This is a genomic window from Photobacterium phosphoreum (assembly GCF_002954725.1).
GTDB lineage: Bacteria > Pseudomonadota > Gammaproteobacteria > Enterobacterales > Vibrionaceae > Photobacterium > Photobacterium phosphoreum.
Window position 1 is genome coordinate 801,207 of record NZ_MSCQ01000002.1, and the last position, 57,671, is coordinate 858,877.

Here is a 57,671-nt window from a genome sequence, read left to right on the forward strand (position 1 = left end):
ATGTTGCATTACCTGCACTTGATGCATCGATATCATGACAATCTGCTTCAGCAAATTCATTATTAGCCACATCAAAAGTACCGTTATTATCAAAATCGACCCAACCATAAACCTTTGCCCCAACATCATTAATCCCATCATGATCATTACAGATCACATCAACACTGTATTGAGTACTATCAAGGAAAAATCCAGGCATCCCTGTAACACCATCTTCATCATTACCACTAGCAATACCTGAAGTATCAGTCACATCATCATCGGTTGCAGTATTCGGGAAATCTTCTATACCATCAGAAAAACCATCACTATCAGCATCCGGTGCTTTATCACCAAGCATAATAGTATAACGATTACTCCCTAAACCATGCTCGGCACCGTTACTCGATTTTAAGGTTGAATAACTGTCGGGGGCATCACTAAAATCAGAAGCCTGACTAAATGTAATTAGATGATCTTCAATTTCACCACCAACGACCATACCTGTCGCTCGTTCATCCCATGTTGTTGAAAGATCATCGGTAGGTAATGCTTGATTGGTGATCCGTAATCTTAAATAGCTTTGCCCATCTTGGACGTTATTAATATCAATCCAGCGTAATAAAGCACTCCCTTCATTCGCAGGATCGGTATCGACACATTCTCGGAATGTATATTCGTCAACTTCAAATTGATTGTTACTATTAAAATCAATCCAACCATGCACAATCGCACCGAGATCAGTACCAGAGACATTGTCATTACACGATATATTAACGGTAAAAATAGAATTCGATGAGTCAAAATTTAAAACACCAACAGCATCTTCATCATTGGTGCCATTAATATTATCTTGGCTGGAATTAATATCTTGAAAGGTGCCGCTATCATGATCGGGAGCAATAGTACCGATATAAATCGCATTACTATCAGTAAAATCATGCATCGCGCCATTATTAGCTGCTAGGGTATGAAAGGTAGAATTAGTGCCATCATCAGGGGCATCACCATAATCAAATTGATCATTAGGAATAATCGTAACCGTTCGACTACCACTGGTTGTACGCCAGCGATAATACTGATCATTGGTGTTTGTATACCAACAATCAGAACTATTTTGACCATCTTCGGCATTCGCAAAACAAAATGTCATATAGTCAGGCAATGTCAGATTCGCCGTACTGCCCGTATCTTGAAAGCGTTGTAGCACTAATCGTACAGAAACATTTTTAGATTGATTACTATCATAATATGGCCCATAAAAGTTAGGGGCTGTTGAACCTGTATTACAATGTTGCTTCCATTGATTATCCAGAAATAACTGAATTCGATAATCTGGATTACCTAAATTTACCACATAACCATTAGCAAATGATAAACCATTATTACCACACCGCATTAAATGATGAATATTACCTTGTGTATCATCAGTATGCTGAACGGTAACATTTGAATTTAAAAGCGTAGATGTTTGACCAACATTCAATGCTGTTATTGAGCTTGCAATACCATTAACTTGATTAGGGTTAACATTTAAATAAACCGTTGCGGCTACACGAAATGGTATTATTACTAACAATAATATCATTATTATAAATATCAAATTTTTCATTTTTATATACATTGATATGCCTCTTCATTGATACGAAGGAGCATATGCAGCATATATGCCAAAAAAAATAGGCACTCAATCAACTCATTATGAAACTAAGAACAAATTGATTGAGGTGCATTATAATAAAATGCGTTGCATAATAATAATATTGATTACTCTATTACAACTTGATAGCTCACGGTACCACTCTCACCTGGTTGCAGCTCATTAGTCAGAATCCACTTAACTTCACCTTGATAACCTGCACTATTCATACCATTTGGTGTTGATACAGCACAGGCTAATGAGGCAGGTACACCACTACAGTCAACAGCAGTATTCAATAAACTAAAGGCTGGTGTCGTATCAAAGACGGTAATTTCTTTAATTGGTCCACTACCGATATTGCTATAAGTAATAACGTACTCTAATACATCGCCAGGTTTACCCGTATTACTTGCACTTGCTGCTGAACTTTGGGTAATATTTTGTACCGTCTTCTCAAGTTTCAGCTCGCCTGCACCTGAATATGTTGCACGAACAGTATCACTATCAAGCACTAAGCGTGTGACACCATGACCAGTTCCAATACTATCTTCAAACACCATATTCGCTTCTATCTCATAATTATATTGAGCATTCAGCGAAGCATTTGCAGGTACAAAAACTTTACTTAGCAAGCAAATTGCGGTGTTACCTGAGACAGGTATTGCAGCAGTAATGACAGCATCAGCACTATCGATAATACCATTACAGTCATTGTCGAGATAAAGCGATGAACTCCAATCATCATTAGCGGGTTCTGTCATTTCATTGATGATAGAAAAATCAACTGTACCTGCTGTTGCTGCTGTAAATTTATGTTCAAACAATACAGGCTTACCTGGTTCTGCTTCTGTAAAGTTATCCGGTTCCATACGTGGCTCTTTTACTTTACCAAAATTCAGTTCGGTAATGTTATCGCCAGCATTAGCATTAACTGTCATTTCACTATCAATAACAGCACTGCTTGTTACTTGTGGAACAGTTGATACATCAGATTCACTAATATCAATCCAGTTAGCTTGCTTAATCACATTAAGTAATAAATTCTTATTCGCAAAATCGACACCAATTTCAAATTGATATGAACCATTACCAGATGTAATGTCTGTCGCAATCACATCACCACTATTAACACCAGTCACGCCTGCATCATTAAAAGTCACATTAACAGTGAAATTACCAAGTCCAATTTCATCACCATCAATAACACCATCATGGGCAGCTGTTGCACCACCAGCACCATTATCTTCAAAGACAAACCCACTCAGAAGAATACGATTTAATAATTCAAACCAATGGTCTTCTACTTCACCATCAGTTGCTACACCTTCTGGTGTATTACAACTGCTTGCCGTTGAACATAAACGTATTCTCATTACCGTGTTGCCGTTAAAGCCTTCAGCGCTGGTCGCATCAAGAGTAATTGGAATACTATTATTACCAGCAATTACTGCTTGATCATTAACAAGCTGCTCATTCGCATCATTGAAGTCTTCGTTATTGTTGAGGTCAACCCAGATACTAATAAAACCATTACCCACGACACTAATCGGCAGGTTCGTTGGTGTTTCGACCACGATTTTAGCTGGAATATTAAGATCTTCATCATCTTGACCATGAACATCATCACCAGAAGCATCAATAGTACTCCACTGGCTGAATTCAGGATCCCAACGATTACCTAGCATCAGATCAGCACTACCATCAAGAGCGGCATCAAAGTATGCGTGGCTTGCAATACCGTAGTTTGCGTTAGCATCACCATAATCAACAGCGTTATAACAACCCGCAGCATCATTACCTTGGAGTGATTCTGCATCTGTTGCTGTCACAAATTCAATTTCAGCTAATGGTAAGTTAATGCGGTAAATAACCGAACGCTTATCAAGGTCAATCGCACCACTTTGGTTAGTGTCATGATTACCACCATTGGTGATAGCATAAAGACTTAATGCATTATCAATAATCAACCCACCAGCTTGAAGCTTACTGTTAACATCTAACGTTGGCTCGCTGCCGAAGTAAACTAAATCTTGCTGCGCAATCGCACCAGATGTTAAATCAACGCTATAGAGATTACCGCCAACCAGATCAACCATATAACCTAAGCCTGTTTGTGGACTAATCGCTAAATCAGCCCCGACTTCAATTGCACCGCCTGTTAACGAACCACCCATTGCCGCAATATCAACATTAACTACAGTAAACGTTTGACTATTAAGGTCAATTTTCACTAATGAGTCCCATGTTGTACGCCATACAACTAGAGTGTTACCGTCTATTGTGACATCACCCATTGTTGGTGCGCTTAATACAGTAGAAGTTGAGCTATAACCTGAATGACGCAAGCTATCACCTTCAACAAAGTCAAAGCTTTCTCCATCAGTTAACCGACGTATCGTGGCATTACCTGCGGCAGTAATTGGTCCTAAATCAATAAAGCTAGTGCCTGTTTTATCTGTCACAAATAAGTGATGGATGCGATCTGTTTGTGACATATCTGTAAAGGTACCGTAAATAAGGCCACTCGTTCGATTAAAGCCAATCGCGTTAATATTATTAATATTTGGCTGATTAGTAATAACAATAGGACTCACAATATCAGTGAAAGAAATTGGATTACTGGTCACATCAATCGCATTAAAGTTATAATCCGTCGCAGCAATAGGTTTCTGAGTTTGAACAATCAAGTCACAAGTGTTATTACCCACTAAATCAGAAATTAGAATTCGATAATCCTCAACCTCACCATCGAATGCCATACCTGTTGATAAAGCACAATCATTACCACTACATAAACGAACACGTAAGTAGCTATAACCAACAGTTGCATCGCTAGGGATTGGAATAGTAAAACTATTACTACCAATAGCTGCACTAGGCTCGGTTACAATTTTCTCATTGGCATCATCCCAATCACCATCAAGATTGAAGTCTAACCATGCATGAAGCTGTTGGCCTGTTGATGTACGAGCCGCATCTTCAAGTACCATGATTTCAAGGTTAAAATCATCACCTTTGGTAGCAGATAACAATGCGTTAATACCGTCTTCATCATCAAAGTTATTATTGTCATCTGCGAGTGCACCAATATCTTGTAAATCACCAAGATCAGCATCCCACTCAGCACCAAGTCGAAGATCTATCGCTCCATTGTCATCGGTATCAGCTTGAACATGCATCGCTCCATCATTTTCATAAATCGTGGTGTAGTTATTAGGACCAGTGCCTACCGTGGTATCTGGTGCATCACCTAAATCAGATCCCAATACATTTGGCGCATGAGTGAAACACCCTTTTTGAAGGTTATAACCATCTCCTGTACTACCTGTAAATCCAAACCGAACCATCCTCGTTCCAATATCATTACGAATATCACGAGTAAATTGTCCGACTAAAACACCGTCCATGTAATAGGTAAAGATATTGGTTGTTGGGTCCCACTCAAATTGCGCAATATGATAACGACCATCTTCAAGCTCTCCACCATTTACTGAAGTGGCAGGAATGAGCGTATTCGCAGCACTTGGTGTATAAACATCACCATTTAAATATACGCCTGTATGGTCAATATATTGCCCACCTAGTGCATCATCCGTTGCACCAATAAAGGTATTATCGAAGGTATCAAACTCAAACACGATGGACGGTGATACAGGCGTTGCACCAAAGATATTACCGACACCTAAACCACCACCAAATGCACCAAATGCATTTAAATCACGTGAGTCGGCAGAGAGGACAAACGTCATACCATCAGCTCCTGACTCAATGCCATTTGGACAACCCGTATTACAAGTACGATCACCTAAATAAACAGCAAGCTCAGCATAAAGTGGTTGATTTAAATCAATGAAACCATAGCTCCATAAATAGCCTTGCTGATTAGTTTGGCTTTCAGTCACAATGTACTCACCATTTGCTGATTGATAAGCATCGCCACCTTCAAATACCACTGGCGCATCACACGCACCAGGCTGAATAATATTGGTAATCACTGGTGTGACTACATCAGTATCATCTTCACCATTACCAAAGCCATTATTAGGGGTTGAATCAATATCGATAATATCGGTAGCAATAATTTCAGCATTAATACTTGGTGCAGACATATCTTGTGGTGCAAGACGAATAATCGCGTAGTCATTAAACCCAAGTCCAATCGTACCTAAATCAAGTTCACCGGTTAGCGGATCATAAGTGGTAATTTCGGTTATACCATCACCCGCATAGGCTTTAACAAAACTGTATCCTGCCGGTATAGGTAGGGTTACTTTAGTATTTGCAGCAACTGTTGTTCCCTTATTCTCTACACTCACGATAACGTTAAATGGAATACCTATTGTTACGTTAACACTTGGATCCAGCGTTAAGTTGAGCTCAAGGTCACCTACTGGCATTAAGCTAATAGCATGATCTTCGACCTCACCATCTTCTACACTGCCCGTTGGCGTATTACAGCTAAAGCTACTTGAACACACACGTAAACGCACATAAGTACTAATAGCTTGAACATCAGCTGGTGCAACAAAGTCTAATTGCACATTACCGTCAGTGGTAAACACAGCGGTTGTATATTCATCAGCATCAAATGAACCATCACCATCAAAGTCAATCCAACCGTGCAGGTTATCGTTACCCGATGTCACTACCGGAACCGTCAGTGATACCACATCATCTTCAACAAGAAGACCATTTATTTGTGGCTGTACGAAGCCATCTTCATCATCAGGTACTAAGCCATTAACATCATCACCATCGGCAGCGACCGTCGGTTGACCGTCATTTTCATTATCAGGTCCGATTGCACCAATAAATGGCAATCCCGTGTCTGTTTGGTGACGAGGTCCCATATCAGCAAGCTCTGTCGCATAGTTTAACGCGGTTGGTGCATCACCATAATCAGTCGGTACTGGTGCATAACGACAACGCGCGCCATCATTTCCTGACGCTGCTACTCCATCCCCACTCTTAATTGCTTGAATTAAATCAGCGGCAGGTGCGCTGAGGTTAGATAAATCAAAACGCCATAAGCTACCATCAGCATTCACTGAGGCATATGCAAAGCCTAAATTATCAAAATAGAAGGCACCCACAGCGCCACTGGATGGAACGATATTCGTTTGACCGACATTCGTCGCTGATGCGGTATAAGTTGAACTTGCTCTATCTGCTACAAAATCAATACGATAAAGCTTCTTATCAGAGCTAACACCCCAACCTTTACCCGTATCCAGTGGATGAATAGCAAAATCACCAAGGGCAATATTCAGTGCTGCCGAGCGACCTAAGTATTGTCCATATGTTGCTGAATTTACATCAACATCAATAAAGTACATTCGACGCCCAGTTCCAGCATCAGAGATAACTGCCAAAATATCGTCATCTGTCACATCACCCGAAGAAAACTGAATACCATCCAGCTCAGGCACGTTAAAACGCATTATTTCTTCATTTAAACGGTTAATTGCCACTACATCGGAATTTGTTGTACCGCTATTTTTATAAACACCCCAAATTAAGTTCTGCGCGATACTATAACCAATCGCGTTATAGGTTTTCGACGACGCTGTTCCTAATTCAGTTTCATCAGCAGTCACTAGATTCACTTGATACAACTCAGATGGCGTATTCTTCGCCAAATAAGCACTCGTATCACAGGTTGGGTATTCATTCGTGTATTGCTTATCAGCAAAGTCATGATTAACACTGGTTGTCATTACCCCAATATCATGAACATTAGGATTCACTGAGACATAGTTTGGCGGATCGCTAATATCACGACCAAGTGCAGTCCCTGTTGCAGGGTCGATAGTGCCTATGCTTGGAGGCCCAGCACTACAATCTAACGGTGGCGTAATACCATCAGTCTCATACAAGGCATAGTCTTTATTTAACTCACCACTAAATGCGTAATAACCAATATCGTCATTATCAATATTGCCATCATTATTAGCATCGGTGATGCCATCACTGGTTAATACTGACGTACATACATTATCCGTTTTATTATAAAGCGTGACATAAACGTTGGTAATACCAAGCTCATCACCGTCTTTAATTGCATTAATTGAAGTGCCTGTTGAGCCACCATTATCATTAAATACATAACCACTAATAGTTAATGCGTCCAACATAACCAATGCATAATCTTCAACTTCACCATCAGCAACATTGGTACTTGTTGCACGGCTATCATTGCCTAATGCATCATTAGTTCCTGCTGTAGGTACTGCTGTAAATACACGAACTCGCGCTGCAGTCACACCCATGACCACACCAGCAGGTACCGTAAAGTTAAGATCAACGGTTGAGGTTGAAGTCGCTGTTGTTTGCTGCAATTCACTGGTTGCAAACACACCATCTTGGTTCCAATCAATCCAAGCATAGACATGTGCTGTGCCGCTATTTACTGTTACATCAACAGGTAGCGTATAACTATTATTGCCTAAACGCAGACCATGATGTAATACGTTCGCACCATCTTCATCATCACTATCGGTAATATCATCACCGCTAGCAAATAGTGCCAAGTTACTATTCACCGTAATAGCAGCATTCCCACCCATACCTGCATGGTTTTGACAGTAATAGTACAAGTTATCAGCCGTACTACCATCAACCACAACATCGATATAACCTGTATTTTCAGTCACACCCGTTGTATAAGCACTGCCGCTATTCCAGGTACCATCAGCTATGGTTGAGAATTTCAATACATGTGAGGCAGGTACCGCACTGACATCAAAACGATAGGTACCAGCAGCAAGAGATAAATCAGGTGCTTCAATACCATCAAAGAAGAAACGATTACCACCACCACTACTTGCTGGCGCGGTGGTTACTTTAATCGTTGCTTGATGTGTTGCAGTATCAGCACCGCTACCAAAAGCACCATCATCGGCATCTGGTGCCAGTAGACCTAGATGTACGGTTGAGCCTGTTGATGGAATCACATGAGTAGGGCCGTTAATCGTGCTGTAGTTACCTTGACTATCAGAACTCATATTTGCATCAGGTGCATCACCAAAATCTAGCTGTTTAACACAATCAGATACACGGTAATGATGGGTTTCCATATAGTAATTTAAACCAGCTGGAATATTACCTACATTAATAGTGATTGATTGACCAGCAGCCAGAGTAAATACAGGATAAGCAACACCACCACCAGCAGTTCCTGTTTTCCCTTGGCGTAAATCAAGTATGGTATAAACTTTCGCCGGCTCAATATCAACTCCAGTAGGGTCATAAGTAGGGACTAATAAATTACCTGCACCACTTGACTCTGGAGGTTTAATATATGTACGGCCTTGACCAAAGTTACCCGTAAAGCTCACTGTCATATCATCAGTATAAATACCTGTATGCCAAAAATTACTGATCTCAAATGAAATTGCAGAGTCTTCATTACCAGTAACCGGTAAATAGCTATAAGTAATCGACACTTCACCATTAGGGATACTATTAAACGACGTGGCATAGTTTGCCATTTCTCGTACTGCAAAACTGGCTGTGCGAGAAATACTTACCCCTGTATGGCCGCTGGCCGAATTGGTATTAATTGGCACACTCGAAGTTGACTCTAAGCGACCAATAACTTGGAAACCTTGCTGAATAGGTAAATCAGCTGACCAACTATTAGGGGTATATTGCTCGTTATAGCCATTATTATTGCCATTCCATGCCACGTAATCTGTGAGTGTATTACGCATTACATCGGTTAAACAAACAGGATTAATAGGCAATGACGGATCAATTATAGTAAGAAGATGATCTTCTACTTCACCAATAGTTGCTGCACCAAATGAACGAGGATCTTCATCACTTCCTGTAGGACTACCTGTTAATACCACATCAGATAAACGCATACGTACATAATATGTCGCACCTGTTGTTAAGCTTGGTAACGTATTCCAAGTAATGGTTGCTGATGTATCGCTATTCGCAACTGTTAATGGCATGCCAGATACAGCCTCATCAGCATCAAAACGTCCATTATTGTTCCAATCAACCCAAGCATATAAATACGCATCACTGCCCGTGGTATTGGTCACTTTCACTGGCATGCTATATTCAGTGGCGGTATTGACTAATTCAACCTGAGAAAGACCATCTTCATCATTATTAGTATCAAGATCATCACCTTGCGCTAATAACTGAGCAACACCTAATGCATCAGATTCTTCATCTGTAGCATTGGTACCTAAGAATAAACCAGTTGAAATTGAATGACTTGGGCCATTGTCTGCTTTCGATGTATGGTAATCTTGTACCCCGACACCAACGGTGCTGTCTGGTGCATCACCATAATCAAGATCACCAGCACCAACAATGAAGTTTGCAGAGAATTCGGATGTTTGACCAGATACAGCACCTGTTCCTGGAGCATGATCAGAGAAGCTGATCGCACCAATTGTATCTCCAACAGAGAGCCCACTAACGTTAACTGTACCGCTGAACGTTCCATTGGTTTGCTGAGTCAAACTGCCAAGATAGGTAACACCCTCACCGTAGGTTAATCCCGTTATTTCATTACCAATATTAGGCATAAAACTCCAACCGCCAACAGGATTAGCTGTTGTTATTGACGTACTGGTATCAGTTGCGTCACCACTAACGATATAAAATTGAATTTCATAACTATTTTCGCTAACAAATGCACCATTACAATGTTTACCCTCAACAGTTAATGTATTACCACTTAATTCAGCTTTTTCTATTAATGGTAAAGCGGGTCCCGTCACTGTTGGAGTGCCATGATATGTTGCTAAATAACAACGACGACTATCACCCTGATGCGGAGTTGTATCAATACCGTCGTTCTCGCCAATATCAATAGCTATACCACCATTATTACCAAACTGGTTTTTACTGATTTTAATACCACGACCAAGCCCATGAATATGATCAATACCATTGACACCCGCAGCACCATTTATTGCTTTATTAAACTCAGCAACAATGCTAGACCCGTAGCTCAGACTGATCCCTGCGTGTGGAGACCATGCTGATACATGCGCATTATCATAAGCCGTATTTGATTGGTCATAAAAGCCTTGGGTATTGGTAACGGTATTTTGAATAATATCCAAAGAAGAGGCACCAGAAACATTATCGATACCAGCAAATTTAGCGTTATCAATATAGTTACCTTTGATGGTGGTGGCGTTAGTACCGCGATCAAGCACGATACCAGAACCATCAACATCAATAATATAGTTATCAGAAATAACAAACGTATCACGAGGATCTAATGGATCTGTCAGATACCAAATAATAATTGCAGTATCCCATGTGTTAGCAAAGTAATTACTGTCTATTTCACCAGAACCGTCGTGATCAAGTTCACCACCCCAATTAATACCATTATTGATAATAGCACCACGGTATAATTGATTTGCAGCTTCTACACCAGTAGGTAGAACGCCAATAACATTATTATTAAAGTCAAAGTTTTGGATTGCATCTCGAGCGAAGAACGCTGGGCCAGATACAGTGCCATCACTATCATCTGAATATACACCTATATTCTGCACCGTAATATTATGGGCATTTGATGCTGTTTCTATCGCCGCACAACCACTCCAACTCTTAGATTCTGCATTGGTTTGTGCATAAAAACTACGGCCACAAGTATTATTCCGTACATGATTAATGGCAAAATCTGGTGCGTCAACTTGAGAAATCGTTCTCGTGTTCCAGTCTGCGCCCACAGATGTCACTGGACCTAATAGCGATGGATCTTCATTCCGTGCAGTTACACCATCAATTAAGGCATAGGCTTTACCATCAATGGTGGTATTACTGTCTGTTAACGCAGTAAATACAGTGGAATCAGTATTTGAAACCTCCCACCATGTGGTGCGATTAGGCACAACAACAGGCACAAAACGCATCACATTAGCGCCACTATACGCATTAGCGTTAAGTAAGAACTGTTCGTAAGAACCTACACCGCTAGGTTCGGTATTCGAAACAACATTGAAACTAAAACCAAAGTTCAAGTTATTGAGAACATAATCAAGATAAAATCCAGTAATATGTTCGCGTGTACCCGCATCAGTATTATCATCAGCACCCGTTGCGGTTTTACCACCATAACAAACATCTGAGTTATGCGTTGTATCCGTTGACAATATGCTGCCACCCAAACCATCAGCACAATAAGACTGAATAGCAAAGGCTACCGGAATCTCCCCTGCTGCGGTAAAACCAATGGTCTGCTCAGCAATAAGACCTGAGCTACCATTGCTTGATACCGTTGGCGCATCAGAAGCGACCCAATACACACCAGCTACGAGTCCAGTAAATGCATATTCACCGTTAGCATCAGTAACATCCGTTGCTATTAAAGCATCACTGATATTTGGTAAATTATCGCCATCATCCAAATAAAGAGTCACAGTAACATTTGGTAGGCCACGTTGGTCGCCTGTATTATCATTAAACGTCACATCACCATCTGCGTAACCGTCACCAATAATATCTTCAAAAATTGTACCGCTAATTGATAATACCCCTGGCGCACTTGCTGGTGCGTAATCTCGATAATCAAGATCAAGTAGTAATGGTGACACTGCACCATCAACTGCATCATTATCAGCATCACCAAAGATAGTCTTTAGATGCGCAACAGTACTCGCTGTCACTTCATCTGTCGGGCTCCAATTACCTGGCGCTGAGCCAATAACACTTGAATCATCAATTGAATCAAAAATATCTAATAAACCATCACCATCAGTATCGGTTGTACTGGTTATTGTATTAGGATGGCCTGCACCATTTTCAATAAGGTCAGATATACCGTCACCATCAGAATCATCATCAACATAATCAGGAATAGCATCGATATCAGCAGGAACCACTTGATCAGTATTAACAGGCGTGAGACCTTTTGTACCTTGATCACTGGTTGTAAGATAAGCGGTATTAAGGCCATCATTGGCAATATATTGAGCAAAACTATTTACGTTTGGCAAAATATAATCTTCTGACGTTTGAGCCTCAATATTATCGGGAATACCATCGTCATCGGAATCAATATCTAAATGGTTACCTTCCACTACACCAGACTGCTGCTGTTGATGTAAGGTTTGATTAAGAAGTTCAACACCACAGAAGCCCCAATCATTACCTTGGCCACTATTACCGCCAGAGACATTTCTCAACCGTAAAGAAGACAATGGAGCATCAGTAGACGGAGTATAAGTAAAGGTTAATATTTGATCGCCACTGGCTGTTAATGCTTCATTTGGGCTTAATGTTTGTCCATTAATAACCGCTCTAAATTGAGATATTGGGCTGTGCCAAACGTTAACATGCAATCGTAAGGTATAAGTTTCACCAGCTTTAAATACATCTCCTGTTGGTAAAAATTGATTTTGTAATACATACCAATCACCAACATGACTCGTTGTTCCTTGACAATTATTACCAGTATCACCTTCAGAACAACGGGTTAGATAGCCCCAACCTCGACCATATGGATTAGCACTTGTTGAACACTTCTCACCGCCAAAGTTTCCCCAAACACTATTACGTTGATTATTTGACGTTTCACCAGGCAAACCACACGCACTATTACCGCCATGCACTAATGGATTATATTCACCATTAGCAGTGTGCTTCACTAATGGACAATGACTCGGTGCTTCACCTGATGCAGGTTCAAACCAATCAGCAAACAGATAATTCGGATCATAACCAAGTTCAACTAAATCCAAAATACCATCGTTATCATCATCAATATCGATAGAGTCAGGCACACCATCGCGATCAAAGTCATTTTGTGTATTACCACCTCCTGTACCATTTGCTTGTACATAAACATGGAAATCTGCCACTTCACCGCGGTTCATCAAAATACCGAGTTGACGAGGATCTTCTGCGGTACCAGATGCACTATTTAATGGAATAATATCTTCAGATAAACGCAAACGGATACTGTAGTATTTATTGATGTATTGCCACGTTGGTAAATTAGTCCAAGTAATACTAACGGTTTGTGAGCCTGAACTTGATGGGATCACTATTGCGCCATTGTTAGCACCACCACTGACAGCAGTCAGTTCACCCACTTCCATGACACTGTCACGGTCAAAGTCAAACCATGCATAAAGGTAAGCATCCTGACCTGTGGTGTTGGTGACGGGAATATCAAAACTAACTAGATTGTCTGTATCCTTGATATCAATAGGACCAATAGCATCTTCATCATCGACTCCGGTCCCTGTTTCATCATCACGCTGTGGATTATCATTATTGAAATAATTAATATTGGTTAAATCAACAGTATCAGCATCAGTTGCTTCAGTACCGATGAATAATTCAGTACTTGGATAATGAGCAGGACCACCATGTTCTAAACGGGTTGTATAATCGATGCTGCTCGGGTTAGTTGATAAACCAACTAGCTCATCACGTAAATCACCCATATCAAAGCGATCAATACGTACTTGATGATCTTCAATTTCGCCATTCTCACTCACGGCACCAATAGAACGCGGATCTTCATCAGTACCCGTAGCACCCGCCAAATCTAATGGATCATTTTCTGTTAAACGCACTCGCATAAAGTAATTGCCAGCGACAACACTTGCTGGCAAATCAAGGATCATATCCGCTTCTTGTGGATTACTAGTATTAATACCAACGTGGTTTTCACCTTCTTTACCCGCAGGATAAGAAGTACCCACTCGACTTAATACTTCATCAACTTCAAAAATACCGTTTTTATTCCAATCTACCCATGCATAAAGATAAGCATTATTACCACCAGTATTATAAATAGGCTGGAGTTTAACCTTATATTGTGAGGTTTCTGCACCAATATTAATAATGTTGTTATGCAACGAAACATCTAAAACATCATCGTCGTCATTATTATTAGCATCATCGCCATCCGCATTTGCCGTTGGTTGACCATCAGTTTCAATATCTGTTTCAACGTCACCTAAACGTACTGTTGTTGAGGCTATTTGTGAAGGACCATTATTGGCTAATAATGTTTTATAACTCAGCTCACCACTTATACCGTCAGGTGCATCACCATAATCTAAATCTGTTGAACAACTATTAGATTCATTGGTTAAAGAAAGGTTATCAAACACAATTCCATGATTATTGGTCGCCCCACTTATATCGTCGCTGGTATAGGCCGACAAAGTAATGGTATTCATATTTTGAGCAGGTGTGAAAATTATCTCTTGTGTTGTTAACGCTGAACGTGAAGTTATCGATTGAGAAGCTAACTGAACATGCCCTGCGGGGATAGCAACCATACCAGGTGCCACTACATTAGATTGAGTATTACCCCAAACCCGCACATCTATATTGGCATTTGTGGTAAATTTACCTGTATTTGCATTTATTTGACCACCAGCAATATCTAACGTTAATTTATAAGTTTCCCCTGCAAGTAAAGGAGATGGCAGATCTAATGATAAACCCTCTTGATTACCCGAATTAAAGGTTAAACCAACTAAGCGACTTCCATCTGTTGGAACATAGTTATCAAACCAATCTGGACGTATACCATCAAAGTGATCAGCGGTACCATCCTCTGTCCAACTATACCAAGGAACATCTGAATCAAGCACAACAATTGAACGACCATTACCACTTCCACGTGATGTTTGCGTTTCAAAGCTCGGTGAAATAAGATCTATAACACATTGATTTCCTGTTGAAATCGGCATCGTTAGCTCAACTTTATGATCTTCAACTTCACCGATACTCCCTGCGCCGTATGAACGAGGGTCAAGATCATTATTCGTCGCCGCTGCGATATCTAAAATTTGATCAGTAAGTCTTACCCGCATATAAAGCGGGCCATCAGCCACTGTACTATCAAAACGCCAATTCATATGAATGACAGCATCATCAGGCTCATTAGAGTCAATACCATAGCCACCGTCATCTTCACGACCGCTAACAAACAGTTCATTAACTTCAAAGCTACCATTGCGGTTCATATCTAACCAAGCATAAAGAAACGCTTCTGCTCCAGAGGTGTTGGTCACTTTAATTGACTGACTAATATAGTTTTTATTTGCCAATAAATTATATGTATCTAACCCATCTTCATCATTAACATCGTTGTCATCATCACCTGATGAATCTGTATTTGGAAAACCATCATTTTCAATATCTGTCGCGGCCGTTCCTAAATAAAGCACCGCCGATGGAATATGTGATGGGCCATTATCAGCAACTAATGTTTTATAACTGATTGGTGCATCACCATAATCAGCTGGTGCTCCAGGGCTATCGACATCACGATAATCAAGATCTTGTTGCAATGGTACAATCGCACCATCTACTGCATCAGTATCGCCATCACCAAATATCGTTTTTAGATGAGCAACGGTACTGGCTGTTACTTCATCAGTAGGTGTCCACCTACCTGGTGAAGAGCCATTAATGATAGAGTCATCATTAGCATCAAAAATATCTAATAAACCATCACCGTCTGTATCTGTAGTGCTGGTAATTGAATCGGGGTGATTGGGGCCATTTTCGGCAATATCTGAAGTGCCATCTGCATCTGAATCTAAATCAATATAATCAGGAATGGTATCACTATCGCTCGGCGCACTTTGGTCAGTATTAACAGGCGTGAGGCCCAAACTACCGGTACTACTTGTTGTAAGGTAAGCAGTGTTTAAACCATCATTAGCAATGTATTGTGCAAAGCTATTTACATTAGGAAGAATATAATCATCAGACGTTTGGGCTTCGATATTATCTGGAATACCGTCATCATCTGCATCAATATCTTGGTGATGGCCTTCTTGAGTAACATCTAAATCTTTGGTTAATAATTCAACACCACAGATGGCAAAGTCATTACCTTGACCACTGTTATTACTTCCACTCGCCACAAAATTATTACGTACAGCAATGGTTGTTAATGGCTCATTTGATGATGGCGTGTAATCAAAAGTATAATAATTTTCACCACCAACGATAGTCTCATTAGGGTTAATAATCTGGTTATTAATCACACCTTGTGTGCGTGTCATCGTACCTTGACTCATTAAGACACGTAAGCGATATGTGACACCTGCTTGTAAGGTTGTAGAAGGCAGATATTGTGATTTAACACGATAAAATTCGTCATTAAATGATGTAGCTGTTAATCCTTGTCCTGCACAACGACCAGCGGTATCAAACTCATTACAAAGCGTTAGGAATGAATAATGTCGACCACTACTACAGCTACCACCATATCCTTTCCAAGTATTATTCACTTGGTTACCGGTATTACTGCCCATACCATGTTGACCTGCACATGCCAATGCATTACCCGATGGATTACTATCACCAACACCACCAACATGAGATGGCGCATAGTAGAAGCCATCACCAGTATGTTTCACTAAAGGACACTGATTGGGATCATTTGGATTAACTGCATCAAAATAATCACGATAAAGATAATTAGGATCGAACCCCAACTCATCAACATCTAGAATACCGTCATTATCATCATCAATATCGATTGAATCAGGCACACCATCACGGTCAAAATCTGATTCTGTTGAACCACCACCAGTACCACCACTTGCGACAACGCGAATCGAGTAATCTTCTATTTCACCTTGTGTTAATTGCACACCAAGTGCACGAGGATCTTCATCGCTGCTATTGGCACCCGATAATATTAATTTGTCTTCAGACAAACGGAAACGAATACCATAATGTTGATTGACCAATGGCCAACTCGTAATATTTTCCCAAGTGACACTGTAATTTGTCGCTGAACCACCATTATCTGGAATTACTATCGCGCCATCATCAGCTAGGCTACCAACTGCTGTTAACTCACTAACATCAAGTTGACCATTATGATCAGCATCTAGCCATGCATATAGATAAGCATTCTTACCGGTATTATTCGTTACCGAAAGATCAAAGCTAACTAAGTTATCTGTTTCATTAATCGTTACTTGTGTCGATGGTAGCGAATCGTCATCATCACGTGTTGCTGTTGGCGTACCTGAATTATCATCCTTTGTTGGGTGCGATGCAGTATATGTGGTGTTATAAGTTGCTGTATTATAAGGATCGGGATCGGTAGGGTTAGTACCAATAAATAAATCGGAACTTGGGAAGTGAGCCGGCCCGTTATCACGTATATGTGTACGATGATCAACCGTTGACGTTGATGATGATGTACCATCCGCTGAATCTCGCAAATCTCCCATATCAAAACGACCGAAATACACGCGATGATCTTCAACTGCACCTATTTGCTCTACAACACCTAATGAACGAGGATCTTCATCCGTGCCTGTTGCGCCTTGTAAATCAATTGACGTTGCCGACAAGCGAATTCGCATGAAGTAATACCCATTATCAAAATCACTTGGCACAGTGATACGGGTATCCATGATTTCCCCCCAAGTAGCATAGAATATAGCCTCACCGACGGTTCCTGCATTCGATGCAGCTAAACCTTCATCTACTTCAAAAATACCGTTTTTATTCCAATCAACCCATGCGTAGAAAAATGAATTTTGACCCGTATCATTTGTTAATGGATTAAAACGCACCTGAAGAGAACCAGTAACAGTACCTACATTAATCAAATTATTCGGATAATAGCCTGACAACGCACCTTCATCATCAGTTTCAGTATTATCATCACCATCAGCAAGCAAAGTTATTAAAGCGTCTGACTCAATATCGGTTGGATTTGGGCCCATATATAACTGTGTCGAAGGCAAATGACGCGGACCATTACTTGCCGCTAATGTTTTATAACTTTCTTCGCCATCTAAGCCATCTGGCGCATCACCAAAGTCATAGACTGGTTGTTGACTTGGCTCATCACCATCTCTGAAATCTAAATCTTGAGATAAGGGCTCAAAACCATTTACATCACCATCAACATCACCAAACGAATTCACCCGTTGAGCAATAGACGCAGTTGTTAATTCATCATCGGGATGCCATGCACTTGCGCCACTACTGTCTGTGGCATCAAATATATCCCATAAACCATCACCATCGGTATCAGTATTAGCACCACTCCCTGGGTGAATATTATCAGGGCCATTTTCGGCGATATCTAATACACCATCACCATCAGAATCGGTATCAATATAATCAGGGGTTGTATCAACACGAACAGCAATACTTGACATAGCATCAGTATTTACAGGGATCAATCCTGGACCACCGTTATTAGTGGTAATATAGCTACTATTAACACCATCATTGGCATTATAAGTTGCCGCATCATCATTTGATGGGAAGATATAACCTTCTGTGGTTTGTGCTTCAATATTATCAGGAATACCGTCGTCATCAGCATCAATATCTAGACAGTTGGTAATTGAAGTTGCAGTTTGCGCTTGGAATAACACATTATCAATTGAGAAATCATTACCTGAACTTTCCGTCGTACGATTATAAATACCCCAATCAATGGATGTTTTATTGCCGCTATTCCATGTAAAAGTAAATGTTTTATATTCTGCGGTTGTTATAGATGCAGCACGATCTGGAATATATTGCGCGACAGAGACACCATCGACATAAAAATGAATTTCAGGCTCAACATTCGGCACTGTATTTGATGGATGGCCTTGCAGGTTATTAGTATTGATTTTTACATCAACACTAAATACATAATTAGTATTAGGTTGTACTGGAAGTTTATTTACAGGCTTATAGATATAACCCGCTTGTTTAGGATCGCTAGCTTCACATACATCATTCGTATCAACAGCTGCACCTTGATAATCATGTGTACCAAAAATTAGGAACATATTACCGTTGCTTTCTTCCCATAAAGTTGTCGTTTCACTACAACCCGATCCGGCCATATACGAGCCAACTTGTTGACCTTGTGAATTAGTTGGTGTTGTACCGCCGCCTAAAAATGGCACCACTAAAGTAGGTTCAAGTGTATATTGGCCCGTAGATTCAAACCCTGTGGCTTCTACTGTTGTTGTATCAATCGCTACTTGCAGGCTTGGAATTTCATTAAAGGCATCGGCAAAACGTTCAAAGTTTTCGTTATGAACAACACTACAGCCTTCATCAACATCTAAAATACCATCATTATCGTCATCTAAATCACGACTATCTGGTACACCATCTTTATCAAAATCACCACTTGCTACACTTGGTGGTAATGTTGGAGCGATAAATTTTTCAATAGTAACTTGGTGATCTTCTATTTCGCCGTTGCTGGCGTCGGTGGCAAAATTACTGCTGCTGTATGAACGGCAACCAAATACAGAGACACCAGCACTTGGCATACCCTGAGATACATCTAACTCTTTAGCGTTACCTTCCATGGTATAACGAATACAACCATCGCCAGCATCTTGAGCAGCATGAAATTGACGACCAGGATCATTTAAATTGGTATATGTTGTTTGAATACCCGTCACCCAGTTATAAGAAATTGCATGATCTAAATCAGCAAAGTAGGTTACCATTTCACCCGCGCTATTTAATACCGCCACTTCTTGAAAATACATGCCACGGGTATTGAAATTAATCCCATTTAATAGCGAGTTATCAATTTGTCCTGTGTTTATATCAATACAAATAACAGGATCTATAGATGCTTCACCACTACAAATAGCAACAGGATTTGATGACGAATCATATGATACAAAAAAATTATCTCGTTCTGAATCATCTTCTTGTGTTAGAACCATGATTGGTTGTTGGCTATTAAAATCACTGCAAATTTCATTATTAACAGTATCCCAACACAATACAAAACGCTGTCCTGCACTGCGTGAATATGAAAAATAAACTCGATCACCAATCACTTCTGTTCTAGTATCAGCACCAGTAACACCAAGCCCAACAACACTTGTAATATCAATAGGGTAACCAGCACAATCTGTCATCATGGTTGTGACACACTCAATTTTTGTTGAGTCATCCATCACATACATTTTATTACCGACAAGTCCTGGCATCGAACGACAAGTATGGTCCGTGCTACCACAATTATTGGCATTATCTGTTTTTCCATTCCCAAATGGCCCCATAAATGAAACAAAGCCGCAAGAGTTATCCGTATCCATATTCCAACATGACATTCCATACTCCGTCGGAATATAGATTTTATTATTTATAACAATATGATTACCTTGATGAGGTGTTCTGGTATTTGTATTAGAGCCAGTATCTAAATGTTTACCATCTGGATTACCAGCACCATTATCATAACCAGGACACAGCGCCCCCGTTATAGCGTCATAGCAAAATACTGCTGGCTCATGAGGATTTCGATGATGTGCTATTGCATAAACACGAGTTTCATCACTATTGGTAAATAAACCATAACTATCATGTCCAATATGTCCGAGTCCCGTTAATGTTGTGCCACTGGCTAAATCATCGGTAGTTAAACGAAAACGAGCAAAGGTTAATCCCTCTTGAATTTCAGACAAATCATTCCATATGAGAGTTATATTACCGTTACTCGTTCCTGCAGGAACTGTCGTACTTGAAAATTCATTTGAATCAAATTGTTGATTTTGGTTTAAATCAATCCAGCCATATAAGTTTGCAGTCACACCCGATAAATTAGTTACTTTAACGCTCGCTGAATAAGTACTATCACCATCTTCGTATGTTATAACATGTGCTGTAAATAAATCTTCATCATCACCATTATTATCATCGCCAGTTGCATCACTATTAGGTTGACCATCACTTTCAATATCTGGCGCAATCGTACCAATAAATAAATTACTACTTGCAATATGATTAGGGCCGCTACTAGATACTGTTGTTTTATAAACATCAGGTGCATCACCATAATCTTTAGTGGCATAAGCTTCATAGCTAAATAAAGACAATATCGAAACAAACAGATAGGAAATAAATATATTATTAATTTTTTTACATCTTCGTATGTTTTTTTGGACACAACTAGGCAGATCTACAAATAGAAGTCTAGATACAGAAATAGATCGTATTCCTGATATGTGCAAAATAAGGACAAGACTAAGAAGTCTTCCTAAAAAACAGTCGTTTGATAATATTTCCAATCTTTTCGAGTAAAGAGAACTCAACATAATGAGATTCCTTAATAAAGTAATTATCAGCACAAAGTAAGATATATAAGATATAGACGCATAAAGCATTTAATTAACACCAGGGCATAATAGTAACCTTTGGTTATAAGTCTGCGTCGATGAAATCATATCAATATCTGTATGTTTTTATTTAGCAGTTTTCATGCCATAAATAATATACAATTTTGACTTAGTATTTTAACAACATAAAAAAATCACAATTAAATTGTGATTAAATTGCATTGCAAAACAAATATAACATTTGGAATGTAGCGAATTACAAAATATTAAATAGATAAGCCACCATTTAATTAATCTTATTTATAATAATTAAATAGTGGCTTTATTATATTTGAGAATTCTACTCAATAATAACACGGTAACTTACTTCACCGGTTTGATTAGGCTGTAAACTCCCTGTCAATTGCCACTGAATATCACCAACATATCCCGTATTATTTATGACGGGTAATAAGAGCTGACACATTAATCCAGCAGGTATTACTGCGTTAGTGCAATCAACAGCTTCAGCTAATTGTGTATATGCTGCAGTGGTATCATAAATATTAATATCCGTCACCACTCCGGTGCCAACATTAATAAATTCAATCGTATACTCAAGAATATCGCCAGGTTTACCCTGATTAGATACCGTAGCTGTGGTAGCTTGAGAGATATTTGCCACCGTTTTATTCAGTTTGAGTTCTCCTGCGCCACTAAAGCTCACTCGCACTGTATCACTATCAATAACTTGTCTTGTAATACCATGTCCGGTACTCGCTGTGTCAGCAAACACCATATCAGCATATATATCATAGTCATAACTTGCATTAAGCGGTGCATCGACAGGTGTAAAGACTTTACTTATCAAACAAATATTTGTATTGCCTGATACAGATATTGATGCTGATATTTGCATATCGCTACCATCAATAATTCCATTACAATTCGTATCTTGATAAAGCACCGCCGCCCATGCAGTACTTGGTGGGGATCCAATAGGATTCATAATCGTTAATGTCACATCACCAGCAGTATCACTAGTAAATTTATGTTTAAACAGCGCAACATTACCCGGTTCAAGCTCAGTATAATTATCAGGTTCCATACGTGGCTCTTGAACTTTACCGAAATTCAGCCCCATAATATAATCCCCCGCAGAGGCATTAATCAGCATCTGACTATCAATAACACTGCTGTTAGTCACTTGTGACACCGTAGTAACATCAGCCTCACTAATATCAATCCAACGCGCTTGTTGAACCACATTAAGCACCAAAGCTTCATTCGCTAATAAAACAGGAATAACAACCAGATAAGATCCATCACCAGAGGTTTGTGTTGTTGCAATAATATCTCCAACAGTATAACCATGAGCGCCAGCACCGTTGTAAATGACATTAACAGTAACATCACCAATGCCTTGCTCTTGACCATCCATAATACCATCATGTGCTGCCGTTGCTGCCGTTGCTGCCGTTGCTGCATTAATGCCATTATCCTCAAACACAAAACCACCCAATATGATCTGATTGATGAGTTCAAATTGATAATCTTCTACTTCACCATCTGGTGCTTCACCAACAGCCGTATTACAACTTGAGGCCGTACTACATAATCGGAAACGGGCGACTGTATCGCCGTTATATCCAGTCGTTAATCCTGCATCAAGATTGAGATCGATATTAAAACTAGCAGTATTAACAACATGATCTTCAATAATAAGTTCTCCAGGATCATTGAAGTTACCATTACCATTTAAATCGATAAATATATTTAGGAAACCACTAGCTTGTGGCACTGAGATCGCAACAGGTGTAAGCGTTGCAACCGTGATACTGGCTGGCATTGTTACACCATCTTCATCATTCAAACTCTGTAAGTTATCACCAGTGGCATCAAGTGAGAACACACTGACAAGCTCACTATCCCATTGATTACCTAGTGTTAAGTCTTGATCACCATCAAAGGCAGCATCACCATCATTACCTATATCAGAATAATTATGGTAAACAGCACCATAGCTGACATCTGCATCACCATAATCACGGCTGCTATAACAACCCGCTGTATCTTGACCCGATAAACTGGTCACGGTCATGGCTGAGATATACAACAAATCGCCAGTAATAACATTGAGTTGGTATATCGCCGCTTTATTGATCACATCATGAGTATTATCACCCGTTGAGTCATGATTGCCGCCATCAGTAAAGGCATACAGCATTATACCATTATCCATTACAGTTCCCCCTGCGACGGCAACTCCCGTATTAGCCACTGGCATTAATCCATTAAATTGTAAAGACTTCTCGGTCACATTACCTGTTAACGGATTGATTTTTATATATTTATCATTGGAGAAATCAATACTATAAATAAAGTTATCATGTTCGCTAAATGAGAAGTCATCCCCTAGCACAACGGTGGCAGACAGCGGTATCGTTGTGAATGTTTGTGTACTGAGCTCAATACGCACCAATGCATTCCATTGTGGTTGCATCACATATAAATACTGACCATCAATCGAAACATCACCTAACGTAATGGCCTCAAGATTGATACCACCACCAAGACGTGATAGTGGCTGGTTGTCGCTAAATGACGCACTACCATTGGCGGTATGCGTCACGGTTTGCGAATTACTGGCTCGCACAGCTCCTAGCGGCACAAAATCAGTACCATCACGATCTGTCACAAATAAAATGACATTCTCATCAGCGGTTGATGTGTCGTAGAAAACACCATAAAACAAACCATTTTGACGATTAAACCCAATACCATTGAGGTTTTCAGCATCAGGATAACCAGCAACGGCTATTGGGGTGACTAAAGTGGTTAATTGCGCCGGACGCGTTGATGGGTCGAGCTGGGTATAATCAATACCATTACTGGTGTTTTCATGGGTCTCAATAATAATATTACAACTGGTATCGCCATTTAAATTTGAAACAAAAATACGATGATCTTCAACTTCACCGTCAGCAACTGGCCCAGTTGGATCAGGGTAACCATCACTATTGGTATCTAAAGCAACATTGGTTGTTGAATTAAAGTCAGAACTGATACGAAGTCGATATCCTGTCACACTATTACTAATATTAGCGCCTGTCGTGCCAACATTATTCCAGGTTAAGGTCACGGTTGAACTACCGCTCGGGGCTATTATCCAAGCACTTTCATCATTTTCAAAGGTGCCATTGTTATCAAAATCTACCCAACCAGAAACATAAGCATCATTTCCGGTGGTATTAGTCATCGGGATAACTTGAGTAACCGTTGCATTGGATACATCCAGCGTCACTAAACTAGAAAGTACATCTTCATCATCCATTGCCAAGCCATTATCATCATCACCAACAAAATCAGTACTCGGTTGACCATCATTTTCATTATCAGGTGCAACTGTGCCTAAATATAGTCCTGCCGTATCGGTTAAATGACGTGGCCCATTATCCGTTAAGGTCGTTGAATAGCCCTTTATTTCTGGTGCATCACCAAAATCTAATGGCATCGGCGCAAATCGACAACGTGCTCCATCATTTTGGCCCGTCGATGTATTCATTTGAGTAAAATCGACTGCGGTATAATTACCCGCGGTTAATGACGGATCTGAAAGATCAATACGAATAATGCGCCCAGGATTTGGATTTTGAGCTGCATACATAAAGCCTTGATCATCAAAATAAATTGCTCCCCACCCTGAAGAGGTTGTTCCAACACCACCGACACTACCAAGATTGGTTCGAGTCCCTGTTATTGGATCAAACTTCACTAAACTCCCCGTCGGCGTTAACGTATAGAGCATATTATCAATTGGATTAATTGACATATCTGCCATCGTTGGTGCAGAGACTGATAACTCATCAATTTGGCGCAGGTAATTAACACTATTTGGATTAACATCAATACGATACATTGATGTTCCACTATTATTCATCAGTAATAACACCCCATTATCGTCAATATCACCGCTGTTATAATTATTTAATGCCATGCTGCTATTGGTTATCGGCAGTACAAAAGCAGTACCACTACCATCAACCATCAATATGGTATCTTTATTCTTAATATTGTCGCCAATAAGTGTATTGGTAATAACGTTATAACCTGTTCCTCCAAATACACCGGTTGTCGTTGGTAGTACATCATCATACAAGGGTGTAACTTGCCCTAACGCTAAATTAATACTGGTGATATCTGTCGGTGAATTACGTAATAAATAACCATCGCTACTACAGGTTGGATAAGCCGTAATCGCAAAATCAGCAAAATTAACATCTGTCGTATCAGCAAATATCGTGATCGCTTGCACATTTGAAGAACTGGAATTCGTATCAGCCGGATCACCAATGGTAGCACCAATATACTCACCTAAAGTGGTATTCAACACACCAGCGGTTGGCGGACAAGTTGGCGTAATGAGATCCATTTCAAGTGCTGCTTCATAGACATGATAATTACCACCCGGTATTACCATATTGTATTCACCGGTGGTTGCATCTGCTGTCGCCACATAACACAAGTTAGTCGTTAAATTATGTGCAATAACAGGAACAGCGACTCCTAATCCAGCTTCTGTAGGATCTTTAATTCCATTGAGTGACGGTGCAGTACTGCTGTCGTCAAAAACAAATCCCGATAAATTAAAGCTACATAAAGCAGGTGCTGTTGGTAACGGTGCGGCAGTCACAACACCACCATTACCACCTTCATCACCACATAATAATTGACCACTACAGCTTTCATTACCGCCACTGATATTAACCGTTGCACCACTGCTATTAAAGATAACCCCGCCGCCACCACCCGCTGCTGATTGACCATGACCGCCAGACGATCCTACGCCGTTCCCCCCGATGGCATTGACAGTCAGTCCAGCTAATGTTGCCCCATCTTGATTATAAATAGTCACTGTACCACCAGCACCGCCACCACCAGGAGAATCCCCCCCCGCAGTCGCTGATTGATTACCGTTAGCATTAATCATCCCGCTACCCGTAATTGTTGCGGCATTAATATAAACAATACCGCCACCATCAGCACCATCACGACCTGCTGAATTATTTTGCTGTCCGGCACCACCACCGCCACCAAACAGTAATCGAGTATCATCAACAATACCAAAGCCTGTTCCTGGCTCTCCAGGGTAATAAATTACTGCGTTTCCATAATTACCGCCTCTGCCACCAGGGCCGACATTGGCGCCACCACCACCACCAGAGTTGAAATTACCGCCACCACCAGCATTGGCTGGAGCACCAACACCATAATCACCATTGGTATAACCATTACCTCCAAGTGCAATCGGTGTACCGGCGATACCTTCACCTTTACCGCCATCGATATTTGATGCCGACAACACATAATTAAGGCCCGTTGCAATACCATTGCTGGTGTTTAATTTACCGCCTCTAAAACCTTTACCATTAACATCAATCGTATTGCCGTTGAGATCTAAACTGCCATTCACAAACAGTGCGACAATACCACCACTACTACCATTCCAATCTGCTGCGGTAATGGTGCCAGTAAGACGTACATCTTCATACATTGGCACCCGTACAACTTGGTAACTACTTTGACTATTAACAACAAAGTTATTAGTAAGATTTTCACTGATCACTAACGTTGGCGCGTTATAATTCACCACTGTTGCTAATTCATACTGACCGCTATTACCGTAATTTAGCCAACCACTGCCATACCCTCCAGCTTGACCACTACCATAACTGTCTGTATTTGAAGTATCTAAGGTCGTATTTTGAATTTGGATGATCATAATACGATCACCTGGATTTAACGTCTTAGAGGTATCTCCTGTCGCAGCACCTAACTCAATGGTGTTTGTTCCCGTCAGTGCAGAGGCCGTTGCTGGATAATAGGTATTCACCACGCCCGTAATATCAACAGGTGTGCCAACTTCTCCTTCTATATTGGCGGTATTAATACATTGGCTAGCAACAACAGCAGGAGAAATTGGCTGAATAGGCCCTTTAAGAATTGGAATTTGATGATCTTCAACCTCACCATTGATAGCAGTACCGTTATAATCTGCCATCGTAAGAGTTTCAGACGTAATTCGTAAGCGAAGGTAAGTTTGAGTTGCTGTTGTGCTGGTATTAATCGCGGTAAAGGTTAAGGTTGCACTACCCTCGGTTACTGCATCAGCATCCACACAAGGAGCTTGACTAAACTCACCACTATCAGCAAAATCACCATCGGCATTGAAATCTCCCCATGCATATACATTTGCCCCAATATCAACGCTACCAGTGTGATCATTACAACTGACAAGTTGAGTAAATGAGGTTGCGCCTTGGGATAAGAAGCCCACAGTGGCAATCGCATCCTCATCAGCATTATCGGTAACATCATCATCGGTGGCATCAAAATTATCATCAATACCATCACCAAAACCATCATCATCACTGTCTGCTAACATCGCACCTAAACGCAAGGTGGTATTACCTATTCGGTGACGCGCACCATTAGCAGTAAATAAAGTGTCATAACCTAGAGTTTGGGGTGCGTCACCATAGTCATAGCCAACATCCAACATAATACGATGATCTTCAACTTCACCATCATTGGCCATGCCATGTGGGGTCGAACATTGGGTGGCGGTTGAACACATACGAATTCGTACATAACTACCGCCATCTAACACATCAGCTGGCGTTGTGAAATTCAGCATTATATCGGTATTATCATCAGCAGCCGTTATTACTACTGGGGTTGCAGCCTCTGTACTTAAATCAAACCGACCATCACGATCAAAATCAAGCCAAGCATAAACGGTGGCATCAACATCGGTATTAACGTGAACAGTCAGGGTTTCATTACTACTTGGCACTGCCATTAAAGTAGTAGCGCTAACGATACTATCTTCATCATCAACACCCGCGACATCGTCATCTTGGGCGAGGCCATTATCATCAACCCCATCAACAAAACCATTGGCTTCAGTGTCTGTGGCATTGGTACCAAGATAAATTGTTGCTGTTGGAATATGCATTGGCCCTACACCTTCGCCATCAGCGTCAGAGCGATCGGTGCCATAGGTATCAGGTGCATCACCAAGATCAAACGTTCCCATTACAACTAAATGATCTTCAACCTCACCATCGTTTGCAATTCCTCCTGTTGACGTGGCAGATATAGCATCAGTTGTAATTCGAACTCGCGCATAGGTCACACCCGCAGTTAAGCCCGTTAACCCGGTCCAATTAAAGCTGTATTGTCCTTCGGTAACACCATCAGCAACAGTGGTCACTTGAGCTTCATCGGGATCAAACTTACCGCTCTTATCAAAATCAACCCACACAATTAAGTTTGCCATGGCACCAGAGTTATTGGTCGCTTCTACTGTTAAGCTGTAGTCGCTAGCATTAATATTGATTGGTGAAATAACATTGATACCATCCTCATCATCTGGTGATGCTTGATTATCATCGCCATTAGCAAGCACAGATGGCATACCATCAGATTCAAAATCACTGCTTTGATCACCAACAAATAACACGCCAGCGTCAAAGTGGAATGGCCCACCATTACCAGCTAAAGTGCCATAAATATCAGGCGCATCACCATAATCGACATTATCAGAAACAATCAATGCATAATCTTCCACTTCACCATTGCTCGCTTCTCCTATTGGCGAGCTACAATCCGTGGTTGTATTACACACTCTAAAGCGCATATAAATAGTATCGCTATTCGTTAATGTAGCGGGCACTGACCATGTCAATATATTGGTTTCATTAATATCACCATCAGCAACAACAAGAGTTTGTAATTCAGATGCTTCCAGATCGCCATTAAGATTCCAATCAGCCCAACCATAAACAGTACCGTCAGTGCCTGTGGTATTCGTGCTAGTAACCCTCACTGAATATTGAGTCGCAGTACTTGATAATGGCAATATTTCAATACCATCATCACTGTCACCATTGGCTGCAATCGTTGCGTAAGCATCGGTTTCACCATCAGGTGGCGTACCTAAATAAATAGGCTGACTAATATCATGGCGTGGACCATCAAATTGATAAGCCGTAATATAATCAGCGTTTCCAACACCTACACCTGTATCGGGTAAATCACCAAAATCAAGTTCTAAGCTTGAACAACTACCGTTAACATTGGCAGGATCTGCCAACCAATTATTACGTGCCGTAAAGGCTGTTGTATCCTCGTAATAGTCATGAACAAAATCCATTAACTCTTGGTAGGCTGATACATTATGAGTGGTATAACTCGGGGTAAAATAGAATTGACGCTCACCAGAACCAATCCAAGGCCCAACATGCGATCGCGGATACACATACCCACCAGTTGATGTTGGTGCATAAGGAATCAGCCATGCCATTGCATCAACATTATTACAAGAACCGGTTACCTCAGGTAGCGTATAAATAACACTACGGTGATCAATACCTGTAATGGTTGATAATGAACCGGTGGTTTGTACTGTTAGTTGATTAGATAACCCTCCAGGGCCATCTGAAGAATGGAAACGTGGTAATTGCGTTGGTCCAACATAACCTGCAAATGCAGTTGCACTGGTGCCAGGGAAACCAGCCTGTTGCCCCATATAAGTATTAATTTTTGTCGAGGTCGCATCAGCAAATCTATCACCTTCAACAATAGAGAGTAATACTCCGCCCTGATTACGATAGGCTAACAAGGCATCAATTTCTGCCATCGAATCGGTACTGATCCCACCAGCACGATCAGATTGATAAAGAACAAATTGATAATCAGGTAAAGTAAAGTCAGTCACAATATTATCGTTTGGAACTAAAATATCGTAGCTGACATAACCGACACCATAATTATTCTCCATTAAGGCTACGGTATTATTCGTCGTCGTTGGCAATGTATATTGAATGCTTCCAGAGCCTTGCTGGATCAGCATATGGAAAGTCACTTTATGGAAATGATCTTCAACTTCACCATCTATTGCGGCGCCATATGAACGCTCATCAATCAGAGTCGCACTATCATCTGTAAGCGTATCGGATGTTAAACGTAATCTGATATAAGTATCACCAATATCACCACCACTACCGGCAGATAAATTATTCCATGTTAAAGATACATTCTGATTACTGGCGCCATTCGCAACAGCCACACTGGTATATTCATCAAGCTGGAATTCGCCATCACGATCATGATCAACCCACGCATGTAGGGTTGCTGCGGCACCTGTGGTATTGGTCACGGGTGTATCAAATGTCCATGTTGTCATTGATGGTGAAAGCGCAGGGAAATTAGGCGATGTTTCATCTGCCGTCCCATTATTATCATCATTTAGCGCGTCAGTGCTTGGTTGACCATTGATATCGGCATCAGCCATGAGATTACCAATATACAACGTGGATGACGGCACATGATTCGCACCATCATTTACAGCAAGCGTATGATAACTATCCGGCGCATCACCCCAGTCTTGGCCACTGAGTAGCGTTATTCTAAAGTCTTCAACTTCACCTGTAGACGCCATTCCGCCAACACTGGTATTGGTAAAGCCATCATTGGTTGGCATTAACCTTGCTCGACCAAAATAATACCCTGCCGTTGGCGAAATACTATTCCATGTTGGGGTTTGTACTTGATAACTACTACTTGGAGAAATAGTAACTGATTGCGCCTCTGTACTATCAAATTCGCCACTACGATCCCAATCAATCCAGACGATTAAATCAGCATCAGCACCAATATTGTTAAGCACATTGGCATCTAAGGTATAAGAGGTTGATGCTGTTGTTAATACGGAAAGCGTTAAACCATTTTCATCATTGGTTGCTGTTGTATCATCTAAAGTCGCATTATCGCTGGCTTGTGCATCTTCACCATCCGTCGCTGCGGTACCAATACGTAAAATGGTACTGGTTGGATGTAACGGGCCGCCATCTGCAAAACGAACACCGTAACTGGTTGGTGCATCACCACCATCATAATAAACGTTATCGCTTAATAAATAATGATCCTCTACTTCACCATTTGTTACACCACCATAAGAGCGCGGATCTTCATTAGTGCTTACTACTGTATCAGCTAATAAATCAGAACTAATGCGCACCCGTAAATAACGATCAACATTAGCAGCTAAGCCTGGGGTTGATAGCCAATTAAGGGCAACAGCTTTATTGACCGTTCCTGTTGGCACGATCACAGCATCTCCGACTGCGGTTCCGTTACCTATAAACTCATCACGATCAAAACGGCCATTGCCATCAAAATCAATCCAAGCATAGATATAGCTATCACTGCCAGTATTATTGGTCACCATTACATTAGCGCTATAACGTCCTTGGCGAGTGGTAAGTGGCGGTAATACCATTCCATCTTCGTCATCATTTAACGTGGTATCATCACCGCTTGCTTGCAAGGCAATGGTTGCCAGCGCGTCAGACTCGGCATCAGGTAAACTGCCTAAGAACAAATTACTGTCAATACCATGGAAAGGACCGCTGTCTGATTGAGTGGTACGATAATTATTCGCACCAACATTTATCGCTTCATCAGGTGCATCGCCATAATCAAATTCACCGATATAAACCATGTAGTCTTCAACTTCACCATCCAGTGCTTGTCCTGCCCAATCAGCGGCAGTTAATTCTGTTTGGCTGCTGAATCTGATTCGCAGTGCCATAGCACCATTGGTTAATCCACTAAGTCCTGTCCAGCGTAATTGCGCTGTTTTATTACCGTTAAAATAAGGAATATTATTCGGACTAAAAATGGCAGGGGTAGTGGCATCATAATCAATGCTTGAGACAACCTCAGCAGCACTAAACTCACCATCTTGATCACTGTCTAACCATGCAACAAGCGTGGCTGGTTGCCCTGCTAAGCGTGAGTTTTTAAAGCTCACTGTCACGCTGTAATCTGAGGCTGATGTGGCAATGTTCGCTAACGGCTGTGGCAGACCATTTTCATCATCGCTGCCATTTAAATCATCACTTGATGCATCACTACTTGGTATGCCATCACTGTCGGCATCAATGGTTGCTGTGCCTAAATACACCGTACTTTTATGGCCTAAACCATGGTGAGCACCATTGTTAGCAGACGTCGTTTTATAATCATCAGGGGCATCACCATAGTCTTGATCACCAATATAAATACGATGATCTTCAACCTCACCATCACTGGCACCAAACAACGAACGTGTATCTTCAGCGGCTGCGGTATTTTGATTATCAAGGCTATCGGTGGTTAATCGGAATCGAGCCACCGCAAACCCTGCTACGATACCAGGGAAATTGCTCCAATCTAGATTCATATCGCCATTGGTACCATCAGCAACGGTCACTTGTGCTACTTCATCAGACTCAAATTGACCATTACGATCCCAATCGATCCAGCCATACAGATACGCGTCTTTACCGGTATTATTGGTTACTTTAACCGTTGCGGTGTAACTTGTTGGCACTGGTGAATTATCAAGTCCGCGTAATGTCACTCCGTCTTCGTCATCACTTGCAGTGTTATCATCACCATCGGCATAGGTATTGGCACTACTTGGATTAGCATTGGTTTCACTATCAGGTACAGCCTGCCCCATATAAAGATCGTTGCTGATCACATGGTATGGGCCATGATCTTCGCGGCGAGAACGGTAGTCTCCTGCTCCTGTGGTTGTATTCGCCGCACTGTCTTCAGCATCACCAAAATCGAGATCACCAATATAGATAACATGATCTTCTACTTCACCATTTTCAGCAGGGCCACCCCAGTCATTGGCGGTAAGTACTGAATTAGTTAACCGCAATCGCATATAAGTACGGCCAGCATTTAAACCAGAGAAGCCACTCCATGTTAATTCAGTAGTAGATGTTGCTTGGCTACTGGTATTTGTGCCTGAAGAAATCGCACTTAATTCAGCAAATTCATTCGCACCATCAAAGCGACCATCTTGGTTTAAATCTATCCAGCCATATAAATTGGCTTCTTGACCGGTAGCATTATTGATAGGCACACCTAATGTATAACTGCTACTCGCTGTAGAAAGAATTGGGAACGGTGTGAGATCATCGGCATTTTCATCATCTTTGCCGTCATTATCATCACCCGACGCAGCAGATGTTGGTTGGCCATCTTGATCATGAGTATCATCATGTGTTGCATCACGAATATAAAGGGAAGCGTGGTTTTGAACATGATAAGGACCACCACTGCTATATAACGTATGATAAATATTTGGGGCATCACCGCCATCGTAAGTATCAACACGTACATAATAATCTTCGACTTCACCATCACTAGCACCACCCAAAGATCGAGGATCTTCATTAACAGTATTGATTTGAGTATCCGCTAATATATCCGTTGTAAAACGCACTCGAATATAAACATCGGTATTAGTCGCAATGCCAGGAAAACTGGTCCAATTTAAATTGGTCACTATATTGGTACTACCGCTATTAATATCTGTCGATAACCCCGTATTGCCACCATAAAACTCATCGCGATCAAAACGACCATTACGATCAAAGTCTATCCACGCGTAAAGATAAGCCGTTTTTCCACTGTTATTTGTTAATGTGACAGGTAAAGAATACTCGGTATTGGTGTTATTTAATGGCAGCACAAAGACGCCATCTTCATCAGCACCTGTTATATCGTCACCAAGTGCAAACGCTGTTGTTGGATCGTTTGCATCTGCTTCTGCATCAACCGTTGCACCAAGGAAAATAGTATTGGTTACACCATGGTAAGCACCATTATCACTTAATGTAGTTCGATAATTGTTGGCGGCAATGCCAACAGCGGTATCTTTTGCGTCACCAAAATCAAATTGACCAACATACACAACATAGTCTTCAACCTCACCACCTTGCGCAATACCACCCCAATCATTTGCTGTTAACGAACTATTAGCAACACGAATTCTAAGCCCCATAGTGCCTTGCTGTAAGCCACTAATATTATTCCATTTAAGGGTCACTTTATTGGTTAAATTATTATTTCCGGTTGGAAAATTATCTTGATTGAATATGGTATTAGTAAACGGTATTCCAGTCGTAGCGACATTCAATTCATCAACAACTTCATTAGCAGTAAAAGAACCATCTTGATTGTGATCTAACCATGCAACTAATGTCGCCATAGACCCAGAGGTATTAGTGATAGCCACATCAATACTGTATTCTGTGATTGATGTCGCCACAGTAGCTAGCGGTTGTTCTATACCGTTTTCATCATCATTAGCGCTATTGTCATCTCCCATTGCTGCAGCATCAATGTAAGCTTGGTCATCATCATCAATATTATTAGCCCCCATATAAAGGCTACTGACATAATAATGTGCCGGACCACCGCTGGTCGGTAAGGTTAAATACGTGTCAGGAAGATCACCTAAGTCAGTATTTTCCGCAGTAATAAAGAAATCTTCGACTTCACCATCTTTCGCGGCACCTAATGAACGTTCATCAATGGAAGCCGAGGCATCACCATCAATAAGCACTTCCGAGGTGACGCGCAAACGCACGCCATAAGTACGCGCATCAACTAACGCTGTATCGGTGATAAAACTAACGTTATAGGTTTCTCTTCCTGAATTAGGTGCAATGGTAATCATGCCATTAGTGATAGCTTGCACCGTACCGCTACTATTAACAGCAGCTTGCGCTATTTCATCTTTCTCAAAACTACCATCACGATCCCAATCTATCCAAGCATATAAATAACCGACTTGATTGGTATTATTGGTCACTGAGATAAGCGTATTAAACTGATCGCCAGCATCAAGATCTGGCAATGGAATATCAGCTAATGCATTTTCATCATCAATTGAATCAGCATCGTCACCATCAGCCAGTGTCGTTTGCGGTGTTGGCCCATCAACATCTGGCGCAACATCGCCAAGATACAGTTCACTCAACGCTGCGACATTATGATAAGGCCCCCCATATGTCAGGTTGGTTTGATAATTATTGGCTGCAGTGCCCGTTGACGTATCGGGTAAATCACCCAGATCTTGTCCGCCAATTTGTATCATAAAATCTTCAACTTCGCCGTCAGAAGCGCCACCGCCTACATCCGTTTCGGTGAGTAGATCAGTGGTTAAACGGAAGCGAATATAACTGTTACCAACGGATAAATTTTCCATCTGATTAGCATCAAATGAATAGGTATAAGCCCCATTTTGCCCTGTTGGAATAACATCAACTCGCCCTTCTATTTCATCAAATACACCATTACGGTTACTGTCTATCCAACCGGCTAAATAGGCATCATTTCCGGTTGTGTTTCTAAGGGTTAATTCCAGTTGGTGACTGGCGCCATTAACTGGAATTGATGTTAATGGCTGCGTGGTTGCATTTTCATCATTACTGCCATCGTTATCGTCCCCTAAAGCATCACTTGATGAAAAAATACTGCTATCACCATCAATGGTGGAGTTACCTAAATGCAAGTGGGTGGCATTGGTAATAATGTGGTGTGGGCCACCTAATAAAGGATCCACAAGGTAGGTAGAAGGTGCATCGCCTTGATCTTGTAAGCCGAAGAAAATGCTATGATCTTCAATCTCTCCTCCCGCCTCGCCACCTAATGATGAAATATCACTAATTTGAGTCACAAGACGGTTGGTTAATCGCAATCGAATAAACGATGTGGTGTTATTTGAAATTGAGGGTAATGACGTCCATTCCAATTCAACTGGCGTATTAGTTGCACCTGTTGATACCACTGCCAGCTGGCCTTCATTATCTTCAAATTTACCGTTACGGTTAAAGTCAATCCATGCCGCCAATGTTGCATCACTGCCAGTGGTGTTGGTTACTGGCACAATGGCTTTGTAGGTCGTCATTGTATTAAATAACGGTGGCAGAATAATCGGTCCTTCATCATCAATAGCATCATCGTCATCTGCTGTGGCTATTGCATTTTGTAAAGTGCCGTCATCAGTATCAGGGGCAGTATTACCAATATATAATCCAGCAATAGTAAGATGATAAGGACCAAAGAATTCATAACGGGTCTGGTAGTTATTTGCGGCCATTGCTGATGACGTATCTGGCGCATCACCAAAGTCGGGATCACCCACATAAATAAAGTGATCTTCTACTTCGCCATTTTCTGCAAAACCACCCCATTGAGCTGCTGTCAGTTTTTCTGAGGTTAAACGTAAACGTAACCCCATATTGCCTATTTTCTGACCACTAATATTATTCCAGGTTAAGATTGTCGTTGGCGAAGTTTGACCTGATGTATTGGTACCATTGACGATATCTTCTAATGCGACAAACTCATTAGTTTCATCAAAGTTGCCATCTTGATTGAGATCTAACCATCCATAAAGATGCGCATTGACACCAGTACCATTATATAAAGGTACCGCTAATGTGTAGCTATTATCCGTTAAGGTTAAGATCGGGAACGGTGTTAATTCGTCGCCATTTTCATCATCGCTACCATCATTATCATCGCCATTAGCGGCTGGCGTTGGCTGACCATTTTGATCATGAACATCATCATGAGTTGCACTACGAATATAAAGTTGAATATTGGTATGGTAGTGTGCCGGACCACCGTTGTTATAACTGGTGTTGAATGTTTCAGGTAAATCACCGCCATCATAAGTATCTACTCGTAAGTAATGGTCTTCTACTTCACCATCACTCACGCCGCCATAAGAACGAGGATCTTCAGTCGTTCCCGTTACAGCATCACTTAATAGATCGGTTGTTAAACGTACCCGTACATAAACATCAGTATTCGTCGCCATCCCTGGAAATTGAGTCCAATTGATATTTTCAACCCAATTGGTCACACCGCTACTGACTGTAATCGGTACGCCAGCAGCACCACCAGCAAACTCATCGCGATCAAAATGGCCATTACGATCAAAATCGATCCATGCATATAAATAAGCGTCACTACCGGTATTATTGGTAACTGTCGAACGAATACTGTAGCTCGTCAGTGACGTATGCAACGGCATAATATAAACGCCATCTTCATCATCACCGTTAACATCGTTGTCATCACCTAATGCTTTAATTGCAGGTGCGTTGGCATCATTTTCAGTATCGGGGGCAGTTGGACCGAGATAAAGCTGATTAGAAAAACCATGGTAAGCACCGTTATCATTAAAATGAGTACGATAATTATTGGCACTAACACCATTAGCGGTGTCGGGCGCATCACCAAAATCAAAGTCACCAATGAATACTTGATGATCTTCTACTTCACCATTGAGCGCCATTCCGCCCCAATCATCTTTGGTTAAAATATCATTGGTAATACGCAATCGAACATAAGTGCTACCTTGCGCTTGTCCTGAAATATTATTCCATGTCAGTGTGGTGGTTGGTGTCGCTTGATTTGAGGTATTAGTACTGTTTGTTATTGCTTCAAGTGCAGCAAATTCGCCGTCATCATCAAAACGGCCATTTTTATTAAAATCAATCCAACCGTACAAATTGGCATTCACACCCGTGCCATTATAAAGTGGAACACCTAATATATATGTGGTGTCACTGAGGCCTAATAATGGAATTCGAGTTAAATCATCACTGTTCTCATCGTCACTGCCATCAATATCATCACCATCAGCAGCATTATTAGGTTGGCCATCTAGATCATGAACATCATCATGAGTCGCGTTGCGAATATAAAGATTAGTATTGGTGTGATAATGCGAAGGACCATTACTGGTATATAGCGTATGGTAGATATTAGGAGCATCACCACCATCATAGGTATCAACCCGTAAATAATAATCTTCAACTTCACCATCAGTGGCATTACCATATGAACGCGGATCTTCCTGTGTACCTGTTGCAGTATCTGGCAAATTATCGGTTGTTAAGCGTAACCGAATATAGACATCAGTATTAATCGCAATGCCAGGTAAACTATTCCAATTAATTGACACCGCACCATTGACTGTTCCAGCGGCCACAGTAATCGGAACCCCCGTGGTACCACCTGCAAACTCATCACGATCAAAACCTGTTGTACGATCAAAATCTATCCATGCATAAATATAAGCATCACTACTAGTCGTATTGGTTACTGTAATGGGAAGAGTATAGCTAGTCGCGCTATTATGCAGCGGAATTAATAATGCGCCATCTTCATCATCTCCGTTGGCATCAATATCATCGCCATCTGCACGGTTCGCTGGATTATTAGCATCTTGCTCTGCATCCACACCTGCACCAAAGAACAGCTGATTATCGATTCCATGGCGAGGACCATCATCACGCAACAATGTACGCTGGTTATTAGCTCCAACACCATTAACAGTATCTGGCGCATCACCAAAATCATAACTTCCAACCACAATATAATGATCTTCTACCTCGCCATCTGGCGCACCGCCTCCCCAACCAATATTAGATAAACCCGCAGTGGTATAACGTAAACGCAGTGCTGCACGCCCTTCCGTTTGTCCGCTTATATTTGAAAAAGTTAGCGTTATCGGTAACGACGTTGTCGTACCATGAGGCACCGTCACAACCGCATATTCTTCAGCTTCAAATTGATTATTTTGATTCCAATCTAACCAACCATAAAGATAAGCATCAGTACTGGTATTATTTCGCACTGGCACATAGACCGAATAGGTTGACGCCGTGAGTGGTAAAATTGGGGTTGGAGAACTAAATGCATTTTCATCAGCGCTACCAGTAAGATCATCGGCATCAGCATCCGTACTTGGTTGACCGTCGCCTTCAGTATCAATGGTGGCACTACCAATATAAATATTGGTTTTATTACTTAAGCCATGATAAGGACCACCGCTTAAGCCCAATGTTGCAAAGGTATCGTCCAAATCACCAAAATCTTGATCGGCCACTTGTAATGCATAATCTTCCACTTCACCGCCATTAGCGTAACCATACGAGCGAGGATCCTCAACCGCACCACTGACACTGTCAGTCAATAGGGTTGATGTTAGGCGAGTTCGTAAATATACGGTTGAGTTGTTAGTTGGCGAACTAATGGTTGCCCACACTAATGCCGTCGCTGTTGCAGTACTGCCATCAGCAATAATCAACGCACCACCTGGGCCACTACCATTTGAAATGAACTCATCTCGATCAAATTCACCATCTCGGTTGGTGTCTAACCAAGCATATAAATAGCCCGTACTTCCGGTATTATTAGTCACAACCGCTTGCGCATTATAAGCACTTGCGCCACTGGTTAATGGCAACAGTAATAAACTGTCTTCATCATCACTGACATCAATATTATCACCTGACGCTGTAATATTTTGTAAGCCATCGATTTCAGTATCAGACGCTGTTGTTCCTAAAAATAAATCACTATCTATAGAGTGTCGTGGGCCATCGTCAGCTAATGTGGTTCGATAATTACCAGCGCCAATGCCTACACCAGTATCCGGCGCATCACCAAAATCAGCACTGATAATAATTTCACCGTAATCTTCCACTTCGCCATCAATACTTGGCCCCGTTGGCACATTACAATCACCAGTAGAACAAATTCTAAAGCGGGCATAGGTTTTACCTAATATTGCAGTAGCAGGCGTAGTGACGGTATAGGTTTGACTGCCAACAGTGGCACTGGTATCACTGATGATTTGTTCATTACTGTCTAACCAATCCCCATCTTGGTTCCAATCAATCCAGCCATAAACATGAAATGTTGTTCCTGAATAACTACTATGTTTACCCACCGTCACTACGATATCGCGATCACGATTTAACACATAAAACCCAGTCGCTGTCACACCATCTTCATCTGCAAGATCGACTAAATTATCACCATCTGCAGCAACATTCGGTTGACCGTCAATATCAGTATCAACAAAGTCACCCAAGAAGAAATCCGCATGTGTACCATTACCACTGGTGGTGACTATATGACTGGCACCGCCTACCGTTCGGCGAGTTGTATAATCCCCTTTAGCCGTCAGTGAAGTGGCGTCTGGTGCATCACCCCAATCTTTATTATCAATATCTACCACCATATTGGCGCTAAATTCTGATGTATCTTGTAAGTAAGTGCCTGAGGTTAATAAGGTTCGTTGAGCAATAACCGTGATTTGATCACCAACTGAAACACCGTTTACTGTCAATGTATTATCAAACCCTGCGCCTGACATCGCAGTGAGGCTTCCTAAATAAACTGTACCTTCACCTGCAGATAAGCCGTCACTACCAACATCTCCACTTCCTGCGTTGGCTTTATAAACTTCAAGCGTGTACTCCCCGGTCGTACAGACATCACCAATCAAACGCAAATCATTATTATCAATAAAGGCATAATAGATCACAGGCCGAGCAAGATTATTATTTGCACCGGTTCCAGTATCATTAATACAAATATCATTATTTAGTGAGACGCCACTACCAGTGGTTGAATTATGCAAATCAATACTGTTATCAACATTATTATTAAAACTATTCTTGGTAATTAAAAATCCTTCGACATTGGTATTACCATCAATAGCGATGCCTGAATCACCATTATTATTTAAAATATTACATTCAATAATTGATAGTTTACCGCTGTGAATATCAATACCATCTTCAGCATTATTAATAATCGTATTGCTAGTGAAGTTTTGAAGTAAATCTACAATTGATGTATTGGCTTGATATATACCGTCGCCCGTCGCATTTTCTATTTGATTACCGTTAATCGCTAAATAAGCAGGCGCACCATAGCGAATATTTATCGCATGATAAGGCGTAGCTGTTGTCGATGTTGTTCCTAATAATAAATTATGTTGTAGTTGCCAATTAATTACCGCTGTTTGGCTATTTAATGAATTTAAACTTATATTATGATGCGCGGTTTTAATAGCATTATTACGTATAATACCGCTATTTCCATGCAGGGCACTATTTCCCGAATTTGCAATTGCGATACCAGCACATCCCGATGATGTACCACAAGTTTCTTGACCGATTACCGCATCATTACCTGCCGGATCGATACCAATTAAGTTATATTCAATAACAGTGTCAGTAATACCACCACTATAAACATTGATCCCTTGTGAGCCACCTGTTAATGACAAATTTCTTACTGTGGTATTATCAGCATTAATAATAATAATTTCAGCGCTGTATGCACTAGCATTGGTGGGCAGATCTATTTGTAATTCAGGCTTAGCGAGTGCCGCAATATTTTCGACACTACAAAGATGACTGCTACCGACAGTTTGCGAAGCTGCATAATCACCACTATTGGTATCAAGTAAGGTCACTCCGTCAGTATGACTGTAAGCTTGACCATCTAAGGTGGTGTTTGCGCCATTGGTACCAGTGATGGTGGTTAATGAAGAAGTGGGAGAAATAACCCACCAGTCGGCACTAACATCGGCATCATTTGCAGCAACAGCAGGAACAAATCGCATATTATTTGCCCCCGCAATCGCGTTAGCATTAATAATAAATTGCTCTAGCGAGCCTTGTCCTGTTATTTCGGTATTAGTAACAGCATTATAAGAAAAGCCGAAATCTAGCTGGTTAACTGAATTGGAATTAGCAGAAAATATAACCCGTGAAATATGTTCGCGCGCAGATAGATCTGCACTACTACTGGTGTTGGCACGATCACCATCCCAACCACCATAACACGCTCCAGTTACAGCAATCGGTGTCGTATCCGCAACGCCATCCGCGTTAGCATCACAATATCCAGTGACAAAAGTACCATTGGTATTATCCGTTTGAGATGTGGTATAGGTTTGCTCTGCCAATGCGGAACTAGAGGTTGGAGGGTTAGGAGAAACAAAGTAGGTTAGTCCTGGAATTTCAACAAAGGCATAATAGCCATCGGCATCAGTGGTCGTAGTTAAGGTTGGGCCGCCATCAGCAGCGTTAGGGGTCATATCGCCATCATCAGTGTATAAGTACACACTGACACCACTCACGCCTACTTTATCCGCTAAATCACTGTCTCCATTTACATCATCATAGATATAACCCGTGATATCAACACAGCCTACACAAAACTTATAATCTTCAACCTCCCCAGCAGCAGATGATGCGCCAAATGAACGTGTATCTTCAGCACTGCCTGTCGCTGTGGTGGTTAATTGTGTTTCGCTAATACGTACGCGAGAATAATAGTAGCCATTGGCTGTAAGTTCAGCGAGAGAATTCCAAGTAAGTGTTTGAGGCGTATCTATGGATCCATCCGCAACGATAAACTCATTACCGCTTCCGGTACCACTGCTAAAGAGTTCATCGACATCAAACGTACCGCTATTGTCAAAATCAATCCATGCATATAAATACGCATCAGCACCCGAAGAATTAGTTACGTTCGCTGTGATTGAATAATTTGCATCGGTATATTTTAAATTTGGAAATGTGACCCCATTTTCGTCATCAGCGGCAATACCGTAATAACTACTACCAGCATTAAGATCATCGGCTGTTGCGTCAACATTCTGCAACCCAGAGCCATCATCATCAGGTAAAGTAGCACCAAGAAAAACCTCATAAGTGGATCTTAATGCTCGATGGGAAGGGCCATTATCAGCTTGACGAGTACGGTAATTCCCAGGTCCTGTACCATTTGATGCATCAGGCGCGTCACCATAGTCTTGAAAATAAGGAATATAGTACACATCCATAGTGCCCCATGCTTCCCCCATTCCACTCACAAGAATATTCGCATTTACCGTAAACTGCTGTGGTAATGAACCGATATTGGCATTAGGACGGTTATACGAAGTTCGTCCAAGTTCACAGGGACGACCACCTGTTCCCCCTTCTACTTGAAAATGACGGCCATTAAACCAAAAATCTGCACGATCATCGGCAGCCATTTCTCTGACTATTGCGTGGCTAACTTGCACATCACCGAGATTATATGTTGATGATGCACTCGCTGTATGGCAAGTACCACCAATGTAGTTATCACCTCGCCGCCCAGCAAACACACGAAAACAAGCATACTGACCACTACTTGCACATGATTCAAACTGGCCTTGAGAAAAGCCACTATTGCTAACAACATAAGGCTGCTCTGCTGCTATAGAAAAACTTAAACAGGAGACATAAATAATAGAGAATGCTTTAATGATTTTATGATAAAGACGCATAAATATTAACAACCTTACATGGCTTTATTTAATAAATAGTCTCAATTTAATAGCGACTATTTATCGTTAATATCCACATATATGCATTTATCACGCCAAGGAAAAATATTTAACTAACGAACTGAAATAATAATAGTAATAATTAAAGTGCATTCTCAATATGCTTTAATGTTATTTACATTTACTCAATATTAAGACGCAAATTGCAGTAATAATGATTACTGCAATTTTCATTCAATAACAAAACACAGACTTTATTTATCGTTATTGCACATCATGAGCACGAATTTCTCGTAAATAACGGTAAATAGTATGAATAGAAATATCTAACCCTTTAGCCGCTATTTGAGCACTATCTTTAAGATCAAAAACGCCTAGATCATGTAATCGTGTCACAATCTCTCGGCTTTTCTTTGAGGGTGGTATTGAACTATCGCTGGTTACTTGTTTACGCACATTTTCAATTGAACTATGCATCATTTCATCATTATTACGAGCAAATGTTTCTGCAGTAACGCCGTGATCACAATAAGCACCAATCGCAGGCATTAGGCTATGAATCATCGACTGAAATGGTGCATCAAGATTAAAATTAACGCAAAGTAAACCAATGGCTTGTTGCTGCTTATTACGAATAACTGTCGTTAATGAGCGTAAAGTTTTACCCTCTGGAGATTTAGTAATATAGGCTTTAGAAACATCTTGACCTTCGTTTAATTTGACTAATGCAATATTGGTAATTGGTGCGCCCACTTCACGTCCCGTAATATGCCCATTAGCAATTTTCATAATTGACGGATTACGTGAATCTAAGCAATGCAGTAATACTTCTGTATGCTCCCCCCACATTGCAGCAATACCATCAACAATATTTTCCATTGCGTGAAGAATATCATAATCACTATCTGTCAATTCATGCATTTTCTCTACCTTTTCTAAGCAAAAACCACTCACTGAGTAGTTTTTTTATCTTATCAACATTTAAGCAGACATAATATCAATATTATAGATGTAAAAAATCCCGACCAAGGCCGGGATCTTTTTATTTAATTATGGATAAACAGGTTTGTTAACCAATATTTATCTCATTCATTAAATTAGATAAAGCGAATTTTAACTGCTTTAAGTTTGTTACTTGAATCATCTAACGTAAATTCAACCATACTACCCGATGAAGGCTGTGAACGACTGCAAACTTGAGATGCATCGAAACGAATATCGCCACCAAGGTCGCTAGTAATTAAACCAATTTTTTCAACTGGGTTGAAGCTACGAATAATACCTGTTTGTGAAGTCATAGTTTATATTTCCTTTACGCCCAAATATTGCTTTTTATTAGCATATATATTTGAGGCTATCAATTTGAGTTTAAATAGATTTATACCAAATGGTTAATTAACCTTGGTATAGAGCTTTACTCATTGACCTACTACTTCTTATTAACTATAAGATCACCCTTCTTATAGCATTGCACTGTTACTACGTTTGCAACATAAACGGATAACAATGATCAGAAATGACATTGTGGTTTTTATTTAAAACACATTAGGTCTGAGCAACAGACGAATCGAACATTAACGCCTATTTTTGACGCTGTAAATGATTTTTTAATTAAAATTGATAAAAATTTGTGGATAACCACTGAACAAAAATATAACCACTTGTTTTTAAATTAAAAAAACAAACTTTCAAAAACAATTAAAAACACATCAATTGCTTAAAAAACAAACAAAACCATCAATAAAACATACTGCAATTATATTTATGTTCCGTTTTATTATTAACTGGAAATAAATTGTACATATTGTCGAACAATAAATAGTCTGCATTTTTGCAAGGAATAATTCCGATATAAAATGACTAGGTTTCTGATATCAGCGCATGTAAAGTATACCTATATATACGATGGTTATAAGGAACCTCGATGAAAGGTATTCTCTCAATACAGTCACATGTTGTTTACGGTCACGCTGGTAACAGTTCTGCAGTATTCCCTCTTCAACGTATGGGGTTTGAAGTTTGGCCATTACATACCGTACAGTTTTCTAACCATACGCAATATAAGCAAGGATGGACAGGAACCGCGTTTCCAGCAACCGACTTAATTGACCTAGTTAAAGGCATCAACAACATTGATCAGCTTAAAAACTGTGAAGCAGTCCTTACCGGATATCAAGGTAGTGCTGATCAATGTTTAGCCATCATCGACACGGTTAAAACAATTAAGCAACAAAACCCTAATGCTATCTATATTTGTGATCCCGTCATGGGTGATCCAGAAAAAGGCTGCATCGTCGCTGATGGTATTTCTGAATACCTTATTAATGATGTAATGCCACTGGCTGATGTGATTGTTCCAAACCAATTTGAACTTAGTCAATTTGTTGGTATGACGATCAATACATTAGATGATGCAGTTAAGGCATGTCAGCATGCGTTAACATTAGGTCCTAAAATGGTGCTAGTGAAACATCTTCATAGTTTATCGTCTGACAAATTCTCGATGATGCTAGCCACTAAAGACGGCTGTTATTTAGCACAACGTCCACATTTAGCCTTTGATAATCAACCTGTTGGTGTGGGTGATCTTATTTCATCACTCTTTACGGGTGGTTTATTAAAAGGTTGGTCAGCAGAACAAGCGTTTGAACATGCGCATAATGCATGTTACGCAGTATTAAAAGAAACCCACCGTCGCGGTGAATGGGAACTGCAAACCATTGCTGCTCAAGATGAAATTGTAGCACCAACTGAAATTTTCCCGATCACGGAAATTAAATAATACGGCTTATCAAACAGACGATTAAAAAGCAGCCTCATGCTGCTTTTTTGTTATCTATTCATTTAAAATCACAACACATTGCCATAGGCGTCAAATGAGCGCCGATTAACGATGGTTAATGTCGTAGCAACCGATAACACGCCAGACACAAAAATTGCCACCATAATCACTAATTGGTATTTAACTGCCACCAATGGCATTGCGCCACCTAAAATCTGACCTGTCATCATACCCGGTAAACTTACAATACCTAATGTCGCCATTGACGCTAATTGTGGCGTAAGCGCCGCTTTAAAAGCAGTGCGAATAAAAGGTTGTGCTGGCGTTGGCGCCCCCATTGTTAAATAATATTGATATTCCTGATGATTTTCTTTAAGCAAACTTCCCCAACGTGATAGTGCTAATACATTGGCAGTTAAACTATTCCCTAATAACATACCAGCAATAGGGATCATATATTGCGCTTGCCACCACGGTGAAACTTGAATAACACCGGCTAATAGCGCTGGTAATGCCACCAATAACGCCACAAATTGTCCGCAAATAACCGCAGGCAATACACGTTTTACGTTAACCTCTGAACGCTTACAAATGGTATAGCTGGCAAAAAGTGCCATTGCCGTTAACCAAACGACATTAAGGCTGATACTCTGCCATCCAAATAAGGTGTGTAAGTAAATACCGACTACAGATAACTGCAATGTCATTCGTAAAACAGACATCACCAGAGTGCGACTTAATCCCAATTGCCAGCGCTGAAATAAGACCAATGGGATAAGTAATAATAAATAAAACCCAGCTATTGCCGCCCAGTGTAAATCGATAGTGTGAGTAATTGCTGTTGTCATTAATCTATTCCTGTTCCATATCCATGTGATAAATCTTGTCTGCGGTCGCAAGCCAGCGTGGATCATGGGATACCGAAATACAGATAATATTTAATCCATCAATTAACTCAATAATATGATTACGCGCAGCAGGATCTAACGCTGAGGTTGGTTCATCCATTAACCATACGGGACGTTGCATGAGCACCGCTCGCGCAATGGCTAAGCGCTGCTTTTCCCCTCCCGATAATACTGTGACATATTTATCAATTGGCGTATTTAATCCAGCAAGTATTAATGCTTGCTGGCAATCTTGCTTTGATGGTGTCGTTACACTTGATGGCATTGCTTTAAGGTGCCAAGGTAATAATAATACCCCCAACACGGTTTCAGCCCCCATTACTGGCTGTTGCGGTAAATAGCATATTTGCTGACGCCAAAAAGATAATGCTTCAATATCAATAGATTGCTGTTGATAAGTGACATGCCCATGCTGCGGTGGTTTAAGCCCAGCCATCACATGTAATAAGCTACTTTTACCACACCCGGAAGCCCCCTCAAAGGCAAGGTGCTCTCCTGATGATAAAGAAACAGTTAATGGGGTTAACTGAGGATGCTCAAAGCCTGAGCGTAATTCAAATACGCATAAACAAGCCGATGCAGCAGAAGGATTAGCCGACAAATTCATCATGATGAAACACAAATAGTCATTAACAAGGAAGCTATAAGTGTATAAAAATTAAAAAATTACACAAATAGTTTAATTTAATAATCGTTATTAGTGTGATCAATAAATAACGGAATAACAGCAGCCAAAAATTCAAATAAACACTCTGAAATTATTTATTTTTTATTAACTTATATCTCACCTCGATCTTGATCATCATAAACATGAATAGCTTTTCATTTTGCCTATGCCAAGTTGAAGAATAATCAAAAAGAGCAACATGGTTAATATGTTGCTCATTATATTTGATAAGGTAAACCTATTTACTTGTTATTCGATCGAGTGTTACGACAGAATATGCCAATGGTACTAATTGATGACGGGCCTGCGCTGCATAATCAATAAAAGCCTGAGCATCGGTATTACATACCGTATTAGCGGCTTTACAATTTGGTGCTGCACCTTGATAAATAACCTGGTATTTATCGTCTACTTGCTTAATATTCTTGACTTTATAGCCTACTAATTTGCCATCAACATCAATCAAGTCGATACGATTTGAATGTTCTTTTTGAGCATTAAAAATAGGCGTCCAACCATCATTACCTGTGGCATTATAATTATTAATGACCACGTTATAGATTTTATTATCTTGTAATGGTGTCCATACTGGGTGCTTTTCTGTGCCTGTCATTACATCAACATCGGTTAAATGACCCGCTTTATGTGCCGCTGTTTCTACGAAGGTATAGCGAAGATGGCCGCCATATGGGTATTTACCCGCATGTGCCCCTTCCGGTAAAGTCGCGGTAATTGTCTGTTGTAATAACTGTTTAACCGTTGAGCCTTTCAATGACACGACTGACAAGAAATTAGAAAACGGTAACATTTCTAAACTTGCATTGCCCTCGCGGTATTCACCTTCGTTAATATTAGTACGAATACCTCCGGCACCAATTAAAGCAAAATCGACCTTTTTACCCGTCACTCGCTGCACTTGTGGCAAATTAGCCCAATAATATTGGCTTTCAGCAATTAAAGGCGCAACTTGTGAACCATGCTTATCATTAGCACCACTGTCTCCTGGGCGACGCTCATGTGTAATTTCAGTCGGTACTTGCGCAATTATCTTGCCGTACGCTTTTTCCACTGCAGGTTTATATTTAGTATCGATTTCATGCCGAAGTTGGCTATCTTCATTAATAATGACAATGTTCTTTTGCTGCGCAATAAACTGGTCAACCTTTGCCGTTTGCGCTGGGGTAAACTTATCTTGAGGTTTATGGTCAGCTTTATGATAAAACACATTGTTACTTAATAATGTATTATGACCAACACAGCTTGTTACTTGCCCTTGATCATTAAAACTCACGCTTACTTTACCCATAGCTTCAGCATATTTACCTGCCTGCACGATACAAGTTGCCGCTTTGCCATCAGGGTTAGTCACCATTTGCGCATAAGGACCGTTATTACTCCAACCGATATTAGTAAAGTCACCTAATAACGTATGAGAATGACCACCAACAATTAAATCAATCCCATTCACTTGCGCCGCTAATGCAACATCCGTCGCGTTACCAATATGAGTTAAAGCAATAATGTCATCAATCCCTTTTGATTTAAGAAAATCAACTGTAGATTGCGCTGTTTTAACCTCATTAAGAAACTTAACATCACCAGTATGAGGGGCGATATTAGGCATATCTTGTAGCACTAAGCCAAAGACTGCGACCAGCTTTTTACCCTTTGGTAATTTATTAATATTCTTTACTATTGTTTTATGATCACCGTCAAAAGCAAAAATACGGTAAGGGAGAATATTGGTTTGACCGTTGAAATTAGCATCATGGCTAACATCAACATTAGTCGCAATAATTGGGAAATTTAAGCTGCTGATAAAAGTGTTTAATTTTTGATTATTAAGATCAAACTCATGGTTACCTAATGCCATGCCATCTAATCCCATTTGATTCAGCAGATCAGCGTTCATTGCACCTTGGTTTATTTTAAAATACGCACTGCCTTGGAAAGCATCACCTGCCCCTAAAAATAATAGGCTTTGATTGCTTGTTTGAGCTTGCGCTTTATATGTTTTTACCATCGCTTGCAAGCGAGGATAACCACCAAACTCGTTAAAAACTTCAACGCCATTAGCAGAAAAACTAGATTTAACGGGATCAAAATGAGAGTGAGTGTCATTAATATGAGCGACGGTTAACGTAAAGTCATTGTGATTTGAGATAGACGCAGCATAAGCCGAGCCAGATAAAGCAAGAGTGATAGATAACGCAAGAATAGGTTTACTAAACATTAGAAGTCCCTAAATAAACCATAACACCTGTAATAGATGCCATAGGATACGATGCCTTTAATGCCTTTTCAGCAACTTATTTCACATTTAGTATTACTAATAGCAATAAAACCAACAATCTAAGTTTGTATGATCACTCTTATGATGACAGCAACACCATCAGTGCTACTGTCATTTAAGACATTCTGCTTATTTCACACTCTAAATAATTATTATGACTGTGTGATAGTTATATCGGTTTTAGGCACACAGCAACAGGCTAACACTTTACCTTGCTGTCTTTCTTGCGGTAATAATGCTGGCACATCAGGCTGCTCGACTTGCCCTGAGGTTAATGTCACTTTACACACACCACAAAAGCCAGCACGACAGCTATAATTAAGCCCAATACCTGCGGTTTCTGCTTGCTCTAATAATGTTTTTTGATTGTCCCCGTTAAAGATATGACCATTAATAGTCAGCTTTAGGGATTGTTTCGGTGCTAACTGCCCTCGTAATGGACCAAAGGCTTCTTGATGATAACGTGCTGGAGAAACCCCCATTTTTAGCAATAATTTTTTCGCGGCAACCATAAACGCTTCAGGGCCACAAACAAACACTTGGCGTTGTTCTAAATCACTGATCATCGCTAAATGGCTGATGCTTAATCGACCTGATTCACCTTGCCAATCTCGTCGCGGTTGGCTCAATACAATACGTAAATCAAGTGACGGGTGCATATCCTCAAGTTGATGTAATTCTTGTAACGAGGGAATATCAGCTTCAGTACTGCATTGATGATAAAACACAACGTCACGGACATTATCGTGATCAGATAAATACCGCAGCATTGATAACATCGGGGTAATACCACTTCCTGCTGACAATAATAATAATTTATCGGTATGAATCCCTAAGTGGAAATCCCCACCGGGTTTTTCTGTGACCAATACATCCCCGACTTGGAAATATCGATGTAACCAATTAGAGACGCGTCCATCATCAATACGCTTGACTGAAATAGCATAACGTCCCGGTCGAGATGGGCTGGATGATAACGTATAACGACGAGAAATAAACTCACCATTAATTTCAAGTTGTAATGGTAAATGTTGTCCGGGTAAATAAGGCGGTAACGGTAATTGCTGATGGGACTCAAACCAAAAGGTGGTAAAATCGGCGGCAATATCTTCACGCTCTACGCAAGTCAGTTGCAGCTTAGTTTCAATATTATCTGCGTAAATTTCTTGCGGCTTAGTTTCTAATACTTCAATCGCATCCCCTGCACGGATCATACCTTCATTAAGAGCAACTAGATTTTGTCCAAAGAATACTTCACCCATCGCATCAGCACGAAACGTTGCCATGGTTTTTAATGGCTCTTTAAGTGGGCTAAATTCACCAGTGAGGGGATCAACCGTAGTAAGAATACAACGAGCACACGGTTTAACTGCTTCAAATTCTACTTCACCAATACGGATCCGCTTCCAGCTATCTTCAGCAAAAGCTTCAGTATTAGACACCACTAAGTTAGTACGAAATTGTGCCATTGTGTGTTGCTCACTGCTACGCTCATTTAACGCAACTAATGATGCCTCACTGATAATTAACAACGGATAACCATCAGCAAAACTAACATTATGACCAATTTTAGGCCGCACACGCTGTGATTGTTGACCACAGAAAAGTAATTGCACTGAATGAGTAAGAATCTCGCTGAACCATTGGTTTGCGGTTATTGTTGTTGTATAAGCACTAAAATTATCACTCCATACCGTTGCAGCAGCATCTGCCATTTCAAAATCGGTATATTGTAAGACTAAATCGGCTTTATCAGGATATTGCAACACTAATCCGGTCATCGTTAGCGCTGCGGTAATTTTAACCATTTGCGGATATTTACGGGCTGTTATCATTGCCCCATCGTCACTTGCCACCATAAAACGACGATCAAATGCTAATCCTTGTTTTTCTACCCAAGCCTGAGATTGCATTAATGCAGCAATAGATTTCACTGGATAAACATGGATTTGTGATAATGTCGGCACGACTAAAGATTGGCTCACGGTGATCTCCATATACAAAAACGAAAACAATATTCATAAAACACAATGCAATTATTTAACATTTATAGCGAAATAAACAATCAATATCGTTATTAATGAATAATTATTTTCCGCTGTAATAGTAAAATATTACATATAAACATTTATGACTTATGTTAGATTTATAAAAATTTTCTTTCCCCTACTAACTAATCATCAATACTTTGGAGACGCTATGCCCCTTTTACGTTCTTTTTGGCGTTATATTACTCATTACTTTCCTAATGTCGGGTTACGTCATTTACATACCACACTAGCTGGATTAATTATTCTCCAAATATTAAACAGTAATTTAGTACATATGACTCATACTGGCGCAGTCAAAGTTGGTATGTTTAATACTCTGTTCTTGTGGTTGCATATTATTTTAGGATCATTAACGGTTATTGCGACTATTGGAATGATTATTTTCATGCTGACCAAGCAATCATTCCGACAATTCTTCCCTTATCTGTTTGGTGACAATGCGGTTTTGAAAGATGATTTAAAACAGATTATGAAAGGGAAATTACCAGAACCGCGTGAAAAAGGGTTAGGTAATATTATTCAAGGATTGGGAATAGGGGCGTTGATCTTAATTGAAACGGCGGCGTTAGTTTGGTTAGTCTTATGGTTAAATCACTCTCCTTATGCTAACGAAGCCCGTGAAATACATAAATCATTAACAGGATTAATTGAAGCTTACTTAATTGGTCATGGTGGAATGGCACTAATACACTTTTTAATTGAACGTAAACGTTTTAGTTAAGCATCAATACAAGAACGACCCAGCAACAAACAAAACTTGACCACAATCATAGAAATTCGGTAGTCAATAATTGACTACCGATATTTTCTTAATTCCCACAATAAATAAAAATTAATTTCATCTTATAGAATAATGTGAGGAATAAAACGCGACGAGTCTTTAGTAATTAATGTATTATCTTCACGAATGGAAAGACCTGCGGCTTTATCACCAACGACCCAACTGCCAATAACAGTGTAATCATCCCCAAATTTTGGCAAAGGATGAAATTCCTGATAAATATAGCCTTCTTCACCATAGTCACCGTCAGACTCAGCAATCACTTTGCCGCCTTTTTCTATTTTAACGTTGGCCCCTTCGCGTGAAAAAATCGGCTTTTTAACGATGCCTTGTTTATCATCGAGCAAATGTTTTTTATCTGCAAAATAGGCTGGCAACAAATTAGGATGGTGAGGATATTTCTCCCACAATAACGGCAAAATAGCTTTATTTGAGATAATGGCTTTCCACGGTGGTTCTAAATATAAAGTACCGTTATCTAAATATTTCGAGAAATCCTCGCGAAATAGCATTTCATACGGATATAACTTAAAAACCCATCGAATCACATGATCATTAAGATCGGTAAAATTCCCATCGTCATCAACGCCAATATCTTCAATATAAATAATTTTGGGCGTTAATCCTGCAACACGAGCACAATCAGCGAAATAGGTTACCGTACCATAATCTTCTTCGCCACCTTCAAGGCTACAAGCAAAATACAATACCTTGGTTTGGGCTTTTTCCGCTAACGTTGCTAAACGTTCAATAAACTTTTCTTGAAATGAATTAAATTGATCAGCACCACGTGAGAGACTATCTAACTTTACATTGTCTTCTAACCAGATCCACTGCCAGAAACCACATTCATACGCTGATGTTGGAGTATCAAAATTAGCTTCAAGCAATTTAGCAGGATTTCTGCCGTCATAACTAAAATCAAACCGCCCATAAAGTGAGGGGTCTTCGTTATACCAACTCTTGCGGATAAGATCCCAATTCGCCTTAGGTATCGCAAATTTTTCCATTAGCGCATCACTGCTGATGACATCATTTACCACCGCAAGGCACATTTGATTCAGTTCTTCAGTTGGCTCTTCAAGATCACGTTCAATTTGCTGTAAAGAAAATTGATAGTAATACCGTTCAGTCCAATATTCCTCTCCATCAAAGGTGTGAAATCGAAACCCAAATTCATTGGCTGTCATTCGCCAATCTGAGCGTTCTTTTATTGGAATCCGTAGCATTTTTATTTATACCTATTGAACCTGAAAATTAACCACCCCAGCCTCTGCTACGACTGCCGCCCCAACTCGATTTAGCACTCGCTTTCGATCCAAAACCACCGCGTGAAATCGTACGACTAACAGCCGGTTTTTCGTTTTTATATTTATTGTTATAACGCTGAGATGTCGATTCTTTATAGCGGTTATTTTGATTACGATTCCATTGATCCATATCAGAAGTTCGTCTTGATGATGGATAATAAATAGGCTGCGATGAATAATGACGACCATTGTCCATCATGCGTCCAACAATAAAACCTGCGAGCGCAGGAACCCAGTAACTATTATTATTACTGCCTTGTATTTGGCGACAATTATCCGTACCAGAAGACTGACAATCACTTTCTGAATCAAACTTTGGTGCTGCATCTACCGCTTGTTGGTAAGCGGTTGCACACATTTCCACTTGCTTGGGATTGGAACTGTCAGCATTAATACAGTCTTGTAAGGAATCATATTGGGTTTGCGCTAACGTGTCATTATCATTACACCCGGTTAGCACAATGGTTGCGCCTAAAGCGACTATCGTGATCGGCGCCCAATTGTGATACTGGTTCGATTTACGCATCTGATTACGATGAATATGACTACTGCGTTTCATAATATAATCCTCAAAGTCATTAATACGTCATGCACGCTGCATTTAACAAACCAACCGCAATCGCAATAGACGCTAAAATAACACCGGCAGACACTTCATCACGTTCAATACGCTCACTGATTTTAGGCAGGAAAATAATACGGATAATCAAATACGCAATCACTTGTGATACCAGTGCCACAACACCCCAAACGGCAAAATCTAATACATTTTGACTGTTTGAAATTGCAGATCCAACAGCAAGGGCATAACCGATAAACGAACCACCCATGCCAATGGCCGCGGCGACATTACCACTTTTAATCAATTCCCATTCTTTATACGGTGTTACCAATGGAAAAATAAAACGAAAAGCGATCAAGAAAATTAAAGAAATCCCAAAATATAACCCAAAATTACCGAGGGTCGATAAACTTACCATTAAATCCGACATCTACTGTTCCTTGTAGTTTTAATTAACTTTAAAATCATTTGGTTGTAGCTCAAATGCGGTACTCAACACTAAGCAACGATCAGCACTATTATTGACTATCTGCTCTTCGGCAGACACGATCAATACTTCACATAAATCAGCGTTTACGTCACGGCTATATAGCATGACAAATTGATCTGTGCGGCTATACTCCGTTTCAGACGTCCATGTTGTTTCTGTCATTGCTACAGGTAATTCGTTTTCCCACAGCTTGATAAAATCAACGCCATCGAGATCCCAGTGGGATTTTACCACCCCTTTGGCTAACCTTTCATTCCACTGTGTCTCGGTATCAATCGGGGTGGTTGAATAATAATACGACAGCATACACTGCTGTACATCTGCATCCGAATCACCATCCATTAAAACCTGCACCATCGCATCATCATCAGTGTAATAACGAATCAATCGCGTAGCATTATCTAACTGCACGACACCCACCGCCTGAATTAATTGCGTTGTTGCAGCACCTGCAATGGTTAAATCAGACTCAATAATTTTCATTTTTAGCGCATCTAATTCGATGACACCGCCTAATCTCAATCCCAGCACTTCAGGAATTAAAGACTTTTTCTCTGCGGGTTTTTTCTTAAAAAAATCGAACATATCAAATACCAAAAAATACCTTTTACCGCGAGATAAAAGGTATAAAGAAAGACGGATAAAAAATGACGTTATTTACCCAGAATACGAGCAAGTTCATCTTCTGCTGATGAGGCTGATTTTGAAATACCCGCTTCAGCTAACTTCTTATCTAATGACGACGATGAAGATTCAGACTCTAATTCTTCTGCGGCTTCAAACTTAGCCGAGGCCTCTGCTTGACGCGCTTTAATACGATCAAGAGAATCTAATGCGGTACTCATTTTACTGTTACTACCTGCATTAGCGGCTGCCACAGAGCTTTGCGCTTTAATAACGCTCTCTTGTGCTGCAACAACATCAACTTGTTGTTCGATTTGACGTAAGCGTTCTTTCGCCTGCGCGATCTTACTTTTCATCGTTGTTTCAGATTTCAAAAATCCATCACAATAAGCTTGCTCAGTCGATTGCTGACTGCGTAATTCCGCGACCTTTTGTGCACACTCAAGCGCTAACTCTTGCTGACCTTTTTCCATTGCGGTACGTGCATGTTTTTCATATTCAGAAATGCTCGCATCAAAGCTGTTCACTTTTTGTTGTGACAGCTTACGTTTAGCGATAATTGAAACCAGCGCTTCGTCTGATTTGCGCAACTCGATCTTACTTTGACGTAGTTCTTCATTCAAAATCGTAATCGCGTTCGCATCAGCAACAGATTCTGCCGCGTTATTCACCGAACCACGTACTAAATTAAACAATTTTTTAAATACACTCATGGACTATGCCTCGGTTAATAATGATTGGTACATATCAAGAAAGCCTTCAACATTCACAAATAATGTTGCTACTTCAATTAAAATGCTCTCTTGCTTAGATTGGCTACTCAAGCTACCAAATGCGATATAGTAATCATCACCCTCAACCGTATGAATCGAAATATTGGTTAATGGAAACATCTCATGCGTACGTAAAATCGTATCATTAAGCTTGGCAATATCAGCAACCATCGCCATTGGGAATAAAGGCGCTTCCACTAAAATTTGCTCGCCTGCAACCGCCAAATAAGCCGATACACCATCTTGATTACGAATAATAATTGTCTGATCCGTTTGCTCGATATTCCACTGATCATTTTTACTTAACATTTCAACTAATTGATCAACAGTCCACATATTCGTTTTTCCTTTGAGTTAATAATCAAAATATATTGATACATCATTATTAAATGGTATCAGAAACCAAACACTTCAAGTGCTATTATTTAATCAATTGGAATAATATTTAGCAAGATGAGAGGTTGTCCGATTTTCTTAGTGCACTCTTTATCTCAAAAAAGCAAAATAGTCAGCATTCACTATCGATAAAACCTAGGTATGATTTAACACTAATACTAATACGTATATTTAAAGAGCGTTTTCTACTTAAAAAATCGGTGTGTTTTATTTTTAGCAATGAGAAGATAGATGTGGAACAAGCGGGTTATATCGGGGTTTAATATTACTAGCGTTTTATTGCGGTTAAAACACTAATAGCGCCC

The 57,671-nt window shown here is 40.4% G+C and carries 17 protein-coding genes (1 of these 17 only partly in view); 2 read left to right on the forward strand and 15 right to left on the reverse strand.

The window, feature by feature from the left end; translation table 11 throughout:
- From BTO21_RS15700 to BTO21_RS15720, 5 genes are all read right to left on the reverse strand, one after another.
- Positions 1–1,558 carry the 5' portion of a GEVED domain-containing protein gene (locus BTO21_RS15700; RefSeq protein WP_170064524.1) on the reverse strand. The gene continues 5,834 nt to the left of window position 1, outside the view, so 1,558 of the gene's 7,392 nt are visible here — the first part of the coding sequence; its start codon is at positions 1,556–1,558; its stop codon lies off the left edge, out of view.
- 188 nt (positions 1,559–1,746) lie between these two features.
- A complete protein-coding gene (locus BTO21_RS15705) occupies positions 1,747–21,459 on the reverse strand; it encodes a GEVED domain-containing protein (RefSeq protein WP_105026903.1) in 19,713 nt (6,570 codons plus the stop codon).
- 580 nt (positions 21,460–22,039) lie between these two features.
- Positions 22,040–43,729, reverse strand: coding sequence for a GEVED domain-containing protein (locus BTO21_RS15710; protein WP_105026904.1), 21,690 nt, complete (start codon positions 43,727–43,729; stop codon positions 22,040–22,042).
- Between the two features lie 264 nt (positions 43,730–43,993).
- Positions 43,994–44,650, reverse strand: a complete 657-nt coding sequence (locus tag BTO21_RS15715) for a helix-turn-helix transcriptional regulator (protein WP_045028412.1) — start codon at positions 44,648–44,650, stop codon at positions 43,994–43,996.
- Between the two features lie 176 nt (positions 44,651–44,826).
- Complete coding sequence (locus BTO21_RS15720) at positions 44,827–45,027, reverse strand: hypothetical protein (RefSeq protein WP_036792228.1); 201 nt, start codon at positions 45,025–45,027, stop codon at positions 44,827–44,829.
- Positions 45,028–45,653: 626 nt separating this feature from the next.
- Here BTO21_RS15720 and pdxY point away from each other — a divergent pair.
- Complete coding sequence (gene pdxY, locus BTO21_RS15725; RefSeq protein WP_045028413.1) at positions 45,654–46,511, forward strand: pyridoxal kinase PdxY; 858 nt, start codon at positions 45,654–45,656, stop codon at positions 46,509–46,511.
- A 68-nt stretch (positions 46,512–46,579) separates the two neighbouring features.
- On the opposite strand, the gene BTO21_RS15730 is transcribed toward pdxY, so the two are convergent.
- The 4 genes from BTO21_RS15730 to BTO21_RS15745 form a co-directional block, all read right to left on the reverse strand.
- The gene (locus tag BTO21_RS15730) at positions 46,580–47,359 is read right to left on the reverse strand and encodes an ABC transporter permease (protein WP_045028416.1); all 780 of its coding nucleotides are present in this window, start codon (positions 47,357–47,359) and stop codon (positions 46,580–46,582) included.
- 4 nt (positions 47,360–47,363) lie between these two features.
- Entirely contained in the window at positions 47,364–48,029 is a 666-nt protein-coding gene (locus BTO21_RS15735) for an ABC transporter ATP-binding protein (RefSeq protein WP_239997951.1), read from the reverse strand.
- Positions 48,030–48,324: 295 nt separating this feature from the next.
- The gene (locus BTO21_RS15740) at positions 48,325–50,319 is read right to left on the reverse strand and encodes a bifunctional metallophosphatase/5'-nucleotidase (RefSeq protein WP_045028418.1); all 1,995 of its coding nucleotides are present in this window, start codon (positions 50,317–50,319) and stop codon (positions 48,325–48,327) included.
- Positions 50,320–50,531: 212 nt separating this feature from the next.
- On the reverse strand, positions 50,532–52,376 hold the full coding sequence (locus BTO21_RS15745; protein ID WP_045028419.1) for a hybrid-cluster NAD(P)-dependent oxidoreductase: 1,845 nt from the start codon (positions 52,374–52,376) through the stop codon (positions 50,532–50,534).
- Positions 52,377–52,578: 202 nt separating this feature from the next.
- On the opposite strand from BTO21_RS15745, the gene BTO21_RS15750 reads away from it, so the two are divergent.
- The gene (locus BTO21_RS15750) at positions 52,579–53,151 is read left to right on the forward strand and encodes a cytochrome b/b6 domain-containing protein (protein WP_045028420.1); all 573 of its coding nucleotides are present in this window, start codon (positions 52,579–52,581) and stop codon (positions 53,149–53,151) included.
- 122 nt (positions 53,152–53,273) lie between these two features.
- On the opposite strand, the gene BTO21_RS15755 is transcribed toward BTO21_RS15750, so the two are convergent.
- The 6 genes from BTO21_RS15755 to BTO21_RS15780 form a co-directional block, all read right to left on the reverse strand.
- Positions 53,274–54,440 carry a glutathionylspermidine synthase family protein gene (locus tag BTO21_RS15755; RefSeq protein WP_045028421.1) on the reverse strand — a complete coding sequence of 389 codons (1,167 nt, stop codon included), beginning with the start codon at positions 54,438–54,440 and terminating at the stop codon, positions 53,274–53,276.
- A 28-nt stretch (positions 54,441–54,468) separates the two neighbouring features.
- The gene (locus tag BTO21_RS15760; RefSeq protein ID WP_045028422.1) at positions 54,469–55,080 is read right to left on the reverse strand and encodes a DUF1190 domain-containing protein; all 612 of its coding nucleotides are present in this window, start codon (positions 55,078–55,080) and stop codon (positions 54,469–54,471) included.
- 19 nt (positions 55,081–55,099) lie between these two features.
- Positions 55,100–55,513, reverse strand: a complete 414-nt coding sequence (locus BTO21_RS15765) for a DUF350 domain-containing protein (protein WP_045028423.1) — start codon at positions 55,511–55,513, stop codon at positions 55,100–55,102.
- A gap of 18 nt (positions 55,514–55,531) precedes the next feature.
- Entirely contained in the window at positions 55,532–56,158 is a 627-nt protein-coding gene (locus tag BTO21_RS15770) for a YjfK family protein (RefSeq protein WP_045028424.1), read from the reverse strand.
- A 68-nt stretch (positions 56,159–56,226) separates the two neighbouring features.
- A complete protein-coding gene (locus BTO21_RS15775) occupies positions 56,227–56,910 on the reverse strand; it encodes a PspA/IM30 family protein (RefSeq protein ID WP_045028426.1) in 684 nt (227 codons plus the stop codon).
- A gap of 3 nt (positions 56,911–56,913) precedes the next feature.
- Positions 56,914–57,306 carry a DUF2170 family protein gene (locus BTO21_RS15780; protein WP_045028427.1) on the reverse strand — a complete coding sequence of 131 codons (393 nt, stop codon included), beginning with the start codon at positions 57,304–57,306 and terminating at the stop codon, positions 56,914–56,916.
- Positions 57,307–57,671: the final 365 nt, after the last annotated feature.

What these genes read in the sequence shown, in the direction of transcription:
- BTO21_RS15765 (WP_045028423.1), bottom strand. Translation starts at nt 55,513, where the DNA reads ATGTCGGATTTAATGGTAAGTTTATCGACCCTCGGTAATTTTGGGTTA.
- BTO21_RS15760 (WP_045028422.1), bottom strand. Translation starts at nt 55,080, where the DNA reads ATGAAACGCAGTAGTCATATTCATCGTAATCAGATGCGTAAATCGAAC.
- BTO21_RS15775 (WP_045028426.1), bottom strand. Translation starts at nt 56,910, where the DNA reads ATGAGTGTATTTAAAAAATTGTTTAATTTAGTACGTGGTTCGGTGAAT.
- BTO21_RS15730 (WP_045028416.1), bottom strand. Translation starts at nt 47,359, where the DNA reads ATGACAACAGCAATTACTCACACTATCGATTTACACTGGGCGGCAATA.
- BTO21_RS15770 (WP_045028424.1), bottom strand. Translation starts at nt 56,158, where the DNA reads ATGTTCGATTTTTTTAAGAAAAAACCCGCAGAGAAAAAGTCTTTAATT.
- BTO21_RS15750 (WP_045028420.1), top strand. Translation starts at nt 52,579, where the DNA reads ATGCCCCTTTTACGTTCTTTTTGGCGTTATATTACTCATTACTTTCCT.
- pdxY (WP_045028413.1), top strand. Translation starts at nt 45,654, where the DNA reads ATGAAAGGTATTCTCTCAATACAGTCACATGTTGTTTACGGTCACGCT.
- BTO21_RS15740 (WP_045028418.1), bottom strand. Translation starts at nt 50,319, where the DNA reads ATGTTTAGTAAACCTATTCTTGCGTTATCTATCACTCTTGCTTTATCT.
- BTO21_RS15715 (WP_045028412.1), bottom strand. Translation starts at nt 44,650, where the DNA reads ATGCATGAATTGACAGATAGTGATTATGATATTCTTCACGCAATGGAA.
- BTO21_RS15745 (WP_045028419.1), bottom strand. Translation starts at nt 52,376, where the DNA reads ATGGAGATCACCGTGAGCCAATCTTTAGTCGTGCCGACATTATCACAA.
- BTO21_RS15710 (WP_105026904.1), bottom strand. Translation starts at nt 43,729, where the DNA reads ATGCGTCTTTATCATAAAATCATTAAAGCATTCTCTATTATTTATGTC.
- BTO21_RS15720 (WP_036792228.1), bottom strand. Translation starts at nt 45,027, where the DNA reads ATGACTTCACAAACAGGTATTATTCGTAGCTTCAACCCAGTTGAAAAA.
- BTO21_RS15780 (WP_045028427.1), bottom strand. Translation starts at nt 57,306, where the DNA reads ATGTGGACTGTTGATCAATTAGTTGAAATGTTAAGTAAAAATGATCAG.
- BTO21_RS15735 (WP_239997951.1), bottom strand. Translation starts at nt 48,029, where the DNA reads ATGATGAATTTGTCGGCTAATCCTTCTGCTGCATCGGCTTGTTTATGC.
- BTO21_RS15755 (WP_045028421.1), bottom strand. Translation starts at nt 54,440, where the DNA reads ATGCTACGGATTCCAATAAAAGAACGCTCAGATTGGCGAATGACAGCC.